52 protein-coding genes and 2 tRNA genes (2 of these 54 only partly in view) are annotated in these 56,750 nt (G+C 63.5%); 28 read left to right on the plus strand and 26 right to left on the minus strand.

Features of this window, described 5'->3' with window-relative positions; all coding sequences use genetic code 11:
• Together D3876_RS14700 and trmFO are read right to left on the minus strand one after the other, a co-directional pair.
• Positions 1 to 55, minus strand: the beginning of a protein-coding gene (locus tag D3876_RS14700; RefSeq protein ID WP_119763915.1) for a hypothetical protein. Its footprint begins 359 nt before the window's first position; the window shows 55 of its 414 coding nt (coding positions 1–55); its start codon is at positions 53 to 55; its stop codon lies beyond the left edge, outside the window.
• A complete protein-coding gene (gene trmFO / locus D3876_RS14705) occupies positions 55 to 1,368 on the minus strand; it encodes a methylenetetrahydrofolate--tRNA-(uracil(54)-C(5))-methyltransferase (FADH(2)-oxidizing) TrmFO (RefSeq protein WP_119763382.1) in 1,314 nt (437 codons plus the stop codon). The genes D3876_RS14700 and trmFO overlap by 1 nt, the downstream gene beginning before the upstream one ends.
• A gap of 143 nt (positions 1,369 to 1,511) precedes the next feature.
• Here trmFO and D3876_RS14710 point away from each other — a divergent pair, with 143 nt between their 5' ends.
• From D3876_RS14710 to D3876_RS14725, 4 genes are all read left to right on the plus strand, one after another.
• Complete coding sequence (locus tag D3876_RS14710) at positions 1,512 to 1,943, plus strand: DUF488 domain-containing protein (protein ID WP_119763384.1); 432 nt, start codon at positions 1,512 to 1,514, stop codon at positions 1,941 to 1,943.
• A 14-nt stretch (positions 1,944 to 1,957) separates the two neighbouring features.
• Positions 1,958 to 2,347, plus strand: coding sequence for a VOC family protein (locus D3876_RS14715; protein ID WP_119763386.1), 390 nt, complete (start codon positions 1,958 to 1,960; stop codon positions 2,345 to 2,347).
• A 190-nt stretch (positions 2,348 to 2,537) separates the two neighbouring features.
• Entirely contained in the window at positions 2,538 to 3,194 is a 657-nt protein-coding gene (locus D3876_RS14720) for a lysoplasmalogenase family protein (RefSeq protein WP_238475384.1), read from the plus strand.
• A 96-nt stretch (positions 3,195 to 3,290) separates the two neighbouring features.
• Positions 3,291 to 3,992 (plus strand): VV20781 family protein, encoded by a 702-nt coding sequence (locus D3876_RS14725; protein WP_147417667.1) that lies wholly within the window; start codon positions 3,291 to 3,293, stop codon positions 3,990 to 3,992.
• 48 nt (positions 3,993 to 4,040) lie between these two features.
• Here D3876_RS14725 and D3876_RS14730 read toward each other — a convergent pair whose 3' ends face one another.
• Positions 4,041 to 4,298 carry a putative hemolysin gene (locus D3876_RS14730; protein ID WP_238475385.1) on the minus strand — a complete coding sequence of 86 codons (258 nt, stop codon included), beginning with the start codon at positions 4,296 to 4,298 and terminating at the stop codon, positions 4,041 to 4,043.
• A 160-nt stretch (positions 4,299 to 4,458) separates the two neighbouring features.
• Between D3876_RS14730 and D3876_RS14735 the strand changes: the two genes are divergently transcribed.
• Together D3876_RS14735 and D3876_RS14740 are read left to right on the plus strand one after the other, a co-directional pair.
• Positions 4,459 to 6,705 (plus strand): TonB-dependent hemoglobin/transferrin/lactoferrin family receptor, encoded by a 2,247-nt coding sequence (locus D3876_RS14735; RefSeq protein WP_119763392.1) that lies wholly within the window; start codon positions 4,459 to 4,461, stop codon positions 6,703 to 6,705.
• Positions 6,706 to 6,737: 32 nt separating this feature from the next.
• Positions 6,738 to 7,703, plus strand: coding sequence for a DUF6607 family protein (locus D3876_RS14740; RefSeq protein ID WP_119763394.1), 966 nt, complete (start codon positions 6,738 to 6,740; stop codon positions 7,701 to 7,703).
• 90 nt (positions 7,704 to 7,793) lie between these two features.
• Here the strand turns inward: D3876_RS14740 and D3876_RS14745 are convergent, their stop codons facing one another.
• The 5 genes from D3876_RS14745 to D3876_RS14765 form a co-directional block, all read right to left on the minus strand.
• Positions 7,794 to 9,194 carry an amidohydrolase family protein gene (locus tag D3876_RS14745; RefSeq protein ID WP_119763396.1) on the minus strand — a complete coding sequence of 467 codons (1,401 nt, stop codon included), beginning with the start codon at positions 9,192 to 9,194 and terminating at the stop codon, positions 7,794 to 7,796.
• Between the two features lie 47 nt (positions 9,195 to 9,241).
• Positions 9,242 to 9,583 (minus strand): DUF952 domain-containing protein, encoded by a 342-nt coding sequence (locus tag D3876_RS14750; RefSeq protein ID WP_119763398.1) that lies wholly within the window; start codon positions 9,581 to 9,583, stop codon positions 9,242 to 9,244.
• The gene (gene gyrA, locus D3876_RS14755) at positions 9,580 to 12,312 is read right to left on the minus strand and encodes a DNA gyrase subunit A (protein WP_119763400.1); all 2,733 of its coding nucleotides are present in this window, start codon (positions 12,310 to 12,312) and stop codon (positions 9,580 to 9,582) included. Before gyrA ends, D3876_RS14750 begins: the two co-directional genes overlap by 4 nt.
• 115 nt (positions 12,313 to 12,427) lie before the next feature.
• Positions 12,428 to 13,063: an SDR family NAD(P)-dependent oxidoreductase gene (locus tag D3876_RS14760; protein WP_119763402.1), complete on the minus strand. Its 636-nt coding sequence runs from the start codon at positions 13,061 to 13,063 to the stop codon at positions 12,428 to 12,430.
• Positions 13,060 to 13,815, minus strand: a complete 756-nt coding sequence (locus tag D3876_RS14765) for a YaaA family protein (RefSeq protein WP_119763919.1) — start codon at positions 13,813 to 13,815, stop codon at positions 13,060 to 13,062. Before D3876_RS14765 ends, D3876_RS14760 begins: the two co-directional genes overlap by 4 nt.
• A 191-nt stretch (positions 13,816 to 14,006) precedes the next feature.
• Between D3876_RS14765 and D3876_RS14770 the strand changes: the two genes are divergently transcribed.
• Positions 14,007 to 15,263, plus strand: coding sequence for a hypothetical protein (locus D3876_RS14770; protein ID WP_119763404.1), 1,257 nt, complete (start codon positions 14,007 to 14,009; stop codon positions 15,261 to 15,263).
• A 218-nt stretch (positions 15,264 to 15,481) separates the two neighbouring features.
• Here D3876_RS14770 and D3876_RS14775 read toward each other — a convergent pair whose 3' ends face one another.
• On the minus strand, positions 15,482 to 15,961 hold the full coding sequence (locus D3876_RS14775; protein ID WP_119763921.1) for an Lrp/AsnC family transcriptional regulator: 480 nt from the start codon (positions 15,959 to 15,961) through the stop codon (positions 15,482 to 15,484).
• Between the two features lie 274 nt (positions 15,962 to 16,235).
• Here D3876_RS14775 and D3876_RS14780 point away from each other — a divergent pair, with 274 nt between their 5' ends.
• From D3876_RS14780 to D3876_RS14795, 4 genes are all read left to right on the plus strand, one after another.
• Entirely contained in the window at positions 16,236 to 17,906 is a 1,671-nt protein-coding gene (locus D3876_RS14780) for a sensor histidine kinase (protein WP_119763406.1), read from the plus strand.
• Between the two features lie 11 nt (positions 17,907 to 17,917).
• A complete protein-coding gene (locus tag D3876_RS14785) occupies positions 17,918 to 18,958 on the plus strand; it encodes a polysaccharide deacetylase family protein (protein WP_119763408.1) in 1,041 nt (346 codons plus the stop codon).
• 51 nt (positions 18,959 to 19,009) lie between these two features.
• Positions 19,010 to 19,085, plus strand: a tRNA-Ile gene (locus D3876_RS14790).
• A 113-nt stretch (positions 19,086 to 19,198) separates the two neighbouring features.
• Positions 19,199 to 19,275, plus strand: a tRNA-Pro gene (locus D3876_RS14795).
• Between the two features lie 7 nt (positions 19,276 to 19,282).
• Here the strand turns inward: D3876_RS14795 and D3876_RS14800 are convergent.
• Entirely contained in the window at positions 19,283 to 20,350 is a 1,068-nt protein-coding gene (locus tag D3876_RS14800) for an AraC family transcriptional regulator (protein ID WP_238475386.1), read from the minus strand.
• 169 nt (positions 20,351 to 20,519) lie between these two features.
• Between D3876_RS14800 and D3876_RS14805 the strand changes: the two genes are divergently transcribed.
• From D3876_RS14805 to D3876_RS14820, 4 genes are all read left to right on the plus strand, one after another.
• Positions 20,520 to 21,059, plus strand: coding sequence for a nuclear transport factor 2 family protein (locus tag D3876_RS14805; RefSeq protein ID WP_119763410.1), 540 nt, complete (start codon positions 20,520 to 20,522; stop codon positions 21,057 to 21,059).
• Positions 21,060 to 21,107: 48 nt separating this feature from the next.
• Entirely contained in the window at positions 21,108 to 21,989 is an 882-nt protein-coding gene (locus tag D3876_RS14810; RefSeq protein WP_119763412.1) for an SDR family NAD(P)-dependent oxidoreductase, read from the plus strand.
• A complete protein-coding gene (locus D3876_RS14815; protein WP_119763414.1) occupies positions 21,979 to 22,524 on the plus strand; it encodes a nuclear transport factor 2 family protein in 546 nt (181 codons plus the stop codon). Before D3876_RS14810 ends, D3876_RS14815 begins: the two co-directional genes overlap by 11 nt.
• A gap of 65 nt (positions 22,525 to 22,589) precedes the next feature.
• Complete coding sequence (locus D3876_RS14820) at positions 22,590 to 23,504, plus strand: SDR family NAD(P)-dependent oxidoreductase (RefSeq protein WP_119763416.1); 915 nt, start codon at positions 22,590 to 22,592, stop codon at positions 23,502 to 23,504.
• 58 nt (positions 23,505 to 23,562) lie between these two features.
• On the opposite strand, the gene D3876_RS14825 is transcribed toward D3876_RS14820, so the two are convergent.
• From D3876_RS14825 to D3876_RS14835, 3 genes are all read right to left on the minus strand, one after another.
• Complete coding sequence (locus D3876_RS14825) at positions 23,563 to 23,859, minus strand: response regulator transcription factor (RefSeq protein WP_238475387.1); 297 nt, start codon at positions 23,857 to 23,859, stop codon at positions 23,563 to 23,565.
• 208 nt (positions 23,860 to 24,067) lie between these two features.
• Positions 24,068 to 24,319 (minus strand): hypothetical protein, encoded by a 252-nt coding sequence (locus D3876_RS14830; RefSeq protein WP_119763431.1) that lies wholly within the window; start codon positions 24,317 to 24,319, stop codon positions 24,068 to 24,070.
• 102 nt (positions 24,320 to 24,421) lie between these two features.
• Positions 24,422 to 25,777 (minus strand): M20/M25/M40 family metallo-hydrolase, encoded by a 1,356-nt coding sequence (locus D3876_RS14835; protein WP_119763433.1) that lies wholly within the window; start codon positions 25,775 to 25,777, stop codon positions 24,422 to 24,424.
• A 219-nt stretch (positions 25,778 to 25,996) separates the two neighbouring features.
• On the opposite strand from D3876_RS14835, the gene ettA reads away from it, so the two are divergent.
• Complete coding sequence (ettA, locus tag D3876_RS14840) at positions 25,997 to 27,676, plus strand: energy-dependent translational throttle protein EttA (protein WP_119763436.1); 1,680 nt, start codon at positions 25,997 to 25,999, stop codon at positions 27,674 to 27,676.
• Positions 27,677 to 27,752: 76 nt separating this feature from the next.
• On the opposite strand, the gene D3876_RS14845 is transcribed toward ettA, so the two are convergent.
• Together D3876_RS14845 and D3876_RS14850 are read right to left on the minus strand one after the other, a co-directional pair.
• On the minus strand, positions 27,753 to 28,043 hold the full coding sequence (locus tag D3876_RS14845; RefSeq protein ID WP_119763438.1) for a hypothetical protein: 291 nt from the start codon (positions 28,041 to 28,043) through the stop codon (positions 27,753 to 27,755).
• 122 nt (positions 28,044 to 28,165) lie between these two features.
• Positions 28,166 to 28,798 carry a carbonic anhydrase gene (locus D3876_RS14850; protein ID WP_119763440.1) on the minus strand — a complete coding sequence of 211 codons (633 nt, stop codon included), beginning with the start codon at positions 28,796 to 28,798 and terminating at the stop codon, positions 28,166 to 28,168.
• 68 nt (positions 28,799 to 28,866) lie between these two features.
• On the opposite strand from D3876_RS14850, the gene lipA reads away from it, so the two are divergent.
• Both lipA and D3876_RS14860 read left to right on the plus strand, forming a co-directional pair.
• Complete coding sequence (gene lipA, locus D3876_RS14855) at positions 28,867 to 29,799, plus strand: lipoyl synthase (protein ID WP_119763442.1); 933 nt, start codon at positions 28,867 to 28,869, stop codon at positions 29,797 to 29,799.
• Between the two features lies 1 nt (position 29,800).
• Positions 29,801 to 30,277: a type II toxin-antitoxin system RatA family toxin gene (locus D3876_RS14860; RefSeq protein WP_119763444.1), complete on the plus strand. Its 477-nt coding sequence runs from the start codon at positions 29,801 to 29,803 to the stop codon at positions 30,275 to 30,277.
• On the opposite strand, the gene D3876_RS14865 is transcribed toward D3876_RS14860, so the two are convergent.
• The 3 genes from D3876_RS14865 to D3876_RS14875 are packed head-to-tail and all read right to left on the minus strand — an operon-like array spanning position 30,223 to position 32,469.
• The gene (locus tag D3876_RS14865; protein ID WP_182912022.1) at positions 30,223 to 30,738 is read right to left on the minus strand and encodes a CinA family protein; all 516 of its coding nucleotides are present in this window, start codon (positions 30,736 to 30,738) and stop codon (positions 30,223 to 30,225) included. The genes D3876_RS14860 and D3876_RS14865 overlap by 55 nt on opposite strands.
• Positions 30,739 to 30,742: 4 nt before the next feature.
• On the minus strand, positions 30,743 to 31,303 hold the full coding sequence (locus tag D3876_RS14870) for a hypothetical protein (RefSeq protein WP_119763448.1): 561 nt from the start codon (positions 31,301 to 31,303) through the stop codon (positions 30,743 to 30,745).
• A complete protein-coding gene (locus D3876_RS14875; RefSeq protein WP_119763450.1) occupies positions 31,300 to 32,469 on the minus strand; it encodes a bifunctional 2-C-methyl-D-erythritol 4-phosphate cytidylyltransferase/2-C-methyl-D-erythritol 2,4-cyclodiphosphate synthase in 1,170 nt (389 codons plus the stop codon). The genes D3876_RS14870 and D3876_RS14875 overlap by 4 nt, the downstream gene beginning before the upstream one ends.
• A 277-nt stretch (positions 32,470 to 32,746) precedes the next feature.
• Between D3876_RS14875 and D3876_RS14880 the strand changes: the two genes are divergently transcribed.
• The 9 genes from D3876_RS14880 (at position 32,747) to D3876_RS14920 (ending at position 43,844) form a co-directional block, all read left to right on the plus strand.
• On the plus strand, positions 32,747 to 34,105 hold the full coding sequence (locus D3876_RS14880) for a DUF1254 domain-containing protein (RefSeq protein ID WP_182912023.1): 1,359 nt from the start codon (positions 32,747 to 32,749) through the stop codon (positions 34,103 to 34,105).
• Between the two features lie 278 nt (positions 34,106 to 34,383).
• Positions 34,384 to 35,382, plus strand: coding sequence for a tRNA dihydrouridine synthase DusB (gene dusB / locus D3876_RS14885; RefSeq protein ID WP_119763454.1), 999 nt, complete (start codon positions 34,384 to 34,386; stop codon positions 35,380 to 35,382).
• Positions 35,358 to 36,491, plus strand: coding sequence for a two-component system sensor histidine kinase NtrB (locus tag D3876_RS14890; protein WP_119763456.1), 1,134 nt, complete (start codon positions 35,358 to 35,360; stop codon positions 36,489 to 36,491). The genes dusB and D3876_RS14890 overlap by 25 nt, the downstream gene beginning before the upstream one ends.
• The gene (gene ntrC, locus D3876_RS14895; protein WP_119763458.1) at positions 36,488 to 37,933 is read left to right on the plus strand and encodes a nitrogen regulation protein NR(I); all 1,446 of its coding nucleotides are present in this window, start codon (positions 36,488 to 36,490) and stop codon (positions 37,931 to 37,933) included. Before D3876_RS14890 ends, ntrC begins: the two co-directional genes overlap by 4 nt.
• Before the next feature lie 190 nt (positions 37,934 to 38,123).
• A complete protein-coding gene (locus D3876_RS14900; protein WP_119763925.1) occupies positions 38,124 to 40,307 on the plus strand; it encodes a sensor histidine kinase in 2,184 nt (727 codons plus the stop codon).
• A gap of 3 nt (positions 40,308 to 40,310) precedes the next feature.
• A complete protein-coding gene (gene ntrX, locus D3876_RS14905) occupies positions 40,311 to 41,699 on the plus strand; it encodes a nitrogen assimilation response regulator NtrX (RefSeq protein WP_119763460.1) in 1,389 nt (462 codons plus the stop codon).
• Positions 41,700 to 41,814: 115 nt separating this feature from the next.
• Positions 41,815 to 42,315 (plus strand): RNA chaperone Hfq, encoded by a 501-nt coding sequence (hfq, locus tag D3876_RS14910; protein WP_119763462.1) that lies wholly within the window; start codon positions 41,815 to 41,817, stop codon positions 42,313 to 42,315.
• A 3-nt stretch (positions 42,316 to 42,318) separates the two neighbouring features.
• Complete coding sequence (hflX, locus tag D3876_RS14915; protein ID WP_119763464.1) at positions 42,319 to 43,620, plus strand: GTPase HflX; 1,302 nt, start codon at positions 42,319 to 42,321, stop codon at positions 43,618 to 43,620.
• Entirely contained in the window at positions 43,617 to 43,844 is a 228-nt protein-coding gene (locus tag D3876_RS14920) for a DUF2093 domain-containing protein (RefSeq protein ID WP_119763466.1), read from the plus strand. The genes hflX and D3876_RS14920 overlap by 4 nt, the downstream gene beginning before the upstream one ends.
• Here the strand turns inward: D3876_RS14920 and D3876_RS14925 are convergent.
• The 6 genes from D3876_RS14925 to D3876_RS14950 form a co-directional block, all read right to left on the minus strand.
• Entirely contained in the window at positions 43,841 to 44,902 is a 1,062-nt protein-coding gene (locus D3876_RS14925) for an AI-2E family transporter (RefSeq protein WP_119763468.1), read from the minus strand. The two genes, D3876_RS14920 and D3876_RS14925, sit on opposite strands and share 4 nt — an antisense overlap.
• 71 nt (positions 44,903 to 44,973) lie before the next feature.
• Positions 44,974 to 45,711: a nucleoside triphosphate pyrophosphohydrolase gene (mazG, locus tag D3876_RS14930; RefSeq protein ID WP_119763470.1), complete on the minus strand. Its 738-nt coding sequence runs from the start codon at positions 45,709 to 45,711 to the stop codon at positions 44,974 to 44,976.
• Between the two features lie 20 nt (positions 45,712 to 45,731).
• Positions 45,732 to 48,908, minus strand: a complete 3,177-nt coding sequence (locus tag D3876_RS14935) for an efflux RND transporter permease subunit (protein WP_119763472.1) — start codon at positions 48,906 to 48,908, stop codon at positions 45,732 to 45,734.
• Between the two features lie 2 nt (positions 48,909 to 48,910).
• Complete coding sequence (locus tag D3876_RS14940) at positions 48,911 to 50,050, minus strand: efflux RND transporter periplasmic adaptor subunit (RefSeq protein ID WP_238475389.1); 1,140 nt, start codon at positions 50,048 to 50,050, stop codon at positions 48,911 to 48,913.
• Entirely contained in the window at positions 50,044 to 51,276 is a 1,233-nt protein-coding gene (locus D3876_RS14945; protein ID WP_119763474.1) for a TolC family protein, read from the minus strand. Before D3876_RS14945 ends, D3876_RS14940 begins: the two co-directional genes overlap by 7 nt.
• Positions 51,269 to 51,916, minus strand: coding sequence for a cation efflux transmembrane domain-containing protein (locus tag D3876_RS14950; RefSeq protein WP_119763476.1), 648 nt, complete (start codon positions 51,914 to 51,916; stop codon positions 51,269 to 51,271). The genes D3876_RS14945 and D3876_RS14950 overlap by 8 nt, the downstream gene beginning before the upstream one ends.
• Positions 51,917 to 51,983: 67 nt before the next feature.
• On the opposite strand from D3876_RS14950, the gene D3876_RS14955 reads away from it, so the two are divergent.
• On the plus strand, positions 51,984 to 52,385 hold the full coding sequence (locus D3876_RS14955) for a MerR family transcriptional regulator (RefSeq protein ID WP_119763478.1): 402 nt from the start codon (positions 51,984 to 51,986) through the stop codon (positions 52,383 to 52,385).
• Between the two features lie 582 nt (positions 52,386 to 52,967).
• On the opposite strand, the gene D3876_RS14960 is transcribed toward D3876_RS14955, so the two are convergent.
• Positions 52,968 to 54,239, minus strand: coding sequence for an MgtC/SapB family protein (locus D3876_RS14960; protein WP_119763480.1), 1,272 nt, complete (start codon positions 54,237 to 54,239; stop codon positions 52,968 to 52,970).
• 78 nt (positions 54,240 to 54,317) lie between these two features.
• Positions 54,318 to 56,750: the 3' portion of a preprotein translocase subunit SecA gene (gene secA / locus D3876_RS14965; RefSeq protein WP_119763482.1), read on the minus strand. 315 nt of this gene lie beyond the right edge of the window; the window shows 2,433 of its 2,748 coding nt (coding positions 316–2,748); the start codon falls outside the window, past its right edge; the stop codon is at positions 54,318 to 54,320.

Raw genomic sequence — 56,750 nt, forward strand, 5'->3', positions numbered from 1 at the left:
CTTCGGCGGAGACGGGACAGTGGATCCTGATCGGCAACGCCGCCCGCAATGCCATCAGGCGGGCATCCATTCAGCGAACGCCTCGCGCGCCCGCGCGGTGTAGAGCAGCTTGCGATCCGCCTTTTTCGTGCGCCCCTCGATCGGCGGAAACAATCCGAAATTGACGTTCATCGGCTGATAACTCTCGACCTCGGCGCCGCCGGTGATGTGGCCGAGCAATGCGCCGAGCGCGGTTTCGACGGGCGGCGGTGCGATCGTCTGGCCCAGCAATTCCGCTGCTGCGAAGCGCCCCGCGAGCAGGCCGACGGCGGAGGATTCGACATAGCCCTCGCAGCCCGTGATCTGTCCCGCGAAACGGATATTGGGGCGCGACTTGAGGCGGAGCTCGCCGTCGAGCAACTTGGGCGACTGGATGAAGGTGTTGCGGTGTAGCCCGCCCAGTCGCGCGAACTCGGCGTTTTCAAGGCCGGGGATCATGCGGAAGACGCGCACCTGATCGGCATATTTGAGCTTGGTCTGGAAGCCGACGATGTTCCAGAGGGTGCCGAGCGCATTGTCCTGACGGAGCTGGACGACGGCATAGGGCCAGCGCCCGGTTCGTGGATCGTCGAGCCCGACGGGCTTCATCGGGCCATAGCGCAGCGTATCGACGCCGCGTTCGGCCATGACCTCGATCGGCATGCAGCCCTCGAAATAGGGCGTATCCTTCTCCCACTCCTTGAACTCGCCCTTTTCGCCATCGAGCAGCGCCTGGTGGAAGGCGAGATACTGCTCCTTGTCCATCGGGCAGTTGATGTAGTCGTGGCCTTCACCCTTGTTCCAGCGCGACTGGAACCAGCAAATGTCCATATCGATGCTGTCGCGGTGCACGATCGGCGCGATCGCGTCGAAAAAGGCGAGCGAGTCCTCGCCCGTCTGCGCGCCAATCGCTGTCGCGAGGCCCTCAGCGGTGAGCGGGCCAGTGGCGATGATCGCGGGGCCGTCGGGCAGGGCATCGACGCGCTCGCGGACGATCTCGATATTGGGATGCGCGGCGAGCGCGGCGGTCACCCCTTCCGAAAAGCCGTCACGGTCGACTGCGAGGGCCGAGCCTGCGGGCACCTTGTGCTCGTCGCCCTTGGCCATGATCAGCGACCCCAGCGCACGCATCTCGGCATGGAGGAGACCAACGGCATTGCGTTCGGCATCGTCGGAACGAAAGCTGTTGGAGCAGACGAGTTCGGCGAGGTGATCGGTCTGGTGCGCGGGGGTCATCGCGCCCGAGCCGCGCATTTCCGAAAGCCGGACCTTCACGCCGGCATTGGCGAGCTGCCACGCGGCTTCCGAGCCGGCGAGCCCGCCGCCGATGATGTGGATCTGATGTGTCACTGCGTCCCTTAACTTCGCAAACTTCTCACAAACGCGCATGTTGATTCGGCCTGTCCGACAAGCGACACGCACGCCTTCGCGAGCAGGATAGCCGAAGCTGGCGGCTGTAGGACAGCGCGTCGTTCTGCGCTAGGCTTGTTGCCATGCGGATCTTCACCATCGGCTATCAGAGCGCGACGCAGGACGAACTGATTGCGGCGCTGAAAGGGGCAGGCGTCGAGCGGCTGATCGACGTGCGCGCGGTGCCACTGTCGCGCAAGCCAGGCTTTTCGAAGACCGCCCTCGCTGCCGGATTGCGGGAGGCGGGGATAGACTATGTCCATCTCCGCGCGCTCGGCACGCCGCCGGAAGGGCGCTACGCGGCGCGCAAGGGCGATCGCGCGAGGATGGAAGAGGTATATGCCGAACAGCTCGAACTGCCCGAAGCGATTGCAGAAGCCGCGATGATGCGCGATCTGGCGGCGGACAAGCCGAGCGCACTGCTCTGCTTCGAGCGCGATCCCGCGATTTGCCACCGCACAGTGTTGCTCGAAAGACTTGCGGCCGACGCCGAAGTCGTTGATCTCTATCCCTGAAACAGGAGAAATTCATGCTCGATCATGTCGGCTTTGCGGTTTCGGACATCAAACGCGCGCGCGCCTTCTATGAAAAGGCGCTTGCGCCGCTCGGCATCACGCTGATCATGGAGGTGGGCCCTGATCTGACCGAGGCGGGCGGCACCGCGCTTGGCTTTGGCAGCGAGGGCAAGCCCTTTTTCTGGATCGGCGACAATGAACGCGTAGGCGAGGGCACGCATGTCGCCTTTACCGCGAAGACGCGCGCCGAGGTGCACGCCTTTTACGATGCCGCGCTCGCGGCGGGCGGCGCGGACAATGGCGCGCCCGGCTTAAGACCGCATTATCATCCGGACTATTATGGCGGCTTCGTGAAGGATCCCGACGGCGTCAATGTCGAGGCGGTCTGCCACAGTCCGGAATAGGCATAGGATTTTATCGCCGTTGGGGCTGAGTTTGTCGAAGCCCATTCTGCTCTCTCGTCGCGCCTTCGCGTCTTCGCGTGAACATCTCTTCTTTTTCACGCGAAGACGCGAAGGCGCGAAGAAAAGAAGGAAGCGGGGGGCTGAGGCAGGCACGGTCCAAGCAGGGTTGGGGCGGTTAAAGGGGGAAGCATTGGGCAAGACGGCGCGTTGGTTGGTGATCGCCAGCCTGTTCTTCGGGTTGAGCTATCCGTTGATCTGGAATCTTGGCTGGCCCGAAGGGTTGATCACCGCCTGGAAGGGCGCGGGCGTCGCGCTGCTGGCGCTCGCCGCAGCGAGCGAGGCGCGGGACGGGGACGGGTGGCTGCTCGCCGCCGTCCTCGGCTTCGGCGCGCTGGGCGATGTGCTGCTGGTCGGCAGCATGACGACGGGCGCCATCGCCTTCATTATCGGTCATGTGCTCGCCATCTGGCTCTATCTCCGCAATCGCCGCGCGACGCTCGCACCCAGCCAGCGCGCGCTCGCCTTGCTCGTCGTGCCCGTATCGGTGTTGATCGCGTGGTCGCTTCCGGTTGATCGAGCGCAGGCGCCCGGCATCGCGATATACGCGCTGTTCGTGGCGGCGATGGCGGCTGCGGCGTGGAGCAGCCGCTTTCCACGCTACCGCACGGGGATCGGCGCGATGATGTTCCTCGCGTCGGATCTTCTGATCTTCGCACGCATGGGGCCGTTCGAGGGCGCGATCTGGGCGGGGCTTGCGATCTGGCTCCTCTATTATGTCGGGCAAGTTCTGGTTTATCTGGGCGTGCGGCGAACGCTGAATTCCGATGTGGCGGTATCCGCTGGCTGAGCGCAGGTGGCCAACGCGGCAACGGGGCTCGTGATACAGTTCAGGATCGCGACAGTTTCGTCATCTAATTTCCGCTTCTCGATCCGGGAGGGAATGATGCGGAGCTTGTATTCTGGCGCCTCGATGGCGTTAGCTACTCTATTGTTGTCAGGTTGTATTCGTGAAGCGCGGATCGCGATACCCTCCCAACTTGCGATCGCATCCCAACGGCTTGAGCTTACCGATATGGGCGCAGGCGAGCGCGGCCAATTTCAGTTGGGTTCGTCCAAAGGCCATTTCACCCGTTCTGCCATTCACACAGCCTCCGAGGATGGCTTTCTTGTCCAAAATTCGGGCGGAGGCACGTTCGTCGTCGCAGGACCGGACGTCGAAGGGGAATTGTCAGCCAGGTGTGACTTCGGGGAGGTAGAGATCCATTCGGGCGTCGTGGTCGCGACCGCCCAACGTTTTGCGTATCGGTGCCGTTTCCAGCGCGACGGACAGCCCATCGAAGCGGGTCTTATTCTTGAGGAGATTCCACGTTCACCGGGCAAGCTCCTCTCCGGCCGAACCCGCGCCGGCAAACTTCACTTCGCCGATCATGTGATCGGTATTCGTGCAATTCACGACATGGAAGGCGGACGGATGCCGACCGGCACGCCGCTCGGCTACATGTTCGACATCGAGGGCAGGCAGATTGGCGCCGTTGACCTCAACGGTCTCAACAAGACCATCCACGCGCCTAATTCCGGTCCGGAGCGGGAGGCAGTGATTGCGGCGAGCGTCGCCCTGTCGATCCTTTGGGATCCGGGGGAGTAGCCGTCCGCTTTCCCCATTAGCAGTCATCATCGGCTATGCGTCTTCGCGCTAGTCGGTGCGTGCCACGCATTTCCCTTCGCGTAGCAGCGCCCATTCCTCGCACTGACGGCCGTCGGGGAGGTGGCAGATACCGTATTGGCTGCCATCCGCTGCCGTCCGGATTTCACTGCGCCCGCCTTGTTTGCCGCAATTGACCGCTGCCGGGTTGGGCATGCCGACGGGCTTCGGTTCGGGTGGCGCTGAGCTGCAGCCAGCCAATAAGCTCGCCATCGCGAACAGCATTGTCGTCGTGAAACTGCGCAACATCGCCCCCTCGCCAAATGGAGCGGTGACGATAGGCCTGTGTCGCCCGAAAGCAAAGTGGGGACGAGGCGGATGCATGAAGCCAGGGCACCCTTGACGATAGCGAAACGATGCGCTTACAGGTGCTATCGAGAATCACTTGCATTAGCATTCGGGGGCTTCCATGGATCGTTACCGTCTTACCGCAATCATTGCCTGCGCGCTGGCCGCGCCGGCCTGGGCCAATGCGCCTGACGCGGCGGATGCCGACGCAGCGGGCGCCACGCGCGGTCGCGACATCACGGTAATCGCAACGAGAACCCCCGAAGAGGTCAAGGACGTGCCGGCGACGGTGACGGTCAAGGACGAGGAAGACATTGCTGACGAGATGATCTCCGACATCAAGGATCTCGTCCGCTTCGAGCCCGGCGTCAGCGTCCGCCAGCAGCCGAGCCGTTTTGGCGCCGCGCTTGGCGTCACTGGACGCGACGGCGCGTCGAGCTTCAACATCCGGGGGCTCGAGGGTAACCGCGTGCTCGTCCAGGTCGACGGCGTGCGTGTGCCCGACGGATTTACCTTCGGCGCGCAGGCGGCCGGACGCGGCGATTATGTCGACCTGGGTCTTGTGAAATCGGTGGAAATCCTGCGCGGCGCGGCGTCTGCGCTCTACGGCAGCGACGGACTCGCAGGCGCAGTCAGCTTCGTAACCAGCGATCCCGCGGACCTTTTGGACGAGGGCAAGGATTATGCAGGCCGCGTCCGCGCAGCCTATGATTCTGCGGACGAGGAATTCAGCGAGACCGCGATTCTGGCGGGCCGCAGCGGTTCCTGGTCGGCGCTCGTCGCTTATACGCGGCGCGACGGCCATGAACTCGACAACAAGGGCACCAACGACGCCCCCAATTCCACACGGACTACGCCCAACCCGCAAGACACCCAGTCGGATTCGCTGCTCGGCAAGCTGGTGTACCAGACGGGCCCCAACAGCCGCATAAGGCTGACGGGTGAATATCAGAAGGGGACGGTCGACACGAACGTACTGAGCGGCATCACCCCCACGCCGCCGTCGGGCGTACTCCCCGCGACCGCGGTACTTGGACTCCAGGCGCATGACAGCACCGAACGCACGCGTGCCGCGCTCGACTGGCGTTATGACGGGGAGGGTGCGATCGATTTCGCGCAGGTCACCGCCTATTGGCAGGATGGCGAGAACCGCCAGTTTACGGCGGAGGATCGAAATACTGCATTGGACCGCACGCGTCTCAACACGTTTGAGAACCGCGTCTACGGTGCAGCCGCCGATTTCCGCAGCGACTTCGCCACGGGCTCGCTGGGGCACCATGTCGCCTGGGGTGGTGACATCTCGATCACGCGGCAGGAGGGGCTGCGCGGCGGCACCATCCCGCCCGCGGGCGAGACCTATCCGACGCGCGCCTTCCCGGTGACGGATTTCACGCGTGGCGGCATCTACGTGTCCGACACGATCGAGATCGCGGGCGGGGCTTTCACGCTCTATCCCGCGCTCCGCTTCGACTATTACGATCTTTCGCCCAAGGACGATCCGCTGCTGCCGACCTTTGCCGCGGCGAAGCAGGACGGATCGCGCTTGTCGCCCAAGATCGGGGCAGTGGCGAAGATTGGCGGCGGCGTCAGTGTCTTCGCCAATTATGCACAGGGCTTCAAGGCGCCCGAACCGAGCCAGGTCAACCAGTTCTTCGAGAATCCGGCGTTCGGTTACCGCTCCGAACCCAATCCTGACCTCAAGCCCGAAACCAGCAAGACGATCGAGGGCGGGCTGCGTTTCTCGACCGACCATCTTTTTGCGGGCATTACGGGCTTCAGCGGCAAGTACCGCAATTTCATCAGCCAGGAAGTGGTGAGCGGCGCGGGCACCGTCGCCAATCCGTTGGTCTATCAGTTCGTGAACCTTGCACGTGCCAGGATCGAAGGTGTCGAAGGCAAGCTGGAGGCGCATACTGACTGGGGTCTGACCGGGCAGTTCGCCATTTCCTATGCCAAGGGCGACATCAACGACGACACCGAGCATATGCCGCTTTCGAGTGTCGATCCGCTCAAACTCGTAATGGGCATTGGATGGCGCGATCCCGGTGACCGGTTCGGCGGCCAGCTCATCATGACGCACTCAGAGCGCAAGGAACTTGGCCGGACGACCTACACCGCGGCAAATGGCGCGCCCGCGAGCATCTGTACGGCACCGTGTTTCCGGCCCGACGCCTTCACGATCCTCGACGCAACGGCATTCGTTCGGATCGCTGACGCGTTCACGCTGCGTGCGGGCGTCTTTAACATTCTCGAGAAGAAATACGCATTGTGGAGCGACGTGCGCGGCCTTGCCGCGACGAGCACGATCACCGACGCGTTCACGCAACCGGGCCGAAATGTCAGTCTTTCGCTGACCGCGCGCTTTTGATAATCATTTGCAAAATTGGTGAGGGGTATTCGATGAAGACAGTCGTACACGGTCTGGCGCTGGCCGCGGTTCTGGGTCTTGGCGTGGTGGGTGGCGCACCCGCAGCGCTTGCGCAGACCGAAGCAGTGCAGGACAAGTTCGCGGCCGATCGCAAGGCGATCCTGGGCATGGCCGGCACATTCCACGTCAATTTCGATTTCCGTGAGACCGTGCCGTGGCGCGCCGACTATACGCCGATCGACCCCAAGGTTTCGGGCGGGTTCGAGGTCGTCCGCGTGATCGAGGACACCGGCAAGGTGATCAAGCTCCAGCATATTCTGGTGATCAGCCATGATGGCGAGGTATTCCTCGTCAAGCACTGGCGGCAGGACTGGACCTATGAGCCCGCTTCGGTGCTCGAATATCGCGGCAAGGGGAGTTGGGCGCTCAAGGCGCTGACCGACGGCGAGCGCCGCGGCGCTTGGTCGCAGACCGTGTGGCAGACCGATGATTCGCCCCGCTATGGCGGCGTCGGCCGGTGGACGCTCGACTTTGGCGCGCCGCGCTGGACGAGCGCCGAAAGCTGGCGTCCGCTCGCGCGCCGCGATGCGGTCCGCAAGCCCGTCTACGACCGCTATCTGGGCGTCAATCGTCATGCGCTGACCCCGGACGGCTGGGTTCATACGCAGGACAATATGAAGCTTGCCGCAGCGGACGGGACATTGTCGGCTGTCGTCCAGGAAACGGTGATCAACAGCTACGACACCGATACCGGCTTCCAGATCGCAAAGGCCGACGAATATTGGGCGAAGACCAAGGGCTACTGGGCGGCGGTCCGCAGCGCCTGGGACGCAGCGATCGCAAAGGGCAATGGTGTCACTGTCTCTGAGGAGCCCGAAAACGGGTCGGTGACCGGTCCCAAGCTGATGGGACTGGCCGACGACCTCGCCAAGGGCAAAAAGGCCGAGGCGGCCGCGATCGCCGAAGCGCAGGCGGTGATCGCGACAAACACCAAGTAGAAGGGGCTTCCGCACAGCCATGCCCGTTCTGCAGCGGGCATGGCCATCGGGCGTTCCTGTCTCAGATTAGGCACGCTTTCGAAAACGGCGCTAATCGTTCGAAATACTGCCTTGAACGACGCGCCCATCGGCGATCACCGCGACTATGCTGCGGCTGTTCTCGATCCGCAGCAGCGGGTTGCGCGAAAGCAACAGGATATCGGCTTCGAACCCCGGTGCGATCCGGCCGATGCGATCAGAGGCGCTGAGGAAGGCGGCACCGCCGGCGGTTCCCGCTTTGAGCGCCTGAGCAGGCGTCATCCCCGATTGAACCATCTTGCTCAGTTCCTCATGCGCTGAATAGCCCGGATACACAAAGGGGTTGTTGACGTCCGATCCCAATGCAACGGGCACGCCGGCAGCAGCAGCACGGTGCAAATTTTGCGAGACGTTGCGCAAATAACCGAGCGCTTCGTTTTCAGTCTCGGCTGAGGCGGCGAGGAAGGGCGGCGCGGCGAGGCTTTCGATGACTGCGGCCGGCACGCCTTTCAGCGCGTAGGGATCAGCCTCGCGCTGTTTGCGCGCCCAAGTCAGGATGCCGTCGTACAGTGAAAAGGTGGGGACATACCAAATGCCCCGTTCGGCCATCCGACGGAGCGTGGCGTCGGCCAGTGGATCGACCGGTGCATGCATGATGCCGTCGGCGCCCGCGTCGACCACGACCTGGGTGAGTTGCGCGGTGCTGACATGCGCGAACACGCGAAGTCCCCGCGCATGGGCGGCGTCAACGATCGTTTTGATCTGGTCGTCGGTAAGGCGCGGCTTGGGATGCCAGGGCGGCGGCCCGTCTTCCACGACGATCTTGATCGCATCGACCCCTGTGGCGGCCTTGGCGGCGATCAGCGCAGCGATATCCTGGCCCGGTTCGAGCACGGTCACACCGCGCGCCTCGGTGGCGGCGGCGGGCACGTCCTGCGGCATGTCGAAGATCGTCGAGACGGGATGACTTCCGCGTGCGGTGATGATCGATCCTGACCCGAAAATGCGCGGGCAAACAATCGCGTGCGAACCGCAGCGTTGACGGAGTCCCGGAAAATCGGCGTCACCTGCGCCGGTCGCGCCGGGCACGAAGACGGTCGTCACGCCATAGCGCAGGAACTGCCCCAGCGCGACCACGCGGCTGGCATCGTCCTGACGCGCGCTGCCGCCATTGCCGACATGGGCGTGGACATCGATCAGACCAGGCATGGCAAAGCGCCCGGTGCCGTCGATATGGCGCGCATCGTGCGGTGCAGCCCGCGTCCTCGCGGGCGCGATGGCAACGATGCGGCCCTTGTCGATGAAGATGTCCTGCGGCGCCGATGGCGTACCACGCTCGGTGTCAAGCACGACCACGCTGGTAATGACCAGCGGAGATTCGCCGTTATCCGCCTCGCGGGCAGGCGGCGCGGCTGCGTTCCCGGCTGACGCGAGCAGCGCCGCAAAAGCAAAACCGGAGCTCGACCAGCCCATAGCCCCTCCCGCCTTTGCGCGGAGGTTAGCCAGGCCTCGCCGTTCAGTCAAAGCGCAGGAAAGACGTGCTTTCCATCGGCATCGAGCTGTAACGGCGCTGCGTCAATCACCGCCGCGCGCGGTAGTACGCCGTAGAAGTGAGGAAAGAGCTGTTCGCCTCGGGAGGGTTCCCATTTCACGCCGTCGCCGAGCGCAACGAGGTCGACGATTGCCAGTACGAGCTGCTCCTGACCAGCGAAATGCTTGTCGGCGGTCTCGCGCACCTGCTCCGCTGTCGACATATGGATATAGCCGTCCGCAAGATCCACCGGCGCGCCTTCGAAGCGGCCGGTGGTATCGAGTTCAGACCATTGCTCGGCGGTCAGGATCTTGTAGGCGACCGCGCTCATTCGTCGGCGGCGGGAGCCTCGGGCGTGGTGCCCTCGACCGCTTCGGCGCCAGCTTCGCCTTCCGTCTCTTCCTCGCCGCTGTCCGCGATCTTCGCGGCCGAGACGACATGCTCGTTGTCGGCGACGTTGAACAGGCGGACGCCCGCACTGTTGCGGCCGATAACGCGGAGCGAATCGAGCCCCATGCGGATCAGCTTTGCCTGATCGGTGACGAGCATCAACTGGTCGCTGCGCTCTGCAGGGAAGCTCGCCACGACGAGGCCGTTGCGCGCGATATTGTCGATATTGGTGATGCCCTGGCCGCCGCGACCCGTGCGGCGATATTCGTAGGCAGAACTGAGCTTGCCATAGCCATTGGCACAGACCGTCAGGATGAACTGCTCGCGGCCTGCAAGCTCCGTGAAGCGCTCCGCCGTCATCTGCGGCGAACCTTCCTTCTCGGCCTTCCACGGTGCGAAGCGCAGATAGTCTTCGCGCTCTTCCTGATCCCTGACGCCCGCGCGGTGCAGGATCGAAAGCGAGATCACCTCGTCGCCCGCGCCGAGACGAATGCCGCGGACGCCGGTCGAGTTGCGGCTCTGGAATTCACGCACATCGTCGCCGGGGAAGCGGATCGCCTTGCCCTGGCGCGTGGCGAGGAGGACGTCGTCCTCCTCTTCGAGCAGTGCGACGCCGATCAGGCAGTCGTCTTCATCCTCACCCTCGAACTTCATCGCGATCTTGCCGTTGGTGGGTACGTTGGTGAACGCATCCATCGAATTGCGGCGGACCGAACCCTTGGCTGTGGCGAACATGACATGGAGCTTGCCCCACTCGTTCTCGTCCTCGGGCAGCGGCAGCACTGTGGAGATCGTCTCCCCTTCGGCCAGCGGCAGCAGGTTGATGAGCGGACGCCCGCGCGTGGCGGGCCCGCCTTCGGGCAGGCGCCACACCTTCATGCGATAGACCCTGCCATGCGTCGAGAAGAACAGCACGGGCGTATGTGTGCTGGTGACGAACAGGTTGGTGACGACGTCCTCTTCCTTCGTCGCCATGCCCGCGCGGCCCTTGCCGCCGCGCGCCTGTGAGCGGAACGTGTCGAGCGTGGTGCGCTTGATATAGCCCTGCATGGTCACGGTCACGACCATGTCCTCGCGCTCGATGAGGTCCTCATCGTCGATGCCGTCGGCGGCGGGGGCGATCACGGTCTTGCGCGGGGTGGCGAATTCGTCGCGCACCGCCTCGAGCTCCTCGCGCATCACCGCATAGAGCTTCACGCGATCGGCGAGGATCGCAAGCAGTTCGGAGATGCTGGCGGCGAGGCCCTGGAGCTCGTTGCCGATTTCGTCGCGGCCCAGCGCAGTCAGGCGGTGGAGGCGCAGATCCAGGATCGCCCGGACCTGCGTTTCGGACAAGCGGTAGGTGTCGCCCTCCACCTCATGTTCAACAGCCTCGACGAGCTTGATATAGGCCGCGATCTCGGCGACCGGCCATTCGCGCGCGAGCAGCGCGGCGCGCGCTTCGGCGGGGCTCGACGAGCCACGGATGATGCGGACGACCTCATCGAGGTTGGTCACCGCGATGACAAGGCCGAGCAAGATATGCGCGCGTTCGCGGGCCTTTTTCAGCTCGAACTTCGAACGGCGGGTAATCACCTCTTCGCGGAACTTCACGAAGGATTCGATGATATCGCGCAGCGCTAGCGTTTCCGGGCGGCCGCCGCGGATCGCGAGCATATTGGCGGGGAAGCTCGACTGCGCGGGCGTGTGGCGCCAGAGTTGGTTGAGCACGACCTCGGGGGTCGCGTCGCGCTTCAGGTCGATGACGATGCGCACGCCGAGACGATTGGATTCGTCGCGGATGTCGCTGATGCCCTCGATCCGCTTGTCCTTGGCGGCCTCGGCGATCTTCTCGACCAGCCCGCTCTTGCCCGTCTGATAGGGGATCTCGGTGAGCACGACCGAGCGGCGATCGCCGCGACCTTCCTCGACGTCGTATTTCGAACGGACAATGATCGAACCACGGCCCGTGTGATAGGCGCTGCGCGCTCCCGCCTGGCCGAGGATCGTCGCGCCCGTCGGAAAATCGGGACCGGGAATGATCTCGATCAATTCCTCGGTGGTGATCGCGGGGTTGTCCATATAGGCGAGGCAACCCGCAATGACTTCACCCAGATTGTGCGGCGGGATATTGGTCGCCATGCCGACCGCGATGCCGCCCGCACCGTTTACGAGCAGGTTGGGGAAGCGTGCAGGGAGGACCTGCGGTTCGCTTTCCGACGCGTCATAATTGGGCGTGAAGTCGACGGTGTCCTTGTCGAGATCCTCGAGCAGACTGTTGGACACCTTTGCGAGGCGCGCCTCAGTATAACGCATCGCCGCCGGATCATCGGGGTCCATCGAACCGAAATTGCCCTGGCCGTCCATGAGCATGACGCGCATCGACCAATCCTGCGCCAGGCGCGCGAGCGCCATGTAGATCGCGCTGTCGCCGTGCGGGTGGTATTTACCCATGACGTCGCCGACGATGCGGCTGCACTTGCGATAGGGCCGCCCAGCGACATAGCCCGCCTCGTGGCAGGCATAGAGGATGCGACGATGCACCGGCTTGAGACCGTCGCGCACGTCGGGAAGCGCGCGGCTGACAATCACCGACATGGCGTAGTCGAGATAGCTCGACTTCATCTCATCGACGATGTTGATGGGCGTAATGTCCGAAGGATCGGCGAGCAGTGTCTCGTCGGTGCTCAAGGTGCTGCTTTCAGAAAGTGATTCCGTTGAACGATCACCCCTAGAGCATGGGAATGATCATTTCCAGTCCTCGCGCGTGCGTATGCGCGCGCACGCACGCGCGAGAATGCTGCTGTCAGGGCGCGATCTCGGTGCCGTCCCATGAAAGGAATTTGCCGCTGTCGCGAACGCCCAGCGCCTCGATACCGTCGAGAATCTGAAGCGCGGCGCGTTCGGGATCGGCGGGATTGCCGGGATCGATGGCCACGATCACAGCCCGCCGGGCCGCGCGCGTACTTTCAATGGCGAGCGTTTTTACGAGCATCGTGAGCGCTGCTCTTGACGCCCGACGCGCATAGCCGCCGCCAAGGCGGTTGTCGGTGATGCTTCCGTCGCGTCCCGAAATCATCACGAGCAGAGGCGTGCCGGTCGTGGGCAACAACGGCAGGAAATGCTTGGCAACCAGCGCGGGGCCGATCGCGTTGATCGCGAATGCCCGTTCCAGGGCCTCGCGGCTGATATCGGCGATCGAGGGATGGTCGACACCGCCCGTATCCGTTGCAATGACCACGAGTGAAGGCGCCGGGCCGGCGCCCACATGCGCGGCGGCGGCGGCGATGCTCGCTTCGTCGAGAGAGTCGATACGTTCGGGGCCTGCGCGATCCCGCGCAAAGCCGTATACCTTGCCGTGCGCGCCTTCATCGATCAGCGCGGCCTCTATTGCTGCGCCGATGCCCTCCGATGCGCCGACAACAACGGCAGTGCCGTTCATCGCCGCACGAAGCGCCAGAGATCGCCCTGCGATTCGTCCGCGTCGAAGGCGTAACCGTCGCTGTCGAAGCCCTTGAGCGCCTCGGGGTCGGACAAATGATGCTCGCACATATAGCGTGCCATCATGCCGCGAGCGCGCTTGGCCGCGAAGCTGTTGAAGCGCAGGCCCGCCGGGCCGATCTCGCGAAAGTCGATCGTGATGACGCGAACGCTCTCGGGCAGCCGCCCCTTCACCGCGCCCCAATATTCCTGGCTCGCGAGATTGATGATGGTCGAGGATCCAAGCACGGCGAGGTCCGCGGTTGCCAGATCCGCGATGCGGTTGCCCCAGAAACTGTAGAGATCGCCGACGGCGGGCGCCCACCGGGTTCCCATTTCCAGACGGTAGGGACGGATGCCGTCAAGCGGCCGAAGCAGCCCGTACAGGCCGGAAAGGATGCGCACATGGTTTTGCGCGAAACAAACCGCGTCCTCGCCCAGGCTCCTGGCCTCAAATCCGATATAGACGTCGCCGGCAAAGGCGTAGAGCGCCTGGCGCGTCGGCAGGTTTTGGAAGTTCGCGAACCGCTCAACATTGAGCACCGCAAGGTTCTCCGAAATATCCATGATCGCCTGCAGCCGCGAAGCTGAAAGCTCGGACGCTGCACCCGCCAGGATCATCGATTCGGTTTCGAAACGCGGGTTCGTTTCCGCGAGAGGGGGTATCACGGACTTGTAGTCGAGCGTTTTGGCGGGAGACAGAAAGGCAAGCATCGGCGCCCGGTAGCCGAAAGCGCGTCGCCAGGTCAAAGCGATAGCGCGAAAATCGTTAAAGCGTCGTTCAGCGGGGGAACCGCAGGGTTCAACGGTGGTTGTGAGGCTTGTGTGTCGGGTCGCGCGCGACTAGGCACGCGTCTACGCGCGTGCAGTACGCAAAGGCCCGGCAGCAGCAGGAGAATGGATCAATGAAGGTGGTTTCGAAGGCAGCGCTCGGTCTCGCGCTTGCGGTCAGCTCAGTGTCGATGATGGCAGCTTTTCCTGCGCAGGCGCAGAAGGACAAGAAGGAAAAGGAGGCCAAGGGCCCCCAGCTCAAGCTGAGCAAGGAATTTCGCGCCGCCATGGCGCCCGTCGATGCAGCCGCCAAGGCGAACAACCCGGCTGGCGTGTTGACGGCTGCGGCCTCGCTTGATGCCGCCGCGACGACGCCGGACGAAAAATACGTCCTCAACCAGTATCGTCTCGACGCGGGGATCAAGACCAAGGATCCGAAGGCTCAGGCCCAGGCGCTTGACGGCATGCTCGCAACCGGGCTCGTGCCCGCGGCCGACGCCGCTAAATTCCAGTTCTATCTGGGCAAATTCGCCTATGAAGCGAATGATTTCGCCAAGGCCGATACCGCGCTGACCGCGGCTGCCGCCGGGGGCTATAACAGCACCGACCTGTATCTGACCCAGTCGCAGCTCTATTCGAAGCAGAACAAGGCGCCGCAGGCGATGGCTTCGCTCGAAAAGGCGATCGCCGCCGAAAAGGCAGCGGGCAAGCCGGTTCCCGACGAATGGTACAAGTTCGGCATCAGCCAGGCGTATAAGAGCAAGGATATGGCCGCGACGGCGCGCTGGTCGGCGATGCAGCTTGCCGCCAACCCCACGCCCGAGAACTGGCGCCAAGCGCTCGTGCTCTATCGCGACGGCGGCAATCTTGGGCGCAAGGTCGAGCTCGACCTGTTCCGCTTGATGCGCGCCACCAACTCGCTCGCCGGCGAGCGGGACTATTATGATTATGCGTATGTCGCGAACCAGGACGGTCTGCCCGGTGAAGCCAAGACCGCGATCGACCTGCTGAAGGCCAAGGGTTCGGTCTCCAACAGGAGCATCAACGAACTTTATACCGAGGTCTCGGGCAAGGTCACCGCGGACAAGTCAAGCCTCGCCACCGAAGAGAAGCGCGCGGGTTCCGCGCCCAATGGCGTGCTCGCCGCGGGAACGGGCAACGCCTATCTCGGCTATGGCGAATATGCCAAGGCGGTTCCGCTGTTGCAGACCGCGCTTACCAAGGGCGGCGTCGACGCCGACGAGGTCAACACGCGCCTTGGCATCGCACTCGCCATGTCGGGCCAGAAAGAAGAAGCCAAGAAGGTGTTCGCCAGCGTCAAGGGTGCGCGCACCGGCATTGCGCAGTTCTGGCTGACCTGGCTCAATCAGGGCGCCGCGCCGGCCGCCTGATCAGCTAGCGCTAGACAGAAAAAGGCGGCGAGCATCGGCTCCGCCGCCTTTTTTTGTCCGGGTATCGGGAAAAAGCTGCCTTAGCCGTCGTGCGTTTTATAGGGTTCAGTACTCCTGCGAAAGCAGGAGCCCATTTTCCCGGGCGTATAGTCGTTTCCGGCATGGGCTCCGGGTCAAGCCCGGAGCACGAATAGGGATCAGATGTAACGCGCGATGCTCTAGCCCTCGCCCTCCAGCGGAACGCCGGGCTGGAACTTCGAGCGCCGGATCGTCAGCGAGGTCTTGACGCTCGACACATTGGGCGCAGGCGTCAGCTTGGACGTCAGGAAATCCTGGAAGCTTTGCAGATCCCTGGCGACGATCTTGAGCAGGAAGTCGATCTCGCCATTGAGCATATGGCACTCACGCACCTCTGCCAGCTCCGCGATATGCTTCTCGAACGCCTGGAGATCGGCCTCGGCCTGACTCTTGAGGCTGACCATTGCAAAAATGGTGATGCCATAACCGAGCGCGGCCTGATCTAGCCGGGCGTTGTACCCCTGGATCACGCCCGCATCCTCAAGGCTGCGCACGCGGCGCAGGCAGGGTGGGGCGGTCAGCCCGATCTTGGAGGCAAGTTCGACATTGGTCATGCGCCCGTCCGACTGGAGGTGCGCGAGGATCTGTCGGTCAATATCGTCGATGGTCAATTGGGCCATGTAGCGAACATCCATACTCAAAACTGCATCGGCTTATAATTTAATTACGGCGGAATGCAATTGTCCCACATTGCGACGCGCCATAAACAATGCTTCCTATCTCGGAACGCGTTGGCTATCGAGAGCGGCTAGAGCCTGATCGGTTGAGGTGGAAGCACTTCGTGCTTCCGCCGATGCCGTGAATCAGGCTCTGTTCAAACGGTTGCGACCTTGATTCACGTTCCAGGCTGATTCAACCTGGAACGATCAAGGTCCGGGGCCCAGGGAGAGAGCTTTGCGCTTCGACGACATGGCTGCCACGGTGATTGCGCGAGTCGGCGCAAGCCCCGAGGCGCGCGCTGTCGCCTGGCATCAGCTCGTCGATCTTGCCGCGCAACGGCGCGGAGACTCCGAGGATCCCGACGCGCTTTATGCCGTCCTGCGCAAATGGCGTTCTGTCGTGCCCGTCGAGCGGCGGCGCCTGGCTGCCGAATCGCTCGTCGGCAGGCCGATTCCCGCAGCGCTGTTCGCCTATTTCGCGAGCGACGTCCTGTCGGTCTGCGCGCCGCTCGCGCGCAGCGTGCAGCTCAGCCCCACGGAGTGGCGTGCGCTCCTGCCGCGATTGCCGATCCCGGTGCGCGCGCTGCTTCGGCATCGAGACGATCTTGATCCGGAGACGGCGCGCGCGCTCGAGAGCTTCGGTCCCGCAGATCGCGTCATTCCTGCGCCCGTGCCGGCCATCGAGACAAAAGCCACGCCGAGCAGTGCGCCCTCGCCAGCATCGGAGGGCGGCGACGCCGCCATGGGCGGTGGCGTGCAGATTCGCGAACTGGTCAACAGGATCGAGGCATATCGTCGTCACCGCCCTGTACATCGCCCGCTTGAGCCGCGTGCTCCAAGCAGCTCTGCCGAAGCGCGCGCCGAGCATTTCCGTTTCGAAACGGGGGCGGACGGCGTGCTGATCTGGATCGACGGCGCGGCACGCGGACCTCTGGTGGGCCTCTCCATCGCAACCCCCGCGGAGCGTGCCGACCACGGCGTGGACGGCTATGCCGCGGGCGCCTTTCGACGCCGCGCGCCATTTCGGGATGCACGCCTGACCATACCCGGCGCGGGTGAGGTCTCCGGAGAATGGCGAATTTCAGCAGTCCCCTTCTTCAACGCGCATGATGGGCGCTTCACGGGATATCGTGGCACCGCACGGCGGCCGCGCGTGGACGAGGTCGCGAGCAGCGCCGCCGCGCAGGGGCTCTATGGCTCTGCGCTGCGCCCCGAATCGCTTCGCCAGCTCGTTCATGAACTGCGCACGCCGCTCAATGCGATCATGGGCTTTGCCGAAATGATCGACGGGCAGATGCTAGGACCAGCAGCGCAGGATTATCGGGCGCGCGCACTCGATATCGTGAGCGAGGCGCGCAAACTGCTCGGCGCGGTCGACGACCTCGACACCGCGGCGCGTGTCGATAGCAATGCGTTGCGGTTGCGCAGCAGCCATGTCGACAGCGCGAGCATGCTCTCGCGCATCTGCGCCGATCTCGCGCCGTTGAGCGGCGAGCGCCGTGTCGCGCTCGACATCGCAGTCGCGGGCGATCTCCCCGAGATGACGGTGGATCCCATTGCACTCGAGCGCATGTTCTCACGTTTGCTTTCGGCGATCATCGCGGTTTCCGCGGGCGGCGAGGCGCTTTCGGTAAGGCTGGTCGGCGAGGCGCGGGATCAGGTCGCGCTCAACGTCGCACGCCCCAAGGCGCTGATCGATCAGGATGAGCGCGCGCTGCTCGATCCGGGCTACAGCCCTGACGGCGACTGGCCGGACGCGCCATTGCTCGGACTGGGTTTTGCGCTGCGCCTGGTCCGCAACCTCGCAGAAGCCGCCGGTGGCCGCTTTGTCATCCGCCGCGACGCCTTTGTGCTGGTCCTGCCAGGTGCGGTGGGCAGCGCAGGCGCCGGCGAAGGCAGCGGCTGAGCACATTGTCGTTGAACGACGGACGCCTCGCGGTCGGGCAGGGCCGGCTCGACATCCCGCCGCCAAAATCCTCCCTTGCCGCCTATCCGGCCGCGGATTCGCCTCGCTTCCTCGTCTTCGTCGATACCGAAGAGGAATTCGACTGGCGGGCACCGATCAGCCGCGACGCGCACAGCACGCACCATGTCCGCGCGATTCCCAGGCTTCAGGAGATGTTCGACGCGCAGGGCATCTCCCCGACCTATCTCGTCGACCAGCCGATCGTGGAAAGCGACGCGGCGCTGGCGATCCTGCGCCCAATTCTCGATCGCGGCGGATGCGCGATCGGCGCGCAGCTTCATCCCTGGGTCAGCCCCCCGTTCGATGAGGCCCTGACGACTGCGAACAGCTTTGCAGGCAATCTTCCCTCAGCGCTTGAGCGTGCCAAGATTACGGGGCTCACCCAAAGCATTGCCGAACGCTTCGGCCGTCACCCCTCGATTTACCGCGCGGGTCGCTATGGGATTGGCCCCAATAGCGCCGCGATCCTCGAGGATCTGAGCTACCGGCTCGACGTCTCGGTGCGCGCAGGTTTCGACTATGCGAACGAAGGCGGTCCCGATTTCACAGGGTTCACGCCCGAGCCCTTTTGGGCTGGGCCGAGCGGCAGGCTTCTCGCGCTGCCGCTTACCACAGCCTATGTCGGCGCCCTTCGGCGTTTTGGTTCCGGGCTCAATCGCCTTGCGCTCAGGCAGGGCCATGTTCGCGGACTTCTCGCGCGCACGGGGCTCTTCACGCGCGTTCCGCTTACGCCCGAGGGGGTTTCCGCCGCGGAGGCCAAGGAGGCGATCCGCGTGCTGGCAGGCGAGGGGCTCCGGATCTTCAGCCTTTCCTTCCATTCGCCCTCGCTCGAGCCCGGACATACCCAATATGTCCGCGACGCCGCCGATCTGAAGGTCTTTTACCGGTGGTGGGACGAAGTGATCGCCCTGTTCCACAAATTGGCGATCGCGCCCTGCGGCGGCGAAGATTTCGTCGACATCATGGCGAATGGTCGACCGAAAGCGCCGTAATGGCCTTGCCATCCGCGACATCCCTCCGCTATCGCGGCCCCGCGCATGGCGGGGCCTGTAGCTCAACGGTTAGAGCTGGCCGCTCATAACGGCTAGGTTGCGGGTTCGAGTCCTGCCGGGCCCACCAGCGTAGCGGCACAGGAACAAAAAGGGCGATGATCGGCCCATTCGGCGCAAATCACTCAGCCTGCTCATTCCGCTTGGCAAGCTGCCCATTAACGGGATAGAGGACGCCGGCGTCGGGGAGTGGCGCAGTCTGGTAGCGCACCTGGTTTGGGACCAGGGGGCCGTAGGTTCGAATCCTATCTCCCCGACCAATTTGGTTTATCGATCCAGTTCCGTGGAACTGCGCTGCCCGGCCCTGACCCTTGTCGGCGACGCGGCGAACCAGCGGTTGCAACTCCGCGTCATCACAGATTGCTCGGCAAAGCCCAGCTTTTCGGAAATCGCCGCGAAGTCGAGATCGGTCTGCTGCAGATAGTAGAGCATGATGTCGCCGCGCACCTCGTCCTTGATCTGCTGGAAGGAGGTGCCCTCGGCCTTGAGCCGCCGGTGCAGTGTACGCGGATGCAGGTTGAGATCGGCGGCGATGCGCTCGTTCGAGCATTCGCCACTCCATACGCGCTGCATGATGAGTCCGCGCGTCTGCGCATGCAGGGGCGGATGGTGGCGGGTGAATTCGCGGTCGATAAACGCGGTCACTGCCTCATAGGCCTTTGCATCGGGATCTATGATGGGACAGATCAGATCCCGCTCCGAAAACGTAACGCCATCCTCATTCTGGCCGAAATGGACGTCACAGCCGAAATAGCGGCGATAGACCGGGAGCGGCGATACCGGCTGATGGCGGAAATGCACGCGTCGCACGCGCGCACGGCCCCCTGTAAGTTCCATCGCCGCGAGGTGACCGACCAGAAGGAGCTGTTCCATCGCCTGGCTCTTGTTGGGAATGCGGTCCAGCAGGATGTCATGACCAACGAACACATGCTTCACTGCCGGGAAGCGTCGCAGCCAGACATGCGCGGCAAGACTGTGCGCGTAGCTGTGCTTGCAGACATAATCGAGTGCGTCACCGAAGGTTCTTGAATTGCGCATCGCCAGTCCCAGCGGACCAAACATGCTGCCGCTCTGAAGACTCGCGAGCCGCATACCCAGATCGGAACAGCGAAGCTCCGTCGCGGCAAGCTCGATGAGATGAACCATCTGGCGATAGCTGACTTCCGGTTCGCCCTGACAGAGAATGCCCGGCTCCAACCCGGATTGTTGAAGCAGGTCTCGCAGGTCGCCGCCCAGCTCCTCGACGAGTTCGGGAAAGAAGCGCAAAATCCTGGCATGCACGACCTCGAAATCCTCGGCGGGCCCGGATTTCTCCTCGATCAGCGATTGCCGCACAATTGCTCTCCTGACGCGATCGGCGTCTTCCTCGCGATACTCTTCCTTGCAGGGACAAGCGTGAGCATTTGTCCGAAATGGTCAAGCGTTTGTGGCCGCGCGGCCGGTATGGAAGCGGTGAAAACCGCATAAGATCGCCTGAACGTTACAGGCGCCGGAGAGAGCTGAAATGGACGTCACGACAGAGGAACTCAGGCTGTTTGTCGACCGCGAGCAGATCCGCGATTGTCTGGCCCGCCTTGCGCGCGGCGAGGATCGGCGTGACGCCGCTATGATCACCGCGTGCCACTGGCCCGACGCGACAAGCGACTACGGCATCTTCTCCGGAAATTTCGACGAATATCTCGCCTGGGTCGTGCCGGGTTCGGACGCGATTGCCGCGACCCAGCACATGTTGGGGCAAAGCATGATCGACGTCCGCGGCGACGCGGCGAGGGTCGAAACCCAGGTCATCTCCTATCATCGGATCAACATGGGCGCCGAGGAGCGCGACGTCAGCATCGGTGGTCGCTACCTCGACCGGATGGAACGGCGCGGGGGCGAATGGCGCATCGCCGCGCGGACGATGCTCTATGACTGGTATCAGGACTTCGGCCAGTCGATCGACTGGTCTCAAGGAGTGATGGGCATGGCCTTCAGTGCCGGCCACTTCACCGGCAGGGCGCACGGCGACCATAGCGAGGCCTTTTTCGGCAAGTCCGGCGAGTAAGACGACGCTGACAACGCCGGAAAATGGCGGAATGAACAGGAGAGCAGCATGGGTTCGCTGACAGGCAAGGTCGCGGTAGTGACCGGGGCAAGCCGGGGTATCGGCAAGGGTATCGCAATCGCGCTCGCCGAGCAGGGCGCCACCGTTTATGTCACCGGACGCACAGTCGCGGCGGGCACTTACCCGCTTCCGGGCACGGTCGGGGAGACGGCGGCAGAATGCGACAGGCGCGGCGGCAAGGGCATTGCGGTGCAGGTCGACCACGCCAATGACGAGCAGGTTGCCGCGTTGTTCGAGCAGGTCGCGCGCGAACAGGGGCGTCTCGACATTCTCGTCAACAATGCCTTCGCGCTGCCCGAAGACCTGACCGAGCCGAAGCCCTTCTGGGAAAAGCCGCTGTCCAACTGGGAAATGGTTGATGTCGGCGTGCGTTCGAACTTCGTCGCGGCCTGGCATGCGGCCAGGATCATGACCCCGCAAAAGTCGGGTCTGATCGTCGCCATTTCGGGCTATGTCGGGGTGACCTACACCTATGGCGTCGTGTTCGGCACGTGCAAGTCGGCAGTCGACCGTATGGCGCGCGACATGGCGATCGAGCTTCAGCCGCATGGCATCGCCTCGGTGTCTCTGTGGCAGGGCCTCACCTTGACCGAGCGGGCGCAACGTAACCTCGAGCGCAACCCCGACATGAAGAAGCTGACCGTCACCAATCCGCTGGTTGGCTGCTCTCCCGAATTTCCCGGACGCGTGATCGCAGCGCTTGCGGCCGACCCGGCCGTTATGAAGCGTTCGGGCGGCACATTCATCACCGCCGAAGTCGCGCAGGATTACGGCATCACCGACGTTGATGGAAAGGTGATCCCGTCGCTCCGCGCCCAGCGCGGGGCGCCGATCTGGCAACCCATCGCGGAGGCCGGCAATGGACGCTGACCGCCTCGCCCGCATGGACGCACTGCTCGATAGGCAGGACATCCTCGATTGCCTGACCCGCTTCAGCCGCGGCATGGACCGCTTCGACCGCGACGCGTTCCTGTCCGCCTTCCACTCCGACGCTACGATTGCCGCCGGGAGCTTCGTCGGCGGCCCTGTGGATCTCTATGACTGGGCTTCGGCGATGCATGAGGCGGGGCAGGTCGCGACGCATCACAACCTGCTCAACGTCACCTATGATATCGACGGCGATACCGCGCATACCGAGACCTATTACCTCTTCGTCGGGCGCAATCGAGACGACTCCAACTGGATCGCGGGCGGCCGCTATATCGACCGGCTGGAGCGCCAGGATGGCGCGTGGAAGATCGCGCTGCGCACGAATGTCATCGAATGGTCGGGCACGGCTCCCACCATGCCGATTCCCTTTGCCGATGTGGAGGACATCCACGGCAATGGCGCGCCCTCGCGCAGCACCGAGGACCCTTCCTACCAGCGCCCGCTTGTCAACCGGCGCAAGAAACACACGCCGTAGCCAACGGAACCGATCCTGGCCGAATGCGACCAACCGGCAAATGTTCTGCGAAAAAAGGATGATCAGTGACTGAACGCCGATTCGATGGTCGCGTGGCCGTCATCACAGGCTCGGGCCGTGGCCTGGGCCGCGAATATGCGCTGCTGCTCGCATCAAAGGGTGCCAGAATCGTCGTCAACGATCTGGGAAGCGGCATAAGTGGGGACGGCGGTGACGCCGGGCCTGCCGAAGAAGTGGTGCGTGAAATCCGCGCTGCGGGCGGCGAGGCAGTCGCCTGCACCGACTCGGTTGCCACGCCCGAGGGCGGCAAGGCGATCATCGACGCTGCGCTCGACAGTTTTGGGGCGATCGACATCCTCATCCACAATGCGGGCAATGTCCGCTACGGATCGCTTGAAGAGATCAGCTACGAGGATTTCCGGGCGGTCGTCGATGTCCATCTGATGGGCGCGTTCCACGTCGTACGCCCCGCCTTTCCGCTGATGTGCAAGGCGGGCTATGGCCGCGTCGTGCTGACCGGCTCGATCGGTGGCATCTATGGCACGCACAATGTGGTCAATTATGGCGTGTCAAAGGCCGGGACGATCGGTCTCAACAATGTGATCGCGATCGAGGGCGCGGCAAAGGGCGTCAAGTCCAACATGATCCTTCCCGGTGCGGTGACGCGCATGGCCGAGGGGCTGGACATTTCGCAATACCCGCCAATGGGCGCAGACCTGGTCGCGCCAGTGGTAGGGTGGCTCGCGCATGAATCCTGCTCGATATCGGGCGAGATGCTCGTGTCGATGGCGGGCCGCGTCGCTCGCGCCTACGTCGCGGAGACCGAAGGCGCCTATCGCCCTGACTGGACCATCGACCAGGTCGCCGAGAATATCGAGGCGATCCGGGACACGGACAGGGAATGGATATTGCCGCCCCTACCGTCGGGGTATCTCGATCACCTGCAGCGCAGCTTCGAGATGGCGCGACGGGGCGGCTAACCGGTCCGGGCCGATTGGCGCGCGGCCGACCACGGATGTGATCAGCCGCGCGTGCCCCTTAGAGCGCCGCCGAAACGCCATGCGTGCTGCGGGTGATGACCAGCAGGCCGTTCGCCCAGGCTCGCGCGATCATATGCGCGCGGTTGCGCCCGCCGACCTTCAGGCGAACATTGTCGATATGACGCTCCACGGTACGCGGCGCGATCGCGATACGGCGCGCAATCGCCTTGGCCGACAAGCCGTGTGACACGAGATCGAGGACCTCGCACTCGCGCGCGGTCAGCCTGTTTTCACCGAAATATTCCATACCAGCCTCTCCCGAGGACGGGGTGAGGTGACCCTGGCGGGCGTCCATGCGATGGCGCCGTTGGAAAGCAGGTTTAGTCGAAGCGACAGTGATTGGCTTGCAAGAAAACGACGTCGCATTTTTCCGATGTCGGGGCGCCGCCACGCGCGAGTCACCGACCAATTCGGTAGACAAAAGAAAACGGACGATCCGCTTGGATCGCCCGTTTTCCTTTTTTTTTGGATCCCGGCCGCCAAGAGCGGCACAGGAACGCAAATTACTGCGCGTTGGTCGTCGCGTTCTCGACGGCGTTCGCGGCGTTCTCGGTCGCGTTCGCAGCGTTCTCGGTCGCGTTGACGGCGGCATTCGCGGCGTCATCGGTCACGTTCTCAGCAGCGGCTTCGACGTTCTCAGCAGCGGCTTCGACGTTCTCGACAGCGTTTTCGACGGCGTTTTCAGCAGGCTTTTCACCGCAGGCGGCCAGGGTCATCAGGCCGGCGGCAGCGAGAACGAAAGTCACTTTTTTCATTCGATTTGCTCCCAAGCAAAAGGTTCGCGTATCCGGCCCGAATGCCGTTCGCGAGCCACCCAGATAGCGGCGAATCCTGTACCGTCAACGATAAATTGAAGTTTACGGTCGCGCGGTCGAAATATTCTCGGGCGCATTTGCGACGATGGAAAGCATTGCCGTCCATGCCGCGACGTTCTGGCGAAGCGCCTCGGGGTCGACCTTGTCGAGCGTGTCGTCGGGGGTGTGGTGCAGGTCGAAATAGTGCGTCCCGTCCTGATTGAGGTCGATCGCCGAAACGCCGCCGCGAATGATCGGACCAACATCGGCGCCGCCGCCGGCCTCGCCCTTGCCGCGCGTTATGCCGAGCGGGGCCAGAGCGGCGGCGAGCCTGTCGGCGACTGGCTTCGCGCCTTCGGGCAGCTTGACCTCAAAGCGCCAGATCCGGTCTGCGCCGAAGTCGGATTCGGCGGCAACCGCATGATTGTCCGCCTTGTGCCGCTCGAAATAGGCCTTGCCGCCAAGCACGCCGACTTCCTCGGCGCCGAACCAGACGAGCCGGATCGTGCGTCGCGGTTTGCCCGCATCCATGATGCGTTTCGCGGCCGCCGCGGTGATAGCGACGCCCGACGCATCGTCGATCGCGCCGGTGCCCAGATCCCAGCTATCGAGATGCCCTCCGATCAGCACGATGCCGGCCTCTGGATCGGTTCCCGGCACCTCTGCCACGACGTTGCCCGACTGGCGCACGCCGATGTTGCGGGGAGTGAGCGTCAACTTCAGCCGTACTGTTTTGGTACGGGCGAAAATGCGTTCGAGATTGTCGGCATCGGGATTGGCGAGCGCAGCCGCGGGAATCGCGGTGACGCCGGCCTCGAAATTGGTGCTGCCCGTGTGCGGGTTGCGATGGCTGTCGGTGCCGATCGAACGGATGACGATCGCGGCGGCTCCCTTCTTCGCCGCCACATTGGGGCCGGTGAAGCGTGCCTGGCCGTACTGGCCATAGCTCGATCCGTCCTGCGTCGGCTTCATCGCGTGGCTGACGAACACGATCTTGCCCTTGACCGCGGAATCGGGCGCCGCCTTGAGATCTTCGAAGGTCGCGAAGTGAACGACGTCGGCCTCAAGCCCGCTCGCGGGCGTAGCGCCGCTGTTGCCGAGCGCGGCAAGAATCAGCGGCTGCGGATAGGGCAGGGTGATTTCCGCCTTTTCTTCGCCGCGAACCCAGACCGGCATGTCGAAGGGCTCGACGCGGACATTCTTGAAGCCGAGCGCTTTCAACTTCTTGACCGACCAGTCGCGCGCGCGCGCTTCGGCCTCGGTGCCGGGCATGCGCTGGCCGACCTCGGTGGTCAGGCCTTCGGTGATGTCCCATGCCACATCGTCCTTGAGCGCCGCGTCGCGCAACTCCACGGTCCTGTCGGGGGCCGCGAATGCGAACGTGGGGATTGCGGATGCCAGAAGTACGAGTTTTTTCATGGAATTGCTTTCCGGACTGGGGATGAGAGGGAGACGCTGTATCATTCCGGCGCGCATCGGAAACCCCGTTTTTCCTTATCTTTCCACGCTCGGCGCTTATGGTTTGCTTCGGGCTCTGGAAACGGGCCGTGCCCATCCCATATTTGCCAAGCAGCGGGCGCTCGGCTAGGGCGTCGCGCAAATTTCAGCCGCATTCGATAAAGACGGAGTCACGTGCCGATGGCCGCGCAGTACAGCTTTGTGATGAAGGGTCTGACCAAGACCTTCCCGGGGCAGCCCAAGCCCGTTCTCGACAACATAAATCTGCAATTCTACCCGGGCACCAAGATCGCGATCATCGGCGTCAACGGCGCCGGCAAATCGACGCTGATGAAGATCATGGCGGGTTACGACAAGGAATTCTCGGGCGAGGCGTGGCCCGGCGAGAATGTCCGCGTCGGCTATCTGGCGCAGGAGCCCCAGCTCGACCCCAAGAAGACGGTCAAGGAAAACGTGATGGATGGCGTCCGCCCCGTCGCGGACCTCGTCGAGCGCTTCAACGAGATTTCCAACATCATGGGCGATCCGCCGGAAGACGTCGATTTCGACGCGCTGATGGAGGAGATGGGCGAGCTTCAGGAGAAGATCGACGCAGTCGATGGCTGGACGCTCGACAACCAGCTCGAGATCGCAATGGAAGCGCTGCGCTGCCCGCCGGGCGACTGGAGCGTCGAAAGCCTCTCGGGCGGTGAGAAGCGCCGCATCGCACTGTGCCGCCTGCTGCTTGAGAAGCCCGAGGTGCTGCTGCTCGACGAACCGACCAACCACCTTGACGCCGAAAGCGTCCAGTGGCTCGAGAAGCATCTCGTCGACTATGCCGGCAACGTCATCCTCGTCACGCACGATCGCTACTTCCTCGACAATGTCGTTGGCTGGGTGCTCGAGCTCGACCGCGGCAAGGGCCTGCCCTTCGAGGGCAATTATTCGGCGTGGCTCGAAGCCAAGGCGAAGCGCATGGAGCAGGAGGGCCGCGAGGAGGCCGGACGCCAGAAGGCGATCAAGGACGAGCTGGAATGGATCAGGCAGTCGCCCAAGGCCCGCCAGACCAAATCCAAGGCGCGCATCAAGGCGTTCGACGAACTCGTCGAGAAGCAGGCCAACCGCGCGCCGGGCAAGGCGCAGATCCTGATCCAGACCCCCGAGCGTCTCGGCAGCAGCGTGATCGAGGCCAAGGGGCTGACCAAGGCTTATGGCGACAAGCTGCTCTTCGAAAATCTCGACTTCAACCTGCCGCCGGGCGGCATCGTCGGCGTCATCGGTCCCAACGGCGCGGGCAAGACCACGCTGTTCAAGCTCATCACCGGGCAGGAGCAGCCCGATGGCGGCGACTTGAAGATCGGCCCCACGGTGAAGCTCGGCTATGTCGACCAGAGCCGCGACGCGCTCAATCCCAAGAACAATGTCTGGCAGGAAGTGTCCGACGGCGTCGACATCTTCACCTTCGGCAAGCACGATGTCGCGAGCCGCGCCTATGTCGGCGCGTTCAACTTCAAGGGTTCGGACCAGCAGAAGAATGTCGGCCAGCTCTCGGGGGGTGAACGCAACCGCGTCCACATGGCCAAGATGCTGCGCCAGGGCGGCAATGTGCTGCTGCTCGACGAACCGACCAACGACCTTGACGTCGAGACGCTGCGCGCGCTCGAGGAGGCGCTGGAAAGCTTCGCGGGCTGCGCCGTGGTCATCAGCCACGATCGCTTCTTCCTCGATCGTCTCGCCACGCACATCCTCGCCTTCGAGGGCGACAGCCATGTCGAATGGTTCGAGGGCAACTTCGAGGCCTATGAGGAAGACAAGCGTCGTCGTCTGGGCGACGAGGCCGATCGTCCGCACCGCATGACCTACAAGAAGCTAACGCGCTAACAGCGGGCTTCAGGGCAAAGAAAAAGGGCCGGCACCGCGAGGCGCCGGCCCTTTTGCGTGGGCGTGTGCCCGGATCTTACTTGATTTTGCGGACCGCCGCATAATCAAGGCTGGTGACCAGCTTGCCTTCGGCTTCGCTCACGGAGTTCGTCGGAACGCGGACGAAGCGCGAATCGAAGATGATGGTTACGACGTCGGCAGCGACGCGGTTGACCTTGCCGAGGCGCTTGCCATCGGCCGAATAGAGCGTGACGCCATTCTTGAGGCGCGCAGGCGCCGTGGCAGCGGCGGCGGCATCCTGGGCAATGGCGGCGACGGGAGCGGAAATCGCAAGCAGAGCTACTGCGGAAGCAACAAACAAACGCATATTGGGACCTTTCTTAAGTGAATGCGTGCGCCTTGCCCCATTGACGTTTACGGAAACAGCAAAATATTGCGCGCGCAGCCAATAAAATCTTGGCCGCCCCTTATATCGCCTTGGCGGTGAATTCAGGCGGGGCTGAAATTGCCGCTCTGTTCATCGAGCAGATGGAGCACGCCGTCTGCGATCGCGAAATACGCGCCGTGTATCCTGAGCCGCCCGGCTTCCTCGCGTTCGGGGATGCAGGGGAAGGTGCGCAGATTCGCGATACTGACCTTCACGGTTTCGAGTTCCAGCGCGTGAATCGCGTCCGGCCCGTCCCCCATTTCGGCGGCGATCCGGTCGCGCGCTTCGTCGAGCAGGTCGATCCAGTGCGCGATGAAGCCGCCCGCGCCGGGCGGTGCGTGCTCGAAACGGCGCGAGAGCGCTGCGTGAACGCCCCCGCATGAGCCGTGGCCCATGACAATGATTTCAGGCACTTCTAGCTGCGTGACCGCGAATTCGAGCGCGGCCGAGACGCCGTGGCGTCCGCCGCCCAGTTCGAAGGGGGGTACGAGGTTGGCGATATTGCGCACGACGAACATCTCGCCGGGCGAGGTATCGAAGATCTGGCTCGGGTCTACGCGGCTGTCCGAACACGCGATCACCATCACCTTGGGGCTCTGCCCCTCCGCGAGTTTCGACCATCGCTCGCGCTGCTGGGTCCAGCCGGTGGAGCGGAAGCGGCGATAGCCGGTGATGAGATCGGAAAAGTCTGCCATGAGCGCGTTCCCTAATCCCCAAAGGGCAGGGGTGGCAACACCGAGCTTTAATCGCTATCTGCGCGTGCATGAGCGAAGCCGATCCCATTTCCGTCCCCCAGCCGCGTCCCGAAAGGCAGCGCAAGCCCGACTGGATCCGCGTCAAGGCGCCGACCAGTGTCGGCTTTTCCGAGACGAAGGCGCTGATGCGTCGGCTGAACCTCGCCACGGTGTGCGAGGAGGCCGCGTGCCCCAATATCGGCGAGTGCTGGACCAAGAAGCACGCGACGGTGATGATTCTGGGCGACGTCTGCACGCGCGCCTGCGCCTTCTGCAACGTCAAGACGGGGATGCCGCGCAAGGTCGATCCGCTCGAGCCACAGCACACCGCCGACGCGGCCGCCGAACTCGGCCTTGAGCATATCGTTATCACCTCGGTCGACCGCGACGATCTGCCCGATGGCGGCGCCTCGCAGTTCGTGAAGGTGATCGAGGCGCTGCGTCGCACCACGCCCAAGACGACGATCGAGATCCTTACCCCCGATTTCCGCAACAAGGCCGAAGCCGCGGTCGAGGCGATCGTCGCGGCGCGCCCCGACGTCTATAACCACAACCTCGAAACAGTGCCGCGGCTCTATCCGACGATCCGTCCGGGCGCGCGCTATTACGCGTCGCTGCGCCTGCTCGAATCGGTGAAACGGCACGATCCCTCGATCTTCACCAAGTCGGGCATCATGCTCGGCCTTGGCGAGCAGCGACTTGAGGTGCACCAGGTGATGGACGACATGCGTTCGGCCGATGTCGATTTCCTGACGATGGGCCAGTATCTCCAGCCCACGCCCAAGCACACCAAGGTGATGGATTTCGTGACGCCGCAGGCTTTCAACGCCTATGCCGCGATCGCGCGCGCCAAGGGTTTCCTGCTCGTCGCCTCGTCGCCGCTCACGCGTTCGAGCTATCATGCGGGCGAGGATTTCGAGCGCCTGCGTGCCGCGCGCGAGGCGAAACTGGCGAAAGCCTGAAATGCCGCGCCACAGCGAAACGAGGCATCTTCCCTATAGTCCCGAGCAGATGTTCGACCTCGTGGCCGATGTCGCGCGCTATGGCGAGTTTCTGCCCTGGGTGAGCGCGGTGCGCGTCCGCTCGAACAGCGATACCGAGATGGTCGCTGACCTGATCGTGGGTTTTTCGGCGTTGCGCGAGAGCTTTACCTCGCGCGTGAAGAAGGAGCGGCCCGAACGTATCGAGGTCGACTATCTCGACGGTCCGCTCAAGCACCTCCACAATCATTGGGGTTTCAGGCCCGATGGCAAGGGGGGATCGCTGGTCGACTTCAGCGTCGATTTCGCCTTTCGCTCCGCAATCTTCGAAAGGCTGGCGGGACAAATGTTCGATCGTGCGCTTCGCAAGATGATCGGCGCATTCGAGGAGCGCGCCAAGGCTCTTTACGGTGGAGAGGATCCCGGCATCAGCAGCTCGAGTGCTACCAGCGCCGCCTGAAGCCGGACGCCCGCACGGCCAAGATTGCCGAACTCGCGCTTGTCCGCCACGACGTCCTCCGAATCCCCATCCTTTTCGGCGCGTGCGAAGACGACGGTGCCGACGGGTTTTTTCTCGCTGCCGCCATCGGGGCCGGCAATGCCCGTGATCGCCACCGCGACATCGGCGCCCGAGCGCTCTTGCGCGCCGCGCGCCATCGCCCAGGCGACCGCGATCGACACCGCGCCAAAGGTGTCGAGCACGTCAAGGCTGACGCCGAGCATGCCGATCTTCGCTTCGTTGGAATAGGTTACGTAGCCCGATCCGAACACGTCGGATGATCCCGGTATCTCGGTCAGCGCGGCGCTGACCAGCCCTCCGGTACAGCTTTCGGCGAGCGCGATCGTCCGGCCCGCCGCGCGATTGGCCTCGACCACCCGGCGCGCCAGCGCCACAAGCTCGTCGGGAAGAATGTGATCCATGATCCTACCGTGCTTCGTCAAAAGGACAGATATTCAGGTCATCCCCTTGCGAACTCTTTTTCCTTTTCTTTTTGGCCTTTGCGGCATCTTCCTTGGCGACGATCTGAAGAATCGTGGCGATAGCGCCTGCCATGTTTTCGGGCGGTAGCGGTTCGAACAGTTCGATCATCCGGTTGATCGCGCCGCAGTCAGCGGGTTTGATCTCGGCCGACAGTTGCGGGACGAGCATCGCGCGCATCAGTTCCAGGCCCGCATTGTTGACCTCATCCGAATCGCCCAGACCTGCAATCCGGGCAAAGGCGGCGCGCGCGAGTTCCATCGCGGGCGCTTTCTCAACACGGTAGCGCTCGAAAATCGGGGCATCGGTCTTGCGGAGCAGCGCTGTCGCCGGGAGTACTGACGCGCAGACCTTGGCGGTCGCGTCGAGCGCCTCGGGCAGCAGCACGAGGGCAATGGCTTTCACCTCGTCGCCGGTCACGCAGTCGGCCGTGGCCGCGGCATGCGCCGGGCCGCAAGCGAGGGTGATGGCCGCCAGGCTCGATGCGAATTTCTGCCAGTGCTTCATATGTCCCCTGATATTCTGACAGTTGCGACCGCCTGTGCAGCGATGCCTTCGCCGCGGCCGGTGAAACCGAGCCGTTCGGTCGTCGTCGCCTTGATGCTAACCCTCGCCATATCGACCCGCAACAACGCTGCAATGCGGTTTCGCATGGCGTCCCGATACGGGCCGATCTTCGGGGCCTCGCATATGATCGTCAGGTCGACATGCTCGATTGATCCGCGCGCTTCCGCCACCAGCGCTGCAGCATGTTCGAGGAAACGGTCCGACGAGGCGCCGCGCCACTGTGGATCAGAGGGCGGAAAATGCATCCCGATATCGCCCGCGCCGATCGTGCCGAGCAGCGCGTCGGTCAGTGCATGGAGCGCGACATCGGCGTCGCTGTGCCCCGAAAGCCCCTTGTCGTGCGGGATCAGCACGCCGCCGAGCCAAAGCTCTTCGCCCGCGACGAGGCGGTGGACGTCATAACCCATGGCGGTGCGGATGCTCGCCCGGGCGGCGAGCCGCGCCTCGGCGCTCGCGAAATCTTGCGGATGCGTGATCTTCTCCAGCATCGAATCGCCTTCGACCATTGCGACCTCAAGCTCGACCGCGCGCAGGATCTGCGCATCGTCGGTGGCCTCCTGATCAACCGGCCAGAGGCGGTGCGCCGCCAATATGGCATCGAAGCGAAAGGCCTGAGGCGTCTGAACGCGAACCAGCCCCGTGCGCGGCACAATATCACCGAGCGCCTCATCAGCGGTCGCCAGCGTATCCGCAACCGGCAGCACGGGCACCGCACCCGCCGAACCGTCGAGTTGGGCGAGCAGCCGGTCGATCACCGCATGGGGGAGGAGCGGGCGCGCTGCATCGTGGATCAGCACGCGCACCGCGCCGCCAAGCGCCGAAATCGCCTCGAGCCCGGCAAGCACCGATTCCCGACGTGAAGCGCCACCGTCGACGATGGCGCGCACGTCGCGTCCGTCGAGCGCGACTTCCATCGCCTGGCGCTGGTCCGCGGCCGTCACCACGATTACGCCGTCGATCGCGGGATGCGTCAGCGCCGCATCGATGCTGTGCGCAACGACAGGCTTGCCGCCGAGCAGCGCAAACTGCTTTGGACGCGCTGCCCCGGCACGCTCGCCTTTTCCGGCAGCGACGATCAGCGCGACGTTATGAAAACCCGATTTCATGACTGCGCGCCTAGGCCAAATTCCCGGTCGTGCAAACAGCCCACGTCATGATGCGAGTTGGAAGATGTCCGCCTTGGCGTGGTTTCCGGCCTGTCCGCTTTACGCCGATAGTTGGAAAAAGCAGACGTTCGTCCAAGCGCGGGTGTTATCGGAAAGCGCTTGTTCTTTCATGTCGAGTGCTGGAGAACATCCATATTTTCCTGAGCCCTCGTGCGGGTATTTCCCGATGTGCACTCTGCTCCCCAAACCCTACAAGAGCAGCGAGGAGAGCGCTGCCATGTCCGACCACCCTGCCACGGAAGACTGGCGTGAAGAATACGCTTACACGTTGGGTGCCCAAGCTTACATCTATGCCTTCCCGTTGGTGTATCTGAGCAAGCTGCGATATGACTGGACGAACGTTTCCGATTCCAGCTTCTTCGCTTCGCTCAATCATTTCCATCACAAGCGTGTTTTGTCCAACCACATCAACTACACGTCGGGCGGGTCACCAAATCAGGACACGCTCTATTCCTGGGGATGGCTCGATCTGCGCCAAGGTCCAGTGGTTCTCACCCATCCCGAAATGGGGAACAGATATTTTACCTTCGAGATCGCCGACATGTTCTCTGATAATTTCGCCTATGTCGGCAAGCGGACCACCGGGGGAGCAGCCGGTGCTTTCGCGATCCTTTCCCCTGGATGGGATGGAGAGCTTCCGTCGGACATCTTAGGCTCGTTCCAATCGCCGACCCGCTTTGCGCTCGTCTTTGGCCGCACGCTGGTGAAGGACGAAAAGGACGTTGCGGCGGTGAACGCGTTGCAGGACGGATATCATATGATCCCGCTCGCCCTGTGGGGCCAGTCAGACCCGCAAGTTCCGGAGGGGCGCGACGTTTTCAAGCCGTACGACAGTGCGCACGATCCGCTGGCCGACTGGAAAACGATAAATTCGGCGTGGTCGGAGAATCCTCTTCCGAAGGATCGGGATACGGAATTGGTACGCCTTTTCGGCGAGATCGGAATTGGCCCGGATTTCACCGCCGAGAGCGTCGACGCGCTGCCGGAGCCGACGCGGCAGGGCCTCGCCCGCGCAGCAGCAACGACGCGTCCGATGCTTGACGCAATGATTGCGACCGGAGCTTACAAAGCCAAGCTACTGAATGGCTGGATGTATCCGCCACGGACATTCGGTCGTGCCGGGCTCCATGGCGACTTCGTCGTCCGGGCGTCGGGTCAATGTCTTGGCGGCATCATCTCCAACGATGCCGAGGAAGCCGTCTATCTCCCGGCGTTCAACGATGTTGGGGGCGATCCGCTTGTCGGTGGACGCCGATATGCCATCCGGTTCGGGGCCGACGAACTACCGCCCGTCGACCAGTTCTGGTCCATTACCATGTACGGCCGGGATCACAATTTCGTGCCGAACGACACGATGCGCTATTCGATCGGGGACCGCACACCCGATCTTGCCAAAGCAGCAGACGGCAGCCTGTCCATTTATATTCAGCCCAATCCTCCAACTGATCCTGCGGAACGTGCGAACTGGCTGCCGTCGCCGCGACAAGGGTCGTTTCACCTCGTGCTGCGAACCTATGGTCCAAAGCAACCAATCATCGATCAGGTCTGGGTGCCTCCGGCGGTCACACCAGCGTAGCGGAGACGATTAGCTCCCTTACACTGAGCGTCAGCTTTCCTTTTTTGCAGTCATCAAAGGCTGAATGAACAGCGGCTTTCAGGGGGCTTGCGTGCCGTCTTCAATGACGAGAATTGGGTCGAAATTTGACGTTCCCGCGCCTTCACGTCGCGCGCTGCTTTGGTGGCGCACAGGATTGATGCGCTCATCAAAACAATGCCTGGCGGCGAGTGTGAAGCGGCAAAACTTGCCCCCTGGCCACTTTCCCGCTATGGGGCTGCCTCATTTTTAGGCAGACTATGACGAAACTCGCTCCCATCGACATCGGCCCGGTCCGTATCGAAACGCCAGTGATCCTGGCGCCGATGACGGGCGTCACCGATCTGCCGTTCCGCAAGGTCGTCAAGCGCTATGGCTCGGGGCTCAACGTCACTGAGATGATCGCGAGCCAGGCGATGATCCGCGAGACGCGCCAGTCGCTGCAAAAGGCGGCGTGGGATGCGGTCGAGGAGCCGATCTCGATGCAGCTTGCGGGCTGCAGCCCCAAGGAAATGGGCGAGGCGGCAAAGCTCAACGAGGATCGCGGCGCTGCGATCATCGACATCAATATGGGCTGCCCCGTGAAGAAGGTGGTCAACGGCGATGCGGGCTCGGCGCTGATGCGCGACCTGAAACTTGCCGGCGACATTATCAAGGCGACGGTCGAGGCGGTTTCGGTGCCCGTGACGCTCAAGATGCGCATGGGCTGGTGCCATGACAGCCTCAACGCGCCCGAACTCGCGCACATCGCCGAGGATCTGGGCGTGAAGCTCATCACCGTCCACGGCCGCACGCGCAACCAGATGTACAAGGGTTCGGCGGACTGGGCGTTCATCCGCAAGGTCAAGGACGCGGTCGCGCTGCCCGTCATCGCCAATGGCGACATCTGCTCGATCGAGGATGCGCTGACCGCGCTCGACCAGTCGGGCGCGGACGGCGTGATGATCGGCCGCGGGGCCTATGGCCGACCCTGGTTGCTGGGGCAGGTGATGCACTTCCTGCGGACGGGGCAGCGGATCGCTGATCCCACAATCGAGGAACAATATCATCTTATCACAGCGCATTACCGCGATATGCTCGAACATTATGGCGAGATGACCGGGGTTAATATGGCGCGTAAGCATATCGGCTGGTACACCAAGGGGCTGGGTGGCTCGGCCGAGTTCAGAAACCGTGTGAACCAGCAGCCCGAAGCCGCCACGGTATTGGCAATGCTCGAGGAATTCTATTCGCCATGGCTCTCCCGGGCAGCCGCCTGATCCGGCTTACCCGCAAGCCGGCGAGCGGCGAAGAGGCGCCATCGGCGTCTGAACTCATTGCCGCGCTTCCCGTCCCGACATTGCTGATCAACCCCGAGGGCAAAGTTGCCGACGCCAACGCCGCTGCAGAATCGCTGCTGAACGCGAGCCGCACCGCGATCATCGGCAAGCCGCTCGACGCGCATGTCCGCTTTCCCGAGAATATCGCGGCGCTCGAGCGCGAGCGGGCAGGGTCGCCGCTCAACGCCTTCGATGTGCAGATTTCCAATGACCGCGGCATGAAGCTGCTCGCCGACGTCGCCTTCTCGCCTGTGCCCGATCGTCCGGGCTGGAGGATCCTGGCGATCCATGCGGGGGCCGCGGCGCATCCCATGGGCAATCGACGCGAACAGGGCAGCGGCGCGCGCGCAGCTATGGGAGCGGCGGCGATGCTGGCGCACGAGATCAAGAACCCGCTTTCGGGGATCAGCGGCGCTGCGCAGTTGCTCGAGCGCAAGGTGGCGCCCGAGGCACGCGGCATGACGCGGCTGATCCGCTCGGAGGTCGATCGCATCACCAGCCTGATCGACCGGATGGAAAGCTTCACCGATCCGCGCCCGCTCGAGCTGGTGGCGGAGAATATCTATCCGGTGCTCGATCATGCGCGTGAACTCGCGCGTCACGGCTTTGCGCAGGATGTCGAGATCAGGGCGGTCTATGACCCGTCATTGCCGATGGCGCTCGTACACCGTGACGCCTTGACGCAGATCGTGCTCAACCTGCTCAAGAACGCAGCCGAGGCCTCGGCCGGGGGCCATGAACCCGTCATCCATATCGTTACAGCCTATCGCCACGGTGTTTCGGTGCCCGACAAGGACGGCAAGGGCCGCCGCGCGCTGCCGATCGAGTTGTGCGTGATCGACAACGGCCCCGGACCCGCGCCGGAGGTGGCCGACCACCTGTTCGAACCCTTTGTCAGCACAAAGCGGTCGGGCGGCGGCCTCGGCCTGGCGCTCGTCGACAAGCTGGTGCGCGACATGGGCGGCATCATTCAGTTCTCGCGCGAGGGTACGCCCGAACGCACCGTCTTCCGCCTTCTCCTCCAGCGCGCCGGAAAGGATGCCCAATGAGCACTGGCCGCATCCTTGTCGTCGATGACGACGCCGCGATCCGCACCGTGCTCGCCGAAGCGCTGCGCAGCGAGGGGCATAGCGTCTCGCTCGCCGAAAGCATCGCCGACATGGAGCGCCAGCTCGGCAGCTTCGACCCCGAATTGCTCATCACTGACGTGATTCTGCCCGACGGGAACGGGCTCGACGAGATCTCCTCGGTGCTCCAGCGTCGCCCGGACCTGCCCGTGATCGTGCTGTCGGCGCAGAACACGCTTTCAACCGCGGTGCGCGCGACCGAGCAAGGCGCGTTCGAATATCTGCCCAAGCCCTTCGATCTCGACGAGCTGTGTCGCGCGGTCGGCGACGGGCTGCGCAGCCGCGCCAATCGCGGGACCGTAGAGCCGGAGGGTATCAAGGAAGATCTGCCGCTGATCGGTCGGTCGCCCGCGATGCAGGATGTCTACCGGACGATCGCGCGCGTCGTCGCCAACGAGCTGACCGTGCTGGTCTTCGGGGAGTCGGGCACGGGCAAGGAACTTGTCGCGCGCGCGATCCACGATCTCGGCCCGCGGCAGAAAAAACCATTTGTTGCCATAAACATGGCGGCCATTCCTCGCGATCTGATCGAATCCGAACTCTTCGGCCATGAAAGGGGCGCCTTCACGGGCGCGCAAGCGCGCACCGCCGGCAAGTTCGAACTGGCGCAGGGCGGGACGCTGTTCCTCGACGAGATCGGCGATATGCCGATGGAAGCGCAGACCCGTTTGCTGCGCGTCCTTCAGCAGGGCGAGTTCACGACGGTGGGCGGAGCGCGCCCGATCCGCGCCGATGTCCGTATCATCGCGGCAACGCACAAGGACCTGCCCGCGCTGATTGCGGCCAATGGCTTTCGCGAGGATCTTTACTACCGGCTCAATGTCGTCCCCGTTACGCTGCCGGCACTGCGCGAACGGCTCGGCGACATTCCCGAGCTTGCGCGTCACTTCCTCGATCGCGCGGCGCAGGAGGGGCTTTCCAGAAAACGCCTCGGCGATGATGCGCTGGCGAGGCTGTCGGCGCATGGCTGGCCCGGCAATGTTCGCGAGCTCGAAAACCTGATGCGGCGGCTTGCGGCGCTCAGCCGAGAGGAACTGATTTCGGCGCGCCAGATCGACCTGGCGCTTGCAGGCGGCCCGGGCGAAAGCGTGCCGATACCGTTTATCGGCAAGGGGCTCGAGGACGCGGTCGAGGTGCACCTCGCGAGCTATTTCGCGAGTTTCGGCGACGATCTGCCGCCCGACGGCCTTTACGACCGCGTGCTGGCGGAGGTCGAGGCGCCGCTGCTCCGCCTGACCCTGGCGGCGGTGCGCGGCAACCAGCTTCGCGCAGCCGACCTGCTTGGTATCAACCGAAATACGCTTCGCAAGAAGCTGACCGACCACCGAATCGACCCTGCAAGGGTTCGCCGAGGGAATTCCTGACCGCGATTTTCACGGTCGATAGGCCGTGCTGCACCAGCGCCCGAAATCGAGGAGATTCCGATAGACTGTGTTTGTCTTGCAACGCGAATGTTGTAAGAACGCAACGGTGAATGTGGGCTATCGTGACATTTCTGTGAAAGCATCGCGGTGGCAGCGCGTGCTGCGCGTTGTTTCGCGTCGCAACAACCTGATGCCCTGGATCGAGCTGGCCACGCTCGCGCTTGCCGTGGCGGTGGCCGTGACGAGCTATTTTGTCGTCAGCGCCGAACCCACGACCGAAAGGCTGCTTTCGCCGGTTCTGGTTGCGCTGCTGCTCGTGGCCAACCTCGTTCCCGGCGTGGCGCTGCTCGTGTTGCTCGGCCGCCGGGTTGCCAAGAAGCGTGCGGCGCGTTCGCCCATGGGCGGCGGCGGGCGATTGCACGTCCAGCTTGTCGCGATCTTCTCGGTCATCGCCAGCGTACCGATGCTGCTGGTCGTGATCTTCGCCTCATTGCTTTTCCAATATGGCGTCGAATTTTGGTTTTCTGATCGCGCCCGCGGGATGCTTGAGAACGCGGCGATCGTGGCGCAGGAGTTCAACAGCGAATATCGCACGCGTGTCGAGAACAACACGATCGCGATGGCATCCGACATCGTTAACTATCTTGACGAGGCGCCGATCGACACGCCGCTCTTTCAGCAGGGTTTTGCGGGCCAGGTCTATCAGCGAGAACTCTCCGAGGCCGCGATCCTCGTCATCAAGCCGGGCGTGGGCGAACAGACGCTCGCGATGGTCGATCCCTATGATCGCGGGGAGGGCACACGGATCAAACCCGCGCTTCTGGAACGCCTTCGCAAGGGCGAGCCCAGTATCGTCACCGATTCGGGAGACCGCATCGAGGCGGTGACACGGCTGCCGGTCAACGAAGAAGCCTATCTGTGGACCGCGCGCGTCGTTGATCCCAAGATGCTGGCTCAATCCGAACGCGCGCAGACGGTTTCGACCGACTACAAGCGCCTGCTCGAACGGTCGCGTGCGCTCCAACTCCAGTTCAACGTGGCACTGCTGCTCATCTCGCTGCTGATCGTCGGCGCGGCGGTATGGATTGCGCTCGAGCTGGCCGACCGGCTCGTCCGACCCGTCAGCGATCTGGTCGACGCTGCGCAGCGTATTGCCGAGGGGGACCTGTCGGCGCGCGTGCCACAGCCCGTGCGTCAGGACGAGGTTGGCCGGCTCGCCAATGCGTTCAACCGCATGACTCAGACTATCGAGGAGCAGACCAGCGCCCTCGACAGCCGCCGCGCCTTTATCGAAACGGTCATGTCGGGCGTCACTGCCGGCGTGATCTCGGTCGATGGCGACCGCAATATCCGTTTGATGAACAGCTCGGCCGCGACGCTGCTGAAATCTGCGCCCGGCGAGGCTACGGGCAAGGCGATCGACGACCTTGCCCCCGAACTGGCGGAGCTTGTCGCTGCGGAAGACCGCGACGACATCGTTCAGCTCAACATCGGCGGCGACGCGCGCACGCTTGCAGTCAAGGCTGTGCGCGACGAGGCGGGGCACGTCCTGACCTTTGACGATATCACCCAGCAGGTTCTCGATCAGCGGCGTGCCGCATGGTCCGACGTGGCGCGCCGTATCGCGCACGAGATCAAGAACCCGCTCACCCCGATCCAACTCGCCGCTGAGCGCCTCCAGCGTCGCTATGGCAAGCAGGTGACTGACGAGCCCTCGACCTTCGAACAGCTGACCGAGACCATTATCCGCCAGGTCGCCGATCTGCGACGAATGGTCGACGAATTCTCATCGTTCGCGCGCATGCCCAAGCCCGTGTTCCGTACGGAATCGCTTACCGATATTGCGCGCCAGGCACTGTTTCTGCACGAGGTCGCTCATCCCGAGATCGCCTTTTCGCTTGAGCAAGGCGATGGGGTGCACCAGATCGTATGCGACCGCCGCCAACTCGGCCAGGCTTTGACAAATCTCGTCAAAAACGCCGTAGAAGCTATTGATCAAAAGCGTGAAAGCAATTCAGCGAGCGATGAACGCGGTCGCGTTACCCTGTCAATTTGCCCGGACGAGGCAAGCAAGCGGATCACGGTCTGCGTCGCCGACAACGGCATCGGACTGCCCCAGGACCGCGAACGGCTGGTCGAACCCTATGTCACCACGCGCAGCCGGGGCACCGGCCTGGGCCTCGCGATCGTCAAGAAAATCGTCGAGGAACATTTCGGTATCATGCAGTTCGCGGACAATGCCGGTGGGGGCACCATCATCTGCATGACCTTCGACCCGGATTTGCTCGCACGATTCATGCGCGGGGAAGGGGACCCCGCACAGGCTGACGGCGAGAAGACACCCACACAACTGACGCACAAGAGGACCAGCTAGACTATGGCGCTAGACATTCTGATAGTCGACGACGAGCAGGATATCCGCGACCTTGTCTCGGGCGTACTCGAGGACGAAGGCTTCGCGGCGCGCAGTGCTGGCGGCAGCGATTCCGCGCTTGAGGCGATCGCCGAACGTCGCCCCTCGCTCGTCCTGCTCGACGTGTGGTTGCAAGGCTCGCGGCTCGATGGCCTCGAACTGCTCGACGAGATCAAGCAGCGCGATCCGTCGCTCCCGGTGCTGGTGATGTCGGGCCATGGCAACCTCGACACCGCGGTTGCGGCCATCCGGCGCGGAGCGGTCGATTTCATCGAAAAACCCTTTGAGGCGGCGCAGCTTCTTCATCTCGTCTCGCGCGCAACTGAAACCGAGCTTCTTCGACAGGAGAATGCCTCGCTCAAGGCGCAGATGGGGCGGGAGGAGGAACTGACGGGCAGTTCCGCGGCGATCAACTCGGTGCGCGCCACGCTCAAGCGGGTTGCATCCACCGGCAGCCGGGTGCTCGTGACGGGACCTGCCGGAGTCGGCAAGGAAGTCGCCGCGCGCCTGCTCCATAAGTGGAGCAATCGAGCGACGGCGCCCTTCATCGTCGTCGGTGCTGCGATGATGAGCCCCGAGCGTGTCGAGGAAGAACTGTTCGGCGTGGAGGAGGGCGGCGAACTCGTACGCCCCGGCCTGCTCGAACAGGCGCATGGCGGCACGCTCTTTCTCGACGAGATAGCCGACATGCCGCTTACAACGCAGGCCAAGATCCTGCGTGTGCTGACCGATCAGAGCTTCACCCGCGTCGGCGGACAACGCGTGGTGAAGGTTGAGGTACGCGTCGTCTCCGCCACCTCGCGCGATCTGCCTACCGAGATTGCCGCGGGACGATTCCGCGAGGATCTTTATTATCGGCTGAATGTCGTGCCCGTCCATCTGTCGCCGCTCGCCGAGCGTCGCGAGGATATTCCGTCGCTGATCGAGCATTTCGTCGCACGCTATGCCAGTGAGCGCCGCGTCCGCACACCTTTGGTCGCCACCGATGCAATCGCCGCGCTTCAGGCCTATGACTGGCCGGGCAATGTGCGGCAGCTCCGCAACGTCGTCGAGCGCACGATCATCCTGGCGCCCGGCGATCGGATCAGCCAGATCGACCTCGACATGCTTCCCGCCGAGGTGATGGGCAACCAGGGCGAATCGGGCGTGGGCAATGCTGCCTCAGCGATTATGGGAGCGCCATTGCGAGAGGCCCGCGAAACCTTCGAGCGCGAGTATCTGCGGATCCAGATCCGGCGGTTCTCGGGCAATATCTCTCGTACCGCGACCTTTATCGGGATGGAGCGTTCGGCGCTTCACCGCAAGCTGAAGCTGCTCGGCATGGCCGACGCCAAGCAAGATGGTGATGAATAATCCCCCATTCGGTGGACGAGGCGGCCCAAAACACCTAAATAGAGCGCCCCCGACCATGCCTGTGCGAGCAGGCGAATGCGGACCACGATCCGCCAAGAAAAAGGAATGGTAGAAAATGCCAGACAAGAACAACGCGAAAACCAACAATCTTCAGGACATCTTCCTCAACACGCTGCGTCGTTCGAAGACCCCGGTCACGATGTTTCTGGTGAAGGGCGTCAAGCTCCAGGGGATCATTACCTGGTTCGACAATTTCTCGGTGCTGCTCCGTCGCGACGGCCAGTCGCAGCTCGTCTACAAGCATGCGATCTCAACCGTGATGCCCGCGGGAGCGATCGATCTTTCGCCGATCCAGACGGCGTTTGATGAGGGACGCGGCAAATCCAAATCGCTGCAGGAAGTATTTCTTAACGCGGTCCACAAATCAGGCGACCCCGTGACGATGTTCCTTGTGAACGGCGTCATGCTTCAGGGAGAGATCGTCGCGTTCGATCTGTTCTGCATGCTGCTCCAGCGCGACGGGCTCGCGCAGCTCGTTTACAAGCACGCCATTTCAACCGTACAGCCCGCCAACCCGCTCAACCTCGCCGAAGAGAGCGGAGACGACGCGGACTGAACCATGGCGGTTTTCCAGCGCGGTGAAGATGATGGCCTGGCGCGCGGCGCACGGGCCATCGTCGCCTTGCCCGACACCGGCGGCTCCGGGCGGGACGCAGCGGCGCGTCTCGAAGAAGCCGCGGGGCTGGCCGAGGCGATTGGTATAGAAGTCGTCGGGAAGCTCCAGTTCCGCCTGCGCCAGCCCAAGCCAGCGACACTCTTCGGCAGCGGTCAGGTCGACCAGCTCGCGGTCGCTGTGCAACAGGATGAAGCGGAACTCGTCATTGTCGATGCCGCAATGACCCCCGTCCAACAGCGCAATCTGGAAGACAAGTTAAAAGCGAAGGTGATCGATCGCACCGGCCTGATCCTGGAGATTTTCGGCGAGCGCGCAGCGACCGCCGAAGGTCGGCTTCAGGTCGAACTCGCGCATCTCGACTATCAGGCGGGTCGCCTGGTCAGGAGCTGGACGCACCTTGAGCGCCAGCGCGGTGGGTTCGGCTTCCTAGGCGGTCCTGGTGAAACGCAGATCGAGGCCGACCGCCGGATGATCCGCGATCGCATGGCCAAGTTGCGGCGCGAGCTTGCTGAGGTCAGCCGAACGCGCGGTCTCCATCGCGACCGACGCAAGCGGGCTCCCTGGCCTGTGATCGCTTTGGTCGGTTATACTAATGCCGGAAAATCGACACTTTTCAATCGCATGACCGGCGCTGACGTCATGGCGGAAGATCTGCTCTTCGCCACCCTCGATCCGACGATGCGGCAGATCCGGCTGCCCGGAATCGACAAGGCGATCCTGTCCGACACCGTGGGCTTCGTCTCGGACCTGCCGACGCAACTCGTCGCTGCCTTTCGCGCGACGCTTGAAGAGGTGACGGCGGCGGACATCATCGTCCATGTTCGCGACATTGCGCATCCCGACACCGAGGAACAGAAGGCCGATGTCGAGCAGGTGCTGCGCGAGATCGGGATCGATATCAGCGGGGAAGGGGGCGTTCCTGTGATCGAAGCGTGGAACAAGATCGACCTTGTCGATGGCGAGGCGCAGGGTGAACTTCTTGGCGAAGCTGCGCGCCGGGAGGATGTCGCGGTGCTCTCCGCGCTCACCGGCGAAGGTGTGGACGATCTGCGCATCACCGTCGCGGCGCAACTGACCCAACGCAACCGCATCCGCACCGTGCGCGTACCGCACAGCGACGGTGCGACGATCGCCTGGCTTCACGCCAATGGCGAGGTGGTTGAGCGCGTCGAGGAAGGCGACCTTATCCGTTTCGAGATCCGCATGTCCGACAGCGACTGGGGCCGTTACGAGGCGCGTTCGTGAATTCCGCGTCGCAACCACGCCCTGCGGTGCTTCATTACGATACGCCCGAATATGACATCATCGCGCCCGGCGATTTCGTCCTGTGTGCAATATCGGGCAAACCCATTCCGCTCGAAATGCTGACATATTGGAGCGTCGAAGCGCAGGAGGCCTATGCCGGCGCTGCCGAAGCAGTGCAGGCGTGGCTTCAACGCCATCCGCCGAAGTCAGCCCGAAACGATTAAGGGCTAGTCGGAACAGCGGGCGCCCCATGTGGGTGGCTCGCCTCGTCCCACGCGACGAGCAGCGCAACCATGATCACAGGCCCCACGAAAATCCCCACCAGCCCGAATGCCTCGAGCCCTCCAAAGGTGCCGACCAGCGCCCAGAAGAAGGGAAGGCGCGCCGCACCGCCGATCAGCACGGGCTGAACGAGATTGTCGCCAATAAGCATGATTGCCGCGCCCCAGCAAAATAGCAGCGTTGCGGCAAGCAGGCTGCCATGCACCGCGAGAATGACGGCAGCAGCGGTGAACATGACCCAGGCGCCAAAGGGAAGCATTGCAAAAGCAAATGTCAGCAGGCCGAACAGCACGGGGCGCGGAACTCCGGCGGCGACGTAACCCGCGCCGATCAATGCGCCTTCACCGAATGCGACGGCAATTGTGCCTGCAACAGTGCCGCGCACCGCATTTGTCAGACGATGCAGAAACTTCTGGCCGAATCGTCCCAGCAGGCGGCTGGCGACGACCATCGCACGCTCTCCGAGTTTGCTGCCATGGCGCAGCAGGATGAACAGCACGACGAGATCGACCAGCAACACGAACGAACGTCGCGCGATGTCTGCGCCAATTGTGATCGCCCAATCGGCCGCACTCGCCATGAGAAAGCGGCCCATTGTCGGGCCGGCATGGTCTGGATCGCTCAGATTGGCCGTCCACCAACGAAGCGCACTGTGGCCAATGCCCGGGATGTCCGCGAGCCAGGCAGGCGGCGGCACGCCGGTCTTTTCAGCGCGGTCGACCCAGTCGAGAAGCGCCTGGCTGTCCCTGCCAGCTTCGAATACGACGAGCGTGAGCGGTAAAACAACGATCAGACCGATCGCGGCCGTGAAGGCGAGCGGCAACCATATCCGCCGCGCGTCGGGCGCTTCCGTCCCGGCACAGCGTTTGTAGAGCGGCCACAACGCCACTGCCAGAATGACGGCCCAGACGACGGGCAGCACGAAACTTCGTGCGGTCCAGAGCGCCAGGATCGAAAGGGTTGCGACAAGAATGTGACGGTAGGTAATTCGCACCGGCATATTGCTCCGTCGATCTATCGGGCGAACATTGCCCGCCGGGCAGGTCCGCCGGTATCGGGATTAGTACCGATCTAGCTATCCGCCTGCGCTTTGACTTTGCTCCAGAGCGATTCCTTCTCGGCGAGCGAGAGGGCGGTGAAATCCTCGCCCGCAAGCTGTTCCATCGCGCGGAACCGCGCTTCGAACTTGCGGTTGGCGCGGCGCAGCGCCGCTTCGGGATCCACTTTCATGTGCCGCGCCCAGTTGACGCAGGCGAACAGCAGGTCTCCGACTTCGTCTTCAAGTCGGTCGGCAGTAGTTTCCATTTCTATTTCAGCAATTTCCTCATCGATCTTGGCACGCGGTCCCGATGCATCAGGCCAGTCGAAGCCTGTACGCGCGGCGCGGCGCTGGAGCTTTTCGGCACGCATCAGTGCGGGCAGGCCCAGCGCGACGTGCGCCATCGCGCTCTTGTCTTCCTTGTTCTGGCGTTCTGCCGCCTTGATCGCTTCCCAGCCAGTGGTCTCACCGTCACCGAAAACATGGGGGTGGCGGCGTATCATCTTGTCGCAGATTGCCTGGATAACGTCGCCGATCGCGAAATGGCCGGCTTCCTCTGCCATGCGGGCGTGAAACACGACCTGGAGAAGGAGGTCGCCGAGTTCATCCTTGAGCTCCATCATGTCGCCGCGCGCGATGGCGTCGGCAACCTCATGCGCTTCCTCGATCGTATATGGCGCGATCGTGGCAAAATCCTGTTGAACGTCCCAGGGGCAGCCCGTTTCGGGATCGCGCAAACGCGCCATGATTTCGACGAGGGGGGATATCATGAGAGAAATCGGCTCCGGTATCAGTGCTTGAGGGACTCTGCGGCGCGATCGCGCGACATCACCCAGGCCATCAGTGTCGGTAACACCAGAAGCGTCAGCACGGTAGCAGTCATGAGGCCGCCGACCACGACGGTTGCAAGCGGCTTTTGAACCTCAGCCCCCGCGCCAGCGGCCAGAGCCATGGGGACGAAACCGAGGATTGCGACGAGCGCTGTGGTCATTACTGCACGCAGACGGCTTGTGGCTCCACGTATTGCTGCCTCCTGCGGATCCTCACCGCAGGCGCGACGCTGCTTGATGCTCTGCATCAGCACGAGACCATTCAGGGTCGCAACACCTGACACGGCAATGAATCCAACCGCCGCCGAGATGGAGAACGGCATACCGCGCAGCATGAGGGCGATAGCGCCGCCGACGAGCGCCATCGGAACTCCCGCGAACACCAGCGCGGCCTGGGCGATGGAGCCAAGCGCGAGGAACAGGAGCACGCCGATCAGCAGGAAAACCAAGGGCACGATGAGCAACAATCGAGCGCTGGCGCGTTCGAGGTTTTCAAACTGCCCGCCCCATTCGAGCCAGCTACCCGGCGGCACTTTGACCCCGGCGCCGACCTTTTCGCGCGCCTCCCGCACGAACCCGCCGAGGTCACGGTCGCGGACATTGGCCTGTATCACGATCCGCCGTTTTCCATTCTCGCGGCTGATCTGGTTCGGTCCTTCGGCGATGTCGAACCGTGCAACCGCCGACAGTGGCACCGTGGGAACGCCGACCGTTTCCTCCTCCGGCAGGACCGGAAGCTGCGCCATGATCGTGGGGTCATTGCGCAGGGAATCGTCGAGCCGCACCGTCACAGCGAACTTGCGATCCCCCTCGAGGACATGGCCCGCCTCGCGGCCCCCAAGCCCAATGGCGAGCGCGTCGGCCGCGTCGCTCGCGTGGATTCCCAGCGACGCGGCCGCCGTGCGGTCGACAGACGCGGTGATGGTCGGTTGGCCGGAAATCTGTTCGACCCGCACGTCGGCGGCCCCGTCGATATCACGCAAAACGCCGGCGATCTGGTCGGCGGTGCGGGAGAGCACCGCGAAATCGTCGCCATAAACCTTGACCGCGACGTCCGAACGGACTCCGGCGATCAGCTCGTTGAACCGCATCTCGATCGGCTGGGTGAACTCATAGCCATTGCCCAGCAGCTTGCTGAGCTTGTCCTCCATGCGCTCGATCAGTTCGGCCTTGTCGAGCCGGGGGTCGGGCCATTGGTCTCGCGGCTTGAGCATCACAAAAGTGTCCGAAATGCTGGGAGGCATCGGATCTGACGCCACCTCGGCAGTGCCGGTCCGCGCGAAAACCAGGGCCACTTCGGGGTTGCTCTTGATGGAGCGTTCGACCTGAAATTGCATCTCCTGACTCTGTTCCAGCGAGGTCGAGGGCACACGAAACGCCTGCACCAGCAGGTCGCCCTCGTCGAGGGTCGGCACGAACTCGCGACCGAGACTGAGGAACGCGACCAGCCCGATCAGCACGGCGCCGATGCCACCGCAGACGATGATGCCGGGCCGGGCGACCGCCCTGCGCAACAGTGGCTCGTAGCGCGACTGGATCGCTTCCATCGCTCGGGTTTCGACATGGACGGCTGGTTCGCGGACGAACAGGGCGACCATTGCCGGTACGAAGGTAAAGGACAGAATGAACGCGCCTGCCAAGGCCAGCATCACGGTCGCCGCCATCGGGCCGAACATCTTGCCCTCGATGCCTTCGAACGCCAGCAGCGGCAGATAGACGAGAAGGATGATCGCCTGACCGAACGCCGCAGGGCGCACCATTTCCTTCGCGGCGGACGCCGCAAGCGCCAGTCGCTCCGATGTCGTGAGCGCGCGGCCAAGCGAAGCGCGAGACGCACCCAGCCTTGCAAGACTGTTCTCGATGATGACCACCGCGCCGTCGACGATCAGCCCGAAGTCGAGCGCGCCGAGACTCATCAGATTTGCGCTGATGCCGAACCGGTTCATTGCCGTGGCAGCGAACAGGAATGACAGCGGGATCACCAGCGCGGTGATAAATGCGGCTCGAATATTCCCGAGCGCCAGGAACAGCACCACGACCACCAGCAGCGCGCCCAGCGCCAGATTATGCTCGACGGTTGCGATTGTCGCATCGACCAGCTTGGTGCGATCGAGCGCGGGTCGCACGATCACGCCGGGCGGCAGGCTCGCCTTGATTTTCAGCAAACGCGCGCCGACGCGGTGCGCAACCGCGCGGCTGTTCTCGCCCTGGAGCATGAGTGCGGTGCCGACCACAACCTCGCGACCATTCTCGCTGGCCGATCCCAGTCGAGGCGCGCGGCCGATCTCGACCCTGGCCACATCCGACACTCGGATGACCTGACCGCCGCGGTTCAGGATCGGGGTCTGGGCCAGTTCCTCGACGGTGCGAATGCGTGCATCGGCGCGCACAACATAGGCTTCGCCGGCGCGACTGACATAGCCCGCGCCCGCGATCCGATTGGCATGTTCGAGCGCATCGACTAGCTGGACCAGTCCGACCCGATAGGCCGCGAGCTTCGCCGGATCGGGGTGGACAGCATATTCCTTGACGTACCCCCCAAGCACATCGACCCCGGCAACGCCGGGCACTGTGCGAAGCTGCGGCGCAATGATCCAATCCTGGACGGTGCGTAGATAGGTCGCCTTGGCGAGGTCGCCGCTCAGTTTTTCGCCCTCGGGCGTTACATAGACAGCACCGGGTTTTGCGGCTTGGCCCGTAAATTCGACGGTCCAGATATAGACCTCACCCAGACCGGTCACGATCGGCCCCATCGACGGCGCCAAGCCTTCGGGAAGATTGGCACGGGCCGCTTGCAGCCGCTCGTTGACGAGATTGCGCGCGGTGTAGATGTCGGTGCTGTCTTCGAACACGGCGGTGATTTGCGAGAAGCCATGCCGCGAGAGCGAGCGCGTCCCAACCAGACCCGGCAGCCCGGTAAGGGCGGTTTCGACCGGGTAGGTCACCTGGCGCTCGACTTCTTCCGGCCCCAGAGCCGGCGCCACCGTCGTCACCTGCACCTGCCGGTTGGTGATGTCGGGCACCGCGTCGATCGGCAGCCTCGTCAGCTCGCGAAGCCCGAACCCGGCGAGTATCAGCGTGACAAGCACCACCAGCCAGCGCCAACGCACGGCAAAATCGATCAGCCGATCAAGCATTATCAATCCTCATGCCCGCCTTCGCCCTTGGCGAGTTCGGCCTTGAGGAGAAATGCACCTTTGCCCGCCACGCGCTCGCTCGGCTTGATACCCTGACGAATCTCGATCCGTCCCGCGGCCGCATTGCCGGTGACCACCGGGCGTGCCCGGAACCCACCTGCCTCCGCCACAAATACCGAAGGAACGCCGTCGATCGTTTGCACGGCCTCGCCGGGCAGGGTCAGCGCGTCGCCGGCACCAGCCGAGAGCCGTGCAGACAATACGGTTCCGGCCGGCGGCGGCGCGTTTGTGGGACGCGCGCGCACTGTACCACCGGCACCTCCGATCCCTGGAACCACCGCGGATACGACCGCGTCGATCCGGCCACCGCCTGGCAGCTCGGCGCGGATCGGCGTGCCGACGTTCACGAGGCCGGTGCTGGCGGCCGGAACATCGAACGCGAGCTCAACCCTGTTCGGATCGGCGATCACGGCGATCTCGCCGCCTTGCGTCACGACCGCGCCGGGCGCGATCGCGATCCGGTTGACGATGCCTGCGATCGGGCTGCGGATGACGACGGTGCCACCGAGGTCGGGTGATCCGAGCGCGGCGATCTGTGCCCGCGCCGCGCGCTGTTCGGCGTCCGCCTTGAGCGATTCCGCGCGCGCGGTCTCCCAGTCCTGCCGCGCCGAGACGCCCGCATCAAACAGCCTGCGCTCTCGCGCCGCTGCAAGCTGCGCCGCTTCGGCGGATGCGGAGGATGCGTCGAGCGATGCGCGGGCGGATGCGCCGTCTGCGCTGCGCAGCGTCGCGATCGGGGTGCCCGCGCCCACCTGCGCGCCGGCAGCTACATGGACGACGCTGATCGCGCCGCCAACCGGCGCGCCGACACTGGCCTGAGCATTCGGGGCGAACACCACCCGCCCGGCGAGCAGCACCTCGTCGATCGCGGCCTGCTCGGGCACGACGACCTCCACGCCCGCGGCAGGTGCCGCGTCAGGCTTGAGCGGGATGAAGCCGGCTTCGCCTTCTTCATGATGCTCCTCGTCGGCGGCGCGCTCGGTGCCGCTGTCCGTAAGCCGCGCGGCCGTGAAGCCGATCGCACCCGCGGCAAACAGGCCGCCGCCGATCAGCGCCAGAAGCTTGCGATTGATTGTCACCATTTTGCCCCCGCAAGGCTGGCGCCCTGCGACCGTGCGAGTTCCGCCGCAGCCTCGATCCGGGCGAGGCGTACCTCGATCGTCCGGCTACGGGCCTCGACGAGCGCGCGCCGTGCGCCCAGCAGTTCGATCAACGGCATTTTCCCTCCCTCATATCCTATGCGCGCGAGCCGATGGGCTTCGGCTGCCGCGGTTTCTCCCTCGATGGCAGCCAGGACGCGCGCTTCGGCCGCCCGGACCCGGGTTCGCGCGGCGAGACGGTCAGCCTCGGCCACAGCCGCCGCTTCGGCAAGACGCGCTTCGGCAGCCCGCGCAGCGGCGGACGCGCTGTCGACCGACCCGCGATTGCGGTCGAACAGCGGCAGCGGAACGGACACACCTGCGACCATTGCGGTCGCATCATCGGCTTCGAGCCGGCGAGCGCCGAGGCTGACCGTAATATCCGGGATTGCCCGACGTCGTTCGCTGTCGATTCTCCACCGTGCGGCGTCGCGCTCGGCACGAGCCACACGCACTGCCGGACTTTCGCCGTCGCCGGTCAGGGCAGGCAGCGGCGCGTCCAACAGTCCGCCGGCGATGGAGGTGAAGGCGTTGGGGGTCCCGAGGAGAGCACCCAGGCGCGCGAGCGCCGCATCACTTTCAGCCTCGGCGCTTGCAAGGTCTCCCCGGGCCGCTGCAACCGCAGCCTCAGCCTGTACGGATCGAACGCGCGCTTCGCGGCCGTTCTCGACCAGCAATCGAGCAACGCGTGCGTCCTGCCCGGCAAGGTCAAGCGCGTCCCGAGCAACGATGACACGGGCAGCCATGGCCTCCGCACTTGCATAAGCAGTCGCGAGATCGCGCGCCAGGTCGACGCGGGCCTGCTCAGCACGCGCATCGGCGGTCCGGACATCGGCATCTGCTACCGCTGCGCGGGCAGAGCGCTTGCCCCCCAATTCCAGCGGCTGCTGGACCGAGACAGTCGTCTCGGCCTGATCGAACCGATCATAGGGCCTGCCACCGGCGAAGTTCTCGACTTCCGTGTTGAGCACAGGATTCGGTCGCGTGCGGGCCTGCCGGGCCTCGCCGCGCGCCGCATCGACATCCGCTTCTCCCGCCGACAGCCGTGGCGAGGACGCTGCGCGCCGCAGCAGCTCGGGGAAAGCCGGTGCAACTTGCGCGACGCCGGGCGTCGTCGCAATGATCGCGCACCCTGTCAGCAGCCATGCGAGCAGCGAGCGATTAGCCATGCTGCGCACGAGCCGGGGTGAGAACGCGTTCGGAACGCAACTCTGCCCGTGCCTGGCCGATGATCTGGCTGCCGCCCCACAGGCCCAGCCCCGCCATGATCGCAGCGACGACAAGATCAGGCCAGGCCGAGCCCGTTCCGAACACGCCGAGTGCGGCGAGCATCACCGCGAGATTGCCGATGGCGTCGTTGCGTGAGCAGATCCAGACCGAGCGCATGTTGGCGTCACCCGTCCGGTAGCGGTAGAGCAGCGCTGCGACACACACATTGGCGATCAGCGCAGCGAAACCGACCACGCCCATGACCTCAGCGTGCGGGACGGCCCCGTGCAGTGCGCTCCACACCGTGGAAACAAGGACGGCCAAGCCAAAAAGCAATATTGTCCCGCCCTTGAGAAGGGCTGCGCGAGCGCGCCATGCGAGTGCCATGCTGGCGACACCGAGGCTGATCGCATAGTTCGCGGCATCCCCCAGGAAGTCGAGCGCGTCCGCCTGCAGCGCCCTGGAGCCGCCGGCCACGCCCGCAATCATCTCGCCGACGAACATCGCGGCGTTCACGGCGAGCGCGATCCACAGCACGCGCCGCCAGTGTGGGTCGTTGGTCGCCGTCACCTTGTCACTGGCGCAGTTGGTGCAGGCCATATCGTCCTCTCGACAATTTCCGAGTCGGACAGGCATATGCACCCTGTAGCAACTAGAGGGTCAAGCGATGACGACAGCCTTCACAATCGGACATCTCGCGAGAGCCACCAACACCAAGGTTGAGACGGTACGTTACTATGAACGGATCGGGCTTCTCGCAGCGCCAGGCCGGACAGGGGGCAATTACCGTGCCTATAGTGAGGACGCGCTTTCCCGCCTGAGCTTCATTCGCCGCGCCCGCGATCTCGGCTTCTCGCTCGACCAGGTCCGCGAACTGCTCGATCTTGCCAGCCAGAAGCAGCGTGATTGCGGCTCGGTTGACGTGATGGCATTGGAGCATCTCGCCGAAATCGACCGCAAGCTGGCCGATCTGACTGCGCTGAGGCGCGAACTCGGTGCACTGATTTCGTCATGCCAGGGCGGGACGATCTCGCAGTGCCGAATTCTCGAAGCGCTGGCGCCACGTTAGGCTGACTGTAGGGAAGGGGCCTCTCGTCGAAGAGACCTTCCAACTCACCTTCCAGAGGCGCTGCAACGTCAGCCGCAATCCATGGCCTTTCGACCGGGTGAACTATCGTTAAGTTCGATTCATATCTTATTGAAAAAAATATATAAATTGTCATAACTTTACGCTGAACAGTGTAGGTTAGAAGACTGCCCAGACTCAGGTTTGACTTCGGAAGGCGGACGTCTTCAAGGCCTCCGGCGCGGGCGCAACTTGAGATTATGCTCACGGCGATATTGTTCCAAAAACTGTTTACTTCGTCGATCGTCGCGGCCCGAGCTTGCTGAGTTCCTTCACGAGGAGGTTCGACAGGGTCCGGTTAGGCGTTCAACCGGCCTCTAGGCTTGTGCCCGTCCGAGTTCCAACGACGCCTGGAGGTCCGAAATTGAAATCTCTCGCGAAGACGCGCCCATACGGCTTTGACCAGCTAGCGGGGCTTACTGCAATACAGTCTGATAATATACATTATGTTAAATATACTTGTGCTTCATCGCATTCGGGTCCACCGGCCCCTGCGCGATCGCTCGCTTCAGGCAAGCGCTCGCTTCAGACAAGACGTGCGCCGACGTGGCAGAGCGCTGCCACAGCAAGTGCGAGAAGCGTTGCGAGCCAAATATGGCGGCGGAATCGCGCCGATCCCAGAAAACTCGCATAGATGGCCTTGGCGATCATGTTGCTGACCAGCGCGGCACCGATCGCCAGTGCCGCGATCTCGGCCGAGATCGCGTTTTGCATGCCCGCTACAGTCACCGTTGCGGCGTCGACATCGGCCAGTCCTGATAGCGCGGAGACCGCAATCAGACCGGCCTCGCCGAAAATTCGGCTCGCCGCCTGCGCCATGAACGCGACGCCGACGAGCAAGAGCGCCATCTTGACCACGGCATCCAAGTCGAAAGGATTTTTCTGCTGCTGCTCGGCATGTTCACCGGCACCGCGACGCGTGAGCAGGGCCGCATAGCCGATCATCGCCGCGCCGCCTCCAAGCAGCGCCGGTAGCAGTCCGGCAGTCAGCGCGGGCGCGAGCGTCGCTACGAGAATGGCCGTGCGGAAGAACGATATCGCTCCCGCTCCGACTGCTCCGGCGGTGACCGCTGCAGACGCGGTATCTGCCGAACCCGATCTTCGCGCATTGGTGATCGTCACCGCCGTGGATGAAACGATGCCGCCGACCAGCCCCGCAACCAGCTCTCCGCGCGATGAACCGAGCAGGCGCACCGCGACATATCCGCAAAAGGAAATCGACGCGAGGATGATGACGAGCACGAGGATGCGCGTGGGAGAAATCCCCCCAAATGGCCCGATGGGCTCGTCGGGAAGGATCGGCAGCAGCACGAAGGTGAGCGCGAGCAGAATCACTGCCGAGCGCAGTTCCAGCCAACTGAGTCGGCGCATCAGGCGATGGAGGAACTCGCGGCTCGCCAGAATGGCGAGCAGCACCACCCCTCCCGCCGATGCGAGCGCCATGTCACCGAGGATCGCGAGCGCTCCCAGCGCAAAGACGAGCATGGCCGCGACGACCGACGTGACGCTGTGACGTCCCTCGGCAACCGATTCGCGATACTGGAAGACCGCAAAGGCCCCGGTCAGCATCGCGAAGAAGGAGGACAGCACGATACCGGATGCGCCCGGCCCATCGGACAGGTGATATTCGATCAGACCGGCCGCGCCACCGAACATACCGATGAGCGTGAAGGTGCGTATCCCCGCGGTACGCTGCCCCTCCCTTTCCTCTCGTTCGCGCCAGTGCCGCTCGACCCCGACAACCGCTCCGATCGCTATCGCCAGCGCCATGCGCCTGAACAGTTCGAGATCTTCCATACCGGCAGTATCTTCAGCCCGGATGGCACGCGTCAACCGTCACAGGCAGAGGCTGATGCCCCTACCCGCGCGGCGCGCTTACTGGAGCGCGCCGTGGCAATGCTTATACTTGCGCCCGGAGCCACAGGGGCACGGCGCGTTGCGGCTGACCCGGCCTTCCCATTCGGCGGGATCTTCGCTTAGCAGCGCCGTTTCACTCGCGGGCGCCGCCTGCAGCATCGTCGGAAGCCGCGTCGTCACCAACCCAAGCGATCCGGCGTCGATATCCACGGTGTCGTCGGCGCCTGACAGCATGCTGAGATGCTCGGTTACGAAATCGGGCATTTCGGGCAGCGGCGGCGGCTCATCCTGCGGCAGGAAGCGCGCATGCGCGATCACCTTTGTCACGTCCTCGCGGATCTCGACCAGCATCCGCTCGAACATCGCAAATGCTTCCTGTTTATATTCGTTGATCGGCGTTTTTTGCGCATAGGCGCGCAGATGGATGACCGCGCGCAGCGCATCGAGGGTCGCCAGATGCTCCTTCCAGTGATGGTCGAGCGACTGGAGAAGAATGCTCTTTTCGACCTGCGCCCAGCTATCCGCGGGAATATCAGCGGCCTTCGCTGCAACCGCGGCATCCGCTAATTCCTGCAGCCTTTGCTCGATCATCTCCGGATCGACTGCCTCTTCCTTGATCCACGCATCGAGCTCCGGATCGAGATGGAGGACGTCTGCGATCCGCTGTCGGAGTCCCTCGATATTCCACTGCTCGGGATAGGTTTCGGGCGGGCAGGCATCGGCGACGAGGCCATTGACCGTTTCGGCGCGCATATCGGTGACGACGTCATCAACAGTCTCCGCATCCATGATGTCCGCGCGCTGCTCGTAGATCACCTTGCGCTGGTCGTTCATAACGTCGTCATATTCGACGACCTGCTTGCGGATGTCGTAGTTGCGCGCTTCGACCTTCTTTTGCGCGGTCTCTATCGCCTTGGAGAGCCAGCGCGAACCAATCGCCTCGCCGTCGGCCAGATTGGCGTTCATCATCTTTGCGAACATCGTGTCTGGACCGAAGATCCGCAAAAGATCGTCGTCGAGTGACAGGTAGAAGCGCGACAGGCCCGGATCGCCCTGGCGGCCTGAACGGCCACGGAGCTGGTTGTCGATGCGGCGGCTTTCGTGGCGCTCGGTACCAAGGACGAACAGGCCGCCCGCGGCGAGCACGCGCGCCTTTTCCTCCTCGATCTCGTGCTTGATGCGCTCGATCGCGGCATCGCGCTCGGGGCCCTCGGGCATCTCGCTGAGTTCATCGTTAATGCGGAATTCGAGATTGCCACCGAGCTGAATGTCGGTGCCGCGGCCTGCCATGTTGGTGGCGATCGTCACGGCGCCCTCGCGACCCGCCTGCGCAACGATGTGCGCCTCCATCTCGTGATAGCGCGCGTTGAGAACCTTGTGCTCGACCCCCTCTTTCTTGAGGAATTCTGAGAGAAGTTCGGATTTCTCGATCGAGACAGTGCCGACAAGCACGGGCTGGCCATTGTCGGCCTTTTCCTTGATCCCCTTCGCGATCGCGCCGAACTTGTCGATCGTGTTCTTGTAGAACTCGTCCTCCTCGTCGACGCGCTGGACGGGCACGTTGGTCGGGATCGAGACGACGTTCATCTTGTAGATGTCGTAGAACTCCGCCGCTTCGGTCGCAGCCGTGCCGGTCATGCCAGAGAGCTTCGGATACATGCGGAAATAGTTCTGGAAGGTAATCGACGCGAGTGTCTGGTTCTCGGGCTCGATCGTTACGCCCTCCTTCGCCTCGACCGCCTGGTGGAGGCCGTCGGACCAGCGTCGGCCGTCCATCATGCGCCCGGTGAACTCGTCGATGATGATCACCTTGCCATCCTTGACGATATAGTCGGTATCGCGCTTGAAGATGACGTTGGCGCGCAGCGCCTGATTCAGGTGATGGACAACCTGGGTGTTTTCATAGTCGTAGAGATTGCTGCCTTCGAGCAGCCCGGCGTCCTCAAGCAGGCGCTCGACCTTTTCGGTGCCATCCTCGGTAAGGATGATCGACTTCTGCTTTTCGTCGACTTCATAATCCTCGGCGACCAGCGTCTTCACGACGTCGTTCACGCGCATATACAGCTCGGACTTGTCGTCAGTCGGCCCCGAGATGATCAGCGGCGTGCGCGCCTCGTCGATCAGGATCGAGTCGACCTCGTCAACGATAGCGTGCGCGAAGGGGCGCTGGACCATCTGGCCGCGCTCATACTTCATGTTGTCGCGTAGATAATCGAAGCCGAATTCGTTGTTGGTGCCATAGGTGATGTCCGACGCATAGGCATCGCGGCGCTGCTGGTCGGTGAGGTTGGGGACGATTACGCCAACGGTGAGGCCGAGGAAGCGGTAGACCTGGCCCATCCAGTCGGCGTCGCGGCGGGCGAGATAGTCGTTGACGGTGACGACGTGAACGCCGGTGCCGGGCAGCGCGTTGAGATACACCGCAAGCGTCGCGACCAGCGTCTTGCCCTC

The sequence above is a fragment of the Sphingomonas cavernae genome, from assembly GCF_003590775.1.
In the GTDB taxonomy this organism is placed as follows: Bacteria; Pseudomonadota; Alphaproteobacteria; order Sphingomonadales; family Sphingomonadaceae; genus Sphingobium_A; species Sphingobium_A cavernae.

What these genes read in the sequence shown, in the direction of transcription:
- D3876_RS14710 (WP_119763384.1), top strand. Translation starts at nt 1,512, where the DNA reads ATGCGGATCTTCACCATCGGCTATCAGAGCGCGACGCAGGACGAACTG.
- D3876_RS14715 (WP_119763386.1), top strand. Translation starts at nt 1,958, where the DNA reads ATGCTCGATCATGTCGGCTTTGCGGTTTCGGACATCAAACGCGCGCGC.
- D3876_RS14725 (WP_147417667.1), top strand. Translation starts at nt 3,291, where the DNA reads ATGCGGAGCTTGTATTCTGGCGCCTCGATGGCGTTAGCTACTCTATTG.
- D3876_RS14730 (WP_238475385.1), bottom strand. Translation starts at nt 4,298, where the DNA reads ATGTTGCGCAGTTTCACGACGACAATGCTGTTCGCGATGGCGAGCTTA.
- D3876_RS14735 (WP_119763392.1), top strand. Translation starts at nt 4,459, where the DNA reads ATGGATCGTTACCGTCTTACCGCAATCATTGCCTGCGCGCTGGCCGCG.
- D3876_RS14740 (WP_119763394.1), top strand. Translation starts at nt 6,738, where the DNA reads ATGAAGACAGTCGTACACGGTCTGGCGCTGGCCGCGGTTCTGGGTCTT.
- D3876_RS14745 (WP_119763396.1), bottom strand. Translation starts at nt 9,194, where the DNA reads ATGGGCTGGTCGAGCTCCGGTTTTGCTTTTGCGGCGCTGCTCGCGTCA.
- D3876_RS14750 (WP_119763398.1), bottom strand. Translation starts at nt 9,583, where the DNA reads ATGAGCGCGGTCGCCTACAAGATCCTGACCGCCGAGCAATGGTCTGAA.
- D3876_RS14760 (WP_119763402.1), bottom strand. Translation starts at nt 13,063, where the DNA reads ATGAACGGCACTGCCGTTGTTGTCGGCGCATCGGAGGGCATCGGCGCA.
- D3876_RS14765 (WP_119763919.1), bottom strand. Translation starts at nt 13,815, where the DNA reads ATGCTTGCCTTTCTGTCTCCCGCCAAAACGCTCGACTACAAGTCCGTG.
- D3876_RS14770 (WP_119763404.1), top strand. Translation starts at nt 14,007, where the DNA reads ATGAAGGTGGTTTCGAAGGCAGCGCTCGGTCTCGCGCTTGCGGTCAGC.
- D3876_RS14775 (WP_119763921.1), bottom strand. Translation starts at nt 15,961, where the DNA reads ATGGCCCAATTGACCATCGACGATATTGACCGACAGATCCTCGCGCAC.
- D3876_RS14805 (WP_119763410.1), top strand. Translation starts at nt 20,520, where the DNA reads ATGGACGTCACGACAGAGGAACTCAGGCTGTTTGTCGACCGCGAGCAG.
- D3876_RS14810 (WP_119763412.1), top strand. Translation starts at nt 21,108, where the DNA reads ATGGGTTCGCTGACAGGCAAGGTCGCGGTAGTGACCGGGGCAAGCCGG.
- D3876_RS14815 (WP_119763414.1), top strand. Translation starts at nt 21,979, where the DNA reads ATGGACGCTGACCGCCTCGCCCGCATGGACGCACTGCTCGATAGGCAG.
- D3876_RS14825 (WP_238475387.1), bottom strand. Translation starts at nt 23,859, where the DNA reads ATGGACGCCCGCCAGGGTCACCTCACCCCGTCCTCGGGAGAGGCTGGT.
- D3876_RS14830 (WP_119763431.1), bottom strand. Translation starts at nt 24,319, where the DNA reads ATGAAAAAAGTGACTTTCGTTCTCGCTGCCGCCGGCCTGATGACCCTG.
- D3876_RS14835 (WP_119763433.1), bottom strand. Translation starts at nt 25,777, where the DNA reads ATGAAAAAACTCGTACTTCTGGCATCCGCAATCCCCACGTTCGCATTC.
- ettA (WP_119763436.1), top strand. Translation starts at nt 25,997, where the DNA reads ATGGCCGCGCAGTACAGCTTTGTGATGAAGGGTCTGACCAAGACCTTC.
- D3876_RS14845 (WP_119763438.1), bottom strand. Translation starts at nt 28,043, where the DNA reads ATGCGTTTGTTTGTTGCTTCCGCAGTAGCTCTGCTTGCGATTTCCGCT.
- D3876_RS14850 (WP_119763440.1), bottom strand. Translation starts at nt 28,798, where the DNA reads ATGGCAGACTTTTCCGATCTCATCACCGGCTATCGCCGCTTCCGCTCC.
- lipA (WP_119763442.1), top strand. Translation starts at nt 28,867, where the DNA reads ATGAGCGAAGCCGATCCCATTTCCGTCCCCCAGCCGCGTCCCGAAAGG.
- D3876_RS14860 (WP_119763444.1), top strand. Translation starts at nt 29,801, where the DNA reads ATGCCGCGCCACAGCGAAACGAGGCATCTTCCCTATAGTCCCGAGCAG.
- D3876_RS14865 (WP_182912022.1), bottom strand. Translation starts at nt 30,738, where the DNA reads ATGGATCACATTCTTCCCGACGAGCTTGTGGCGCTGGCGCGCCGGGTG.
- D3876_RS14870 (WP_119763448.1), bottom strand. Translation starts at nt 31,303, where the DNA reads ATGAAGCACTGGCAGAAATTCGCATCGAGCCTGGCGGCCATCACCCTC.
- D3876_RS14875 (WP_119763450.1), bottom strand. Translation starts at nt 32,469, where the DNA reads ATGAAATCGGGTTTTCATAACGTCGCGCTGATCGTCGCTGCCGGAAAA.
- D3876_RS14880 (WP_182912023.1), top strand. Translation starts at nt 32,747, where the DNA reads ATGTCCGACCACCCTGCCACGGAAGACTGGCGTGAAGAATACGCTTAC.
- dusB (WP_119763454.1), top strand. Translation starts at nt 34,384, where the DNA reads ATGACGAAACTCGCTCCCATCGACATCGGCCCGGTCCGTATCGAAACG.
- D3876_RS14890 (WP_119763456.1), top strand. Translation starts at nt 35,358, where the DNA reads ATGGCTCTCCCGGGCAGCCGCCTGATCCGGCTTACCCGCAAGCCGGCG.
- ntrC (WP_119763458.1), top strand. Translation starts at nt 36,488, where the DNA reads ATGAGCACTGGCCGCATCCTTGTCGTCGATGACGACGCCGCGATCCGC.
- D3876_RS14900 (WP_119763925.1), top strand. Translation starts at nt 38,124, where the DNA reads ATGCCCTGGATCGAGCTGGCCACGCTCGCGCTTGCCGTGGCGGTGGCC.
- ntrX (WP_119763460.1), top strand. Translation starts at nt 40,311, where the DNA reads ATGGCGCTAGACATTCTGATAGTCGACGACGAGCAGGATATCCGCGAC.
- hfq (WP_119763462.1), top strand. Translation starts at nt 41,815, where the DNA reads ATGCCAGACAAGAACAACGCGAAAACCAACAATCTTCAGGACATCTTC.
- hflX (WP_119763464.1), top strand. Translation starts at nt 42,319, where the DNA reads ATGGCGGTTTTCCAGCGCGGTGAAGATGATGGCCTGGCGCGCGGCGCA.
- D3876_RS14925 (WP_119763468.1), bottom strand. Translation starts at nt 44,902, where the DNA reads ATGCCGGTGCGAATTACCTACCGTCACATTCTTGTCGCAACCCTTTCG.
- mazG (WP_119763470.1), bottom strand. Translation starts at nt 45,711, where the DNA reads ATGATATCCCCCCTCGTCGAAATCATGGCGCGTTTGCGCGATCCCGAA.
- D3876_RS14935 (WP_119763472.1), bottom strand. Translation starts at nt 48,908, where the DNA reads ATGCTTGATCGGCTGATCGATTTTGCCGTGCGTTGGCGCTGGCTGGTG.
- D3876_RS14940 (WP_238475389.1), bottom strand. Translation starts at nt 50,050, where the DNA reads ATGGTGACAATCAATCGCAAGCTTCTGGCGCTGATCGGCGGCGGCCTG.
- D3876_RS14945 (WP_119763474.1), bottom strand. Translation starts at nt 51,276, where the DNA reads ATGGCTAATCGCTCGCTGCTCGCATGGCTGCTGACAGGGTGCGCGATC.
- D3876_RS14950 (WP_119763476.1), bottom strand. Translation starts at nt 51,916, where the DNA reads ATGGCCTGCACCAACTGCGCCAGTGACAAGGTGACGGCGACCAACGAC.
- D3876_RS14955 (WP_119763478.1), top strand. Translation starts at nt 51,984, where the DNA reads ATGACGACAGCCTTCACAATCGGACATCTCGCGAGAGCCACCAACACC.
- D3876_RS14960 (WP_119763480.1), bottom strand. Translation starts at nt 54,239, where the DNA reads ATGGAAGATCTCGAACTGTTCAGGCGCATGGCGCTGGCGATAGCGATC.